Raw genomic sequence first — 57,671 nt, 5'->3', positions numbered from 1 at the left:
GGCTAACACATTTTTATAAGCGTTAACCTTCCCCAGTACTGCAATATATTTAATACTTAATTCTTACTTTTATTGCTCTTGTTTCATTATAATCATTATGCATTATGCCTTTTGCTATAATCTATACTTTATTCTGCCAGCTTCACCTCCGATCATATTAATCACATTATGATTTTCTCAACTAGACAGAATAACTACCTCCTCTACTACAAACTTCCGTACTTTTCAATAACAGCTTTATCTGCACAGTATTTATAAAATTTATTTATCAATTCATCAATATCCTGTTTTTTTGCTATTTTGTTAAGCCAATCTTGAGGAATCTCATCCATCTTATAATACATTCCAGCAATAGCACCTGTAATTACTCCAACAGTATCTGTATCTCCCCCTAAATTAACAGCTTTTAAAATTGCTTCTTTAAAGTTTTTTGTATTCCCTACACACCAAATAGCAGCTTCCAATGTATGCACCACATATCCATCTGATAATATTTGTTCTTCTGGAACATTAAAAAAATTGCTATCAAAAATTCTCTTATAATATTTAAATTCGTCCATATATATATGATTCTTAGGAAAATTTTCCTCAAAAAGATCCAATATATCTTTAATTGATTTTTCTAATGTATTATTGTGGTATAGTCTCAATAATAGCTCAATATAAATAATTGAACCTACTATAGCTCGTGGATGAGCATGAGTAATCTCCGTATATTGTTTAATAACTTCTGCCTTTTTAACAAAATCAAACTCATTATCAAATAAAAAAGCTAATGGAGATATTCTCATAATAGCTCCATTACCATTATCATATTCAGATTGTCCTCCACAATTTTGGGGTAAACAACCAGCCTTAAATCTTCCTATAGCTTGAGCTGTAGCTCCACCTATATCAAACATCTGTCCATATGGGGTCATATAGCCTTTATCTTGATAATTAACAAACTTCTCCATCAAACTTTTGATAGTACCTTCTTCAACTATATTTTCTATTAAACATAAAGTTAATGATGTATCATCAGACCAAGTTCCAGCTGGCTGATTATAGGTACCATATCCAATTATATCTTCCACAAAAAAAGATCCTCTTTTTTTAAACTCCACCGGAACTCCAACTAAGTCCCCTAAAATACTACCATATATAGTTGGAAGAACTCGCTCTTTTATATATAGGCGAAGAAACATTTTATTATCCTCTTCCCACCTATCAATCATTCTTACACCTGACATAATATTCACCTACCTCTTTAAATTCAAATCTAAAACAATATTCAATTTTCCATCACTACCTACAGTGGCTTCTTTTATTATCATTTCTTGTCCATGATTTAAAAGTAATTCTGCCTCATCAGGAAAATAGCTAATTTTACTGACATACGCTGCTTCGGTACCTTTCGGCACATTTATTTCCCATGAGACATTCATATAATCAAAAGATGATTCTTTGACAAGAGCAGTACTCATAAATCCATCATCTTTAAATGTTTTTCCAACCAAGGAACTAAAATCCAAACTACCATCTTTACCAACATCAATCAAGTTTCGTAGAGGATTCAAATCTGTTCCTCTGTATACTTTCATATCATGTGGAACACTTGCTTTCTTAAGTCCACTCTTTATATCTTCAATTATTTTAGGATCTATTCCATCTAAAGAATCATTAACTCCTCTTAAATAATTGTTAATCTTTTTATAGTCATTCCCAGTATATTGCCTGATAGCATTTCTCTCACTATCATTTAAAGACTTTAGCCAATTATCATAATATTGACTTCCCCATTCATTTGCCTGGTCCATATTTGTTATAGTTATCCTAGCATCTCCACTCTTAACTGCCTTTACAAAGTTATCCTTAACATCACTAACTCCATTTTTGAAATTATTCCCAACTTCACTAAACTCTATATTAGGTCCTACACTAACTCGACCTACACCGGGCATTTCAGCCTCTACTTGACGCGTTAATCCTTTTAAATCTTTTCCTGTATTTTTTAATACCTTACCAAAACTTTTTACCGCTTCTCCTGATGCTGGTAAAAGCTTTCCATTTACAAATCCTGCTGCTTTTTTAACATCATCAAGCGCCCTTCCTGGTAAATTAATTACACTCTTAGCATTTTTTGCACTTGAAACAACAACAGATTTTGTTAAATCACCTATAGCACCCTTACCTTCACTAAATACTGTACGCAAATCTGCAACTTTACTACCAATGTTATCAACGGTTCTCCATGGTAAAGTAGCTATATTCTTAGCATTTTCTACACTTGAAACAGCGATGGATTTCGAGAATGTACCTATTTTACCAACTAAACTTTCCGCCTTGCTTGCATCACCAGCCGCAGCACCTATATCTTCCGGTGCCACAAGTACACTTGCAGCCACCGCAGCTGTTTGTCCTATCACATATGCATTTCCACTACGAATCTGGTTCCACCAATTTCCGATGCTTTTACCAACTTGTGCTCCTGCTTGAGGATGAATGTATTATAACATATGATAACTACTAAAAAATGAACCAGCCTACTTAATTTAAGCTGATTCATTTCATCTTTTCACTTCATTATTATAATTATAAATTCATTTATATATAATATTCCATCAATTTTTATAGCATTTATTAATTCTATTAGTTTATGTATCTAGATACTTCTTAATTTTGCAGTAGAAATCTATTTGCAAAATAGTATACTACTATTTCATTCTCTTAACTATATTATCTAAGATTTTAGCTTTACTTATTCTACAGAATTTATCATTCACATTATCCGGATACTTTTCTTTAAAATTATTTAAAATAAATTTTATATTTCTTCTGTAATAAATTTGTCTATTTCAATCAAATCTTTAATTAATTCTACTAAATACTCATCATCAATTATTTCTAAATATTGTGGATAATGGTAATTATTCTCCTTGTTATATGCTTGCCATGCTACATATGAAACCGAAATCATAATTGTACCATATTTATTTCCTAATTTATCATCCTCAGTATTACTGGTTATATCAGCTAAGCATTTATTATCATTAGCAATCAAACTACATATTTCATATTTATTAACATTACCACCTTCCAACCATTCCCAACACATATCAATAGCATCTCTACAAAACTTATACTCAGTATTGTGTTGTTCTATACTATTTAATGTAATTTCTGACATAATTAGCGCTACAGCAGCTTTTCCATTTTCACAAATACCATCTAACTTAATTATCATCTAACATTTTCATGATTTCTTTTTTACTTATATTTTTTTCTTTTGACATATTACTCAGAGGGTAATTTTCTAATAAATAATCTTTTATTCTATTAATACTTTCAATTTTAAACAATTCAGTTTTAATTGCATTCTGAATGATATATATTAATGTATCATCACTAACATTATCTAACTCTTCGGGTGGACAGCTATCTTCATTAATATACGCCAGCCAAGATGTATATGCTATAGCATAGTATAGTACATACCACATATGCTTATATTTTATTTGTTTTGTAATATAAGCAATTCCTGATATGTCCTCTTCACCATCGATATTACCAATATAATCACATAATTCATCAGCATCTATTTCTTCACCCTCAAGCCACTTCCAACTATTATCTAAGGCTTCTCTACCAAGATTATATCCATAATCATTTTTATCTATTAGACTAAATACTTTTTCAGCAATAACTAATCCTATAGTAACTTTTGCATATTCATTAATTTCTTTTATGAAGTTTATCATTAAATATCACTCCTGTTCTGGATAATGCGAAAATTGAAATTTATTTTTTGGATTTTTTCTTACTTGTACAGCGTTTAACACTTCACCATTTTTCACTTCAAATGACAAAGTGCCTCTAGGAAATTCTATAGAATAATCCATTTGTGTTGTAACCTTTATTTTTAAATTTGGGTACTTATCAGTTAATTGCTTAAATATACCCTTTCTCCCGTAAATATCAGGTTTAAACAGACCTAAAGTACATTTATCACAAACACCTCTTGGATTAGATTGGTGGATATAGAATGTTCCTTTAACATCTTCTGGTTTTAGTCCCGCTTTTTCAATAGCATCCTCAAATTCAGCAATGGAGCCTTCTTCTGCATGTTCCATAAATTGTTTATGACCTGGTATACTTTTATCATATGGAGCTGTTATCCCACGATTTGGAAATATGTCATCTAACCCTTGTAATCCTCCTTCTTTTCTAACTTCTGGTGATGCTCCATTAAATTTCTTACCTTCTAATCCTTTTACATCAGTTTTTCCTACGGAAACTGTATTCCTCTCTGGAACTCCAATTTGAGCTCTATATACATCTAAATCTGCTTTACCTAATTTAATTTCAGTTTTAGACTCCACTCCATTTCCACTCTTAACGGCCTTCACAAAGTTATCCTTAATATTTCCAACTCCATTTTTAAAATCATTAACTACTTCACTAAACTCTATATTAGATCCTACACTAACTCGACCCACACCGGGCATTTCAGCTTCTACTTGACGAGTTAATCCTTTTAAATCTTTGCCTGTATTTTTTAATACCTTGCCAAAACTTTTTACCGCTTCTCCTGACGCTGGTAAAAGCTTTCCATTTACAAATCCTGCTGCTTTTTTAACATCATCAAGCGCCCTTCCTGGTAAATTAATTACACTCTTCGCATTTTCTGCACTTGAAATAGCGATGGATTTTGAGAATGTACCTACTTTACCAAGTAAGCTTTCCGCCTTGCCTGCATCACTAGCTGTAGCACCTATATCTTCCGGTGCCACAAGTACACTTGCAGCCACCGCAGCTGTTTGTCCCATCACATATGCATTTCCACTGCGAATCTGATTCCACCAATTTCCCATTTGTGCCATCAATTGTGCTCTTGCTTCAGGATTTGTCCATAAAGTATGCTCTGCTTTTCCTGTGTCATATACACTAAACTGACCCATTCCTCCTGCCAATTGAATAGCCCCATTGCCAAAACCAGCCACAAACTTTTACAAAATATGGATGAAGCTTGTAATTTAAGCATTATACATGATAGGAAAGTAAAAAGTCAAACTAGAAACTCTTTAAAATCCTTAATGTCACAGACATAGCTTCTATTGTTTTAGGACTTTTCCCAACCTCTATTAGGCTCATCTTGAAATCTTCAATTAATTTCCACATAAGCCTTACTCCATTCAATCTCTTTACATGGAAAAAGGGTCAATGTTTCTTAATTAGAAACATTGACTCTTATCATAGTTATATATAATATATACTTAGTTTTTCTTTTAGTTAGAACTTAATACATTATAAATCAACTTCTTTTGGATAGTAAGCAACTATCCTACCTTCAGGATATTCTCCATCCCAACCACAAGGGAACCCTCCTGTTTGGTAGATTTTAAACATTTTTTCATAAAAGTTTATAGCTCTTCCATTTACAGATCGATTAACAGCACAATTTTTCAAATCAACTACAACGCTTTCGAAAAATTTACTATAGGAGTCTGTTATATGCCTTCTTAACCCCTCTGATATAATGTCCAAAAGCAAATCTAATTCCTTAGGTTTTTCATCATCTCTTAACCTGTAAAGTTTTCCTTTAACCTTACTCATTTCTAATTGCCTAATATCCGACCAAGTATATTCATCCTCACCATATAATTTTTCAAATGCAAAATCCTCTATCTTTTCAAATTCGTTTATAACAAAAATATCCTTAGGGATGCTACCTTTTTTATGGCTATCCATTGTGTTACTAAAATCGATAACTTCCTTAATTAGATCGGAGTATGCACCATATTTCATAGTTTATTAAACCACCTTTCCCATAGTTCTATTGTTGCGCCTCCGCCCCTATCCCAGATTGGCTTGACTTTATTCTTGTTAATAACTCTGTCCTGCTTATATGCATCAAAGCCTTTTTTCTTAATCTTACTCAACTCTTTTTCCAAGTAATCATCTTTCATATATAGTGGTAAACCTTTATCTTGAAGTTTTCTTAACTTTTGTTGCAAATCATAAACTTGTTTCTCTAATATATTAATACTCTGATTGATATCCATAGCATTTAATTGTCTCTCAACAAAATCACTATAAACTGCATGGTATCCTTCGTGTCGAGACATTGGGCTGATAGATTCATCAGGTCGACGAAGGAAATATCCATTTGAAGCATGATCCATATCCATACCAATCTTTTGTATAATAGGATGCTCTTTAAAATCCTTAGGAATAATATGCTGAGCCTGATAGGGCGTGCGTTTTGTTGATCGAGGTAATCCCATTTCCTCAAACATGTTTTTACCAAGTTTTGTAGAACTTCCACCTGTAACTACCCCAGGAGTACCTGGTATTAATCTTTTAGATTCAGCCGCCATATCACCAAAACCATTTTCTCCAGCTTTACCCACTCTGAAAGCACTTTTAGCTTCTTTCGCTCCTGCAATAGTTGCTTTATAAGCGGCTTTTGCACCAGCTCCCGCTGCACCAGTCGCAGAAAAACAAGTGTTTGCATACTTACCGCTTTCCTCCACGTAAGTTTTTCCAAAAGCTTTTGCAAATTCAGCTGAAGCAGTCCCAAAGTCACTTACTGTTCCTTTTACTTTAGTCAATACACTCTTAGCATTTTTTGCACTTGAAACAACAACGGATTTTGTTAAATCACCTATAGCACCCTTGCCTTCATTAAGTACTGTACGCAAATCTGCAACCTTACTACCAAGGTTATCAACGGTTCTCCATGGTAAAGTAGCTATGTTCTTAGCATTTTCTACACTTGAAACAGCGATGGATTTTGAGAATGTACCTACTTTACCAAGTAAACTTTCCGCCTTGCTTGCATCACCAGCCGCAGCACCTATATCTTCTGGTGCCACAAGTACACTTGCAGCCACCGCAGCTGTTTGTCCTATAACATATGCATTTCCACTGCGAATCTGGTTCCACCAATTTCCAATGCTTTTACCAACTTGTGCTCTTGCTTGAGGATTTGTCCATAAAGTATGTACTGTTTTTCCTGTGTCATATACACTAAACTGACCCATTCCTCCAGCCAATTCAATAGCACCACTGCCAAAACCAGCCACAAACTTTGCAATGGGATTTCCTGTTTTCACTAAAGGCTCACCAATGTTTTTGTTATACCATTGTAACGCCCCATTTGTCAAGTTTCCTACTAGATTGTAACCCTTGCCAGTTATGGCCATTGAGGTATGATTTATAGCACTATTAACTCCTCCAACCACCATACTACCGCCCAAAACAACTAAACCAATGGATAATCCACCTGTGAATGGCGTTAAACCTAGTCCTATCACTGTAATAACGGTACCACCTGCAATTTGAAGCTCGTCCCAAATTAGTCCAATAAGTCCCTCTTTTTGAGCTTCCTTTTTTGCTTCTTCAGCCATTCGATTTTGGTCAGTAGTATAGTTCTTACTAATTCTATCCCAATTAGCCTTAAAAGCTTTCTGATTATCGGCATTTTGTGCATAATTTGCATTAACCTCAAAAGCATTCACAAAATCCTTACTTATAAGCTTGCTAAAGCTTCCTGGACTATAAGAATAGCCACGTGGAACCGAAAGCGTACTCTTCAAAAGCGATGTTGTCTGTGCAATTAAATCTTGAACTTGATTGAAGCCTGGGTCTGCCTGTTCGTAATCGTTCCATTTATTATTGAGATTGCTTACTATTTCTTTCATGGTGCCCATATCTTTAGCAACATTGAAGAGGCGTTTGCTGCCTGCTCCTCTTAGGGGTATAATATCCTCTGCTTCATCTGAAATAGCTTTTAATTTATTGCCAATAGAAGTAAAATCAGATTGGTGTGAGCTTAGATTATGCTTATGGGCATCAAAATCTTCTTTAATGAGCTTGAAACTCTCATCACTATCCACTTCTAAATAACCTTTAACATACTTACCAAGTGCCATTTCATAATTGTTAAGGATCAGCTCAAGGGTTTGAATCAAGGTCATATGTACTTCGCTAATATAGGCTTTCATTGCATTAGCCGCGTTGCCTTTTATGGCATTAGTTTGGCTTAATTGAGTCATTGCCTGATTCAATTCATCAAGGGGCTCCGTCCTATTTTTAATTCCTAGCGCAATCCGAACGGAAAGGTCGGTCAGTTCCTCATAATATAGTTCACTATTACTCATTATTTTGCCTCCTTCACCTGTATTTTACCCCAAATGTTTTTTTATTACAATAATGGTGAATAGTTAACTAAGCCTAAGTCATTATTTTGTATTGGGTCATAATACTATTCATAATATATTGCCTAATAAACCCGGGAAACCAAGTGTTAAATTATTGGCAACAGAAACTTCCTCACCTAATTCAAAATATGTTAGAAATATTTTGAAAATCAACTTAATTTTACAACAATTTCTCTTTTTTTATTAATAGTACTTAATTCTTTCAAATGCTACATCTTTATATTATTTTTTTAATTTTCAAAAAATATATTGTAATTTCTACATAAATGTATTAAAATTTATATTAACATCAATATATCGTCAAAAAAACCTTTTTATTTATAGCAAATAGTGAAATATACTATATTATTGCAAATACTTATTACACTTATATCCAATAAACTTTAATAAATATTTTAAGCAAATATAAAAAACCTCAAAAAAAATTGGAAAATACTATTGTAAACGTTTTTATAAAGTGCTATTATATACTTACAAAACACAGTGTACATAATTGACTGCTAATGGACGTCTATATTTATAATAATAAATTTATTTAGCATAAAATCTATATTTGACATAAAGCATTTATTATTTAAATCAGGAGGGTGACAAAAATGACATTAAAAAATCCAAAAAAACTATTTTTATCTATTTTTGCAGTACTATACATTATATCTGCAGCAAATCCAACTAAGGTTTCCGCATTTTTTTCAACATGCAAAGCTGGTGTTTTTCTTGGATGGGATAGAAATATTGACACATCTATAGCCTACACCGATGGCTATTCCAATCGATTAGATATTATATCTTATGACCTTTGCAATTGGAACGGGAATAACGACTCATCTTCCATAAGTTGGGATAGTGCCTCAACTATACGTGATCTTCAAAAGCCAAATATCCCATTAATCAAGCAATACAAAGGACCTTATGCTCATTTAATAAAAAACGTCATAATATCAGCTCATATGCCTTGTCCTACAGGTGGAACTAGTAATGGTTCTATATCTCCTCAGGATTTTGCAACTTTAGCTAATACAAAAATTCAAGATATCAATTCTTCTAGCCCTTGGTTCCTTCAGAATTACAAGGCAATTGTATCAAAGGTTGGTGACGGACTTGAATACTACGGACATGTTGGAACAGTTTACTTCCGCCCATTCCATGAGGTTAACGGAAACTGGTTTTGGTGGGGAGATAAAGACGTGTCTCAGTATAAACAACTTTGGATAAATCTACATGATTATTTGGTTAGTAAAAATTCTGGATGCCGCGGATTAACTTGGTTAAAATTTTGTTACGCACCTAATAGCGGAAAGAATGCAGCATTATATTATCCTGGTGACGATTATGTGGACATGGTTGGTATGGATGCTTATAGCGATAACCCTTCAACAGACACATACGTAAAAAGAGCCTATGCAGAGCTTACAGGCGGAACTTACAACGGAGTCACTTATCCTGGAATTGATAAACCATTTGGATTTCCAGAGCTTGGCCCAAATGTTGGCGGAGATTATGTGGACAATAAAAATCGCTTAATAAAGAAATTTGATTATAAAAGATGGTCAGATGCTATCAAGTTAAATTACCCCAAAGCAAGTTACTTCATAATTTGGAACGGTGGCTACGAGCCAAGAAATAATGATAACGGAACATCCCTGTTTAATATGAGCTACTAGTATAATTTAAATTTTCTCATTACTTTAAATATTCAAAAAAGGAAGTGCTTCTAAAAATTACTATAAACACTTCCTTTAGATTATCTCTTTATAATTTTTTTAACAGCTAAAACTACAGGAATAGTTATTAATACAGATATAATAGCCTCACAAGTACCGTTTGTAACTGCTACTCCATAAATAGTTGCAGCTGCAGCCTTAGCACTTATATGTTTTGCAGTTGCATATCTAGCTGCATATAATACATAAATCATGGTAAGTACCCCAAAGGTATTAGTTAAGGTTCCAACCACTGCACTAATTCCTATTTTAATAGACTGGTTCTTTGCCTTTATTAGTGTATACGCATAATACGAAGTTACCCCTATTAAAACTCTAGGCAAAACTGAAACCAAAGGATTCATGTATGCAAAAGACAATAAATTTGGAGACATTATATTTTGTATTATACTAAACACTCCAAATATAAGTCCTATAGCCACTCCAACTATTGGTCCTTCAAGTATAGCTCCTATAATTACAGGAATATGCATAATGGTTGCTTTAGCTATAGGCAATGGTATAAATCCATATCCAGTTAACCCTAAAACAATAGAAATAGCTGAAAGTAATCCGATAACAGTTAACTGTCTTGTTTTAAACATGTTTTTATTACTCATTTTTTTCCTCCGTTCTTATTCCATTAAGGATATAATTCGAACTTTCCTGTGAAAATTCTACCTGAAATACAGTTTCAAAAGAATACTGTTTTATCCGAGTTATTATAACATAATTCTATTTTATTTAAAACTATAAATTCTTTAAATAAGTTTACGAAAACTTTACTATAGACCTATATATTGGGATTGATTTTTTTAAAGCTTCAAAAAAAAATTAAAGAAGCAGCTCACACCTGCTTCTTTAATCTTTGTAAGGGATTGATTTTTATAGAGCTATATTTATATTATCTAATTTCTTTCACTCTATAAAAGGGTATTTTTATACTTACTATTATATATTCTTTCTTCAATAATAACAATTATTATTTTGAAATTCTTTTTGTTTTCACATATGAAAATGTAATAAATCCCAATGAAATGAGCATTCCTAAAATACTAACCAATTGAGCTACCCTTATAGGGCCAAGCATTAGACTGTCCGTTCTCATTCCTTCGATAAAAAATCTACCAAGGGAATACAATCCTACATATCCAAAAAATACAACTCCCTTATTCTTACACTTTCTAATTAAAAGCATCAATATTATAAATGTAACAAAATCCCATGTAGATTCATACAGAAAAGTTGGATTATAATACATACCATCTATAGTCATGCCCTTTTGAATAAATTTAGGAAATTTCTCTATAAAACTGTATGTAACTGGTCCTCCATGGGCCTCGCCATTAAAAAAATTCCCCCATCTTCCTAGGGCTTGAGCTAAAATTATAGAAGGCGCTGCAATATCCATAAGCTTTAAAAAACTTAACTTTTTATATCTTGAATAAATATAAGCAGCTAAGCATCCAAATATAAGCCCGCCGTGAATGGCAAGTCCGCCATTTCTTATATTTATCATATCAATTATGTTTCCATTATAACTCTTAAATTGGAAAATAACGTAGTAAAGTCTCGCACCTATTATACCTATAGGAAGAGAAATCAAAATAATATCTAATACAGAATCATACTCAATTTCTCGTAATTTACTGTTTGAATATGCCATGAAGAGTCCTAAAATTACTCCTGTAGCAATAAGAATTCCATACCATCTTATTTCAAGTCCAAATAACGTAAATGCAACCGGATTCAAAGTACCACTTCCTTTTTGTTCATAAATATGCAAATACAACAATATCATTTTAACACAAACTATTAGTATTTTTAAGTAATTTATTTTAAAAATTAAATATGCTATAATTTAAGATATATTTTTAGTCGTTTTATTTAGAACGAAGGGAGAATACTAATTGAAAAAAAAGAGAAAAAACCCAAGACTCGTTTTAGGAAAAAAATTATTAACGGTCCTTTTTATCTTTTCTATAGTTTTTTCCGCACTTATTTTTAGACTTTTTTTTATAATGTTTGTGCATTCTGATACATATAAAGCAAAAGTTTTAAATCAAAGAGTAAGCAAAATTACACTTTATCCTAAGCGCGGAGACATATTAGATAGGAATGGAAACAAACTTGCTACAAGCATAAGTGACTATAGAGTGGATGTTGATATGAATACTCTACGTGAATCTCTAAAATTTGAAAAAATGACATTAAAAACTCTTTCCGATAAATTATCAAAAATTTTAGGTACATCTTCTGACAAAATATATTCAACACTTTCGGCAAAATCACCAGATGGGGTACCACTAAGATTTGTAAATCTTGCTAGACAAATTAGCAAAACAAAAGTGGACAATATAAAAGCCTTAAATATAACTGGCTTTATTTCCTCTGAGGATTCTATTCGTGAATATCCAAACAATAACTTTCTTTCAAGTGTACTTGGATATACTAGATCAGACGGAAGTGGTGCTTCTGGCGTAGAATTATCCTACAACAAAACTTTAGCAGGAATACCAGGCTATAAAAGTGTTGAAACTGATGTTACAAGAAAACAACTTCCTTATGGAACCTATAAATACGTAGCACCTAAGGATGGAAAAAACGTAGTACTTACAATAGACAAGAACATTCAGTTAATAGCGGAACAGGCAGCTCAGCAAGCATTGACCGATAATAAAGCTAAAGCTGTTAATATAACAGTAATGGATCCAAAAACTGGTGAAATTTTAGCAATGGTAAATAAGCCTGATTATAACCCAAATACTCCTTATGCAAAACAAGACGGAGTATCTACTGATGTTGCAAATCTTTTTCAAGCAAATGCTGTTCAACAAACCTTTGAGCCCGGTTCTATCTTTAAGGTAGTAACTGCTTATACTGGTCTTGCTACTGGAACAGTAAAAGACACCAATGCTATGGATTTTGATTGTAACGGAAGTTTAAGTGTTAATGGAACCATCATTCACTGCTGGCAGTTATCTGGACATGGATATGAAAACTTTGTTGATATCTTAAAGCATTCCTGTAATGTTGGTTTTATGCAACTCGGACAAAGAATTGGAAAGGACAATCTGCTTAAATACATACACCTATTTGGATTTGGTCAAAAAACTGGCATCGATTTACCTGGCGAAGCAACTGGAATTGTAAGAGACACTGATAAAGTAAATTTAGTAGATTTATCAAACATAGCCTTTGGACAAGGTATTTCCGTTACATCTGTACAGTATATGGCTGCTCTTAACTCCATAGCAAATGGTGGAACTTGGATAAGACCTCATGTAATGAAAGAAATAACTGAAAATAAAAATGGACAGGCTGTTACTGATAGCAAATACTCCAACTACGGAAAAAGAAACATATTAGATCCTAATATAACTACAATGCTTAGGGGCTATCTAGAAAGAGTAGTTAGTGATAATGATGGTGTTGGTAAGAACGCTGACATTCCTGGCTACCACATTGCAGGTAAAACAGGAACAGCTCAAAAGGCTGATCCAAAAACAGGCGGATATTCAGCTGGAAAGTATATGTCATCTTTTGCAGGTATGGCACCATCTTATGATCCTCAGGTTACATTACTTGTTTCCGTTGATGAACCTAGCAATGGAAGCTATTATGCTTCTGATACTGCAGCTCCAGTTGTAAAACAAATTTATCAGCAAATTTTTGATTATCTTTCTCTAAACGGAAAACTAAATTTATCAGGAAATCCACAAAATTAATTATAAAACATAAAGCTTATCAAGACTTATTCATAATATAGAATTAAGTTTTGATAAGCTTTTTAGTTATCAGCTTTCACTATGTTTTGTTCATTTAAACATTAACATACCTATCTAGTGATTCTTTTTTAAGCTTCCAATCAGGCATGAAGTTGTTTACGTAATTATAAAATTCCTTCCTGTGATTTCTAAATTTCACGTGACAGAGCTCATGGATTATAACATATTCTATGCAGGTTTTAGGAATTTTTACGAGTTGTGTATTTAAAACCACCTTATTATCAGCTGGGCTATAGCTTCCCCATTTTGATTTCATCTTTCTGATACATAATTTAGGTTTTTCATCATATATCTCATCAAATATCTTATATTTTTCGTTATATAAATACTCTAATTCAATTGCTGCTATTTTTTTATACCATTTTTCAGCATAATTTTTTTTGTACTCATAATTATCTTTTTCTTTTATATACATGTATACATTTTCTCCAAAAATCCTCATTTTATTTTTTATACCCTTTTTTACTATAAGTCTATAAGGAGTCCCAAAAATATAAAATGCATCACCGTCTGAATATTTTATCTCTTCATTTATATCAATAATATTCTCCATTCTCTTCATTTGTTTTATTATCCACTTCATTTTCTTGTACACTACATTTTTTATTTCCTCTTCTGCTACATTAAATGGAGCAATTACCTCTATCGTAAAGTCTCTATTAACAGAAATTTTTATACTTTTTCTTTCCTTGCGAACCAGTGAAAACTCAACTTTTTGATTCATATATTCAATATTCATGGCACTTCTTTCCCTTTTCATCTTAATTTTATACTTATAAACGAACCTTACAAGATTATCATTAATCCCCCCCATATAACTATTCTTTTATAAATTTACAGATTTACCTTTACCATGATTAACCTATTAGTTTTATATATAATTGGTTTATTCTATTTTATAGAAAAGCGAAAACTAAATGTTATGAAATTAATTTACGTTTTTCTATATATTATTATATCACATATTTTATTTTTTTACATATTTCATCAGCAATTATTATGAATTTCATTTGAAAGATCATAAATGTAAATCAACTTATTTAATTATATTGAGTTATTTCATAATTTGCTTACCATTAACATAATGCCATAATCTTTGTAATTTTTAATGGTAATATTTTTATTTAACAGATACTATCCATAAAATTCAAGCTTTATTTTCCCAAAACAAAAACGCCAAAGGATATTAAAACAATTCCTATTGGCGTTTTCTACCATCATAAAGACTTTATTATGTTTTCAACATGTCCATTAACCCTTACTTTTCTGAAAATACTTTTTACAATTCCATTTTCATCTATTATGAAAGTACTTCTCTCAACACCCATATATTTTCTTCCATACATGCTCTTCTCTTTAATCACATCGTATAATTTGCATACAACTTCTTCTTCATCTGAAAGTAGTACAAATGGCAGCTTAAATTTATCAATAAAATTATTATGTGACTTTATTGAATCCTTACTTACTCCAAGTACAACCGCATTTAAATCACTAATTTTATTAGAACTATCTCTAAATTCACAAGCTTCTTTAGTGCATCCTTGTGTATTGTCCTTAGGATAAAAATAAAGAATTACTTTTTTCCCAATATAATCACTTAATTTATGTTCCTTACCATCTGATCCTTTAAGAGAAAAATCTGGCGCTTTCATTCCTTCTCTTATCTCCATAAATATCACCTCTAAATCAATTATTGATTATTTTTATTATATAATAATAATTATCGTCATACAATAAAAATTTGTATAAAAACTATTTTTAGTGATATAATTACATAAAAACATATGTTCGCATTTTAAAGGAGGTATTATTGTGAATTATACACAGGGTTCACTATTTGAAAACATTGAAAACATCCCTTTAGCAGGTCGTATGCGTCCTAGAAATTTAAGTGACTATATAGGCCAAGAACATATTTTAGAAAAAGGCAAGGCACTTAGAAATATGCTTGAAAAAGACAGCATTACCTCCATGATTTTGTGGGGGCCTCCTGGTGTTGGTAAAACTACTCTTGCCATGATAATTGCTTCAACGACAAAATGTAACTTTGTTGAGTTTAGTGCTGCAACCTCTGGTATAAAAGAAATTAAGGATATTATGATAAAAGCAGAGAAAGATAGATTATTTGGTATTCGTACCTTGTTATTTATAGATGAAATTCATAGATTCAATAAATCTCAACAGGATACCTTTCTCCCTCATGTTGAAAAAGGAGATATTATTCTAATTGGGGCAACCACCGAGAACCCCTCCTTCGAAGTTAATTCTGCCTTACTTTCAAGATGCAGAGTTTTTGTGTTAAAGCCACTTTCTAATAATGACATTGTAAAACTTCTAAAAAATGCTTTAACCGATACTAGAGGCTTTAAAAATAAAAATATTCAAATCTCAGAAGACCTTTTAACCTTAATAGCTGTATATTCTAATGGAGATGCAAGAACCGCCCTTAACGTTCTTGAAATGGCCGTTTTAAGCAGTAAATTAGAACATGGTGTGGTAACTATAAATAAAGGTATACTAGAGGACTGTATGCAAAACAAAGCTCTCATATACGATAAAAATGGAGAAGAACACTATAATTTAATTTCTGCTCTACATAAATCCATGAGAAACAGCGATGTAGATGCTGCTATTTACTGGCTTGCTAGAATGCTTGAGGGAGGAGAAGATCCTCTTTATATAGCCAGAAGACTTATACGTTTTTCTTCTGAAGATATTGGAGTTGCTGATACGAATGCATTAAATGTTACTGTTAATGTGTATAACTCTTGTCATTATATCGGAATGCCTGAATGCAGCGTTAATCTTACAGAGGCTGTAGTATATCTTTCACTAGCACCAAAATCCAACTCTATTTACATGGCCTATGAAAAGGCAAAAAAAGATGCGAAGGAAACCTTGGCCTCTGGTGTACCCCTTCACCTTAGGAATGCTCCTACAAAACTAATGTCAGACTTAGGCTATTCAAAAGGCTATAAATATGCACATGATTTTGATAATAAAGTAGTTGACATGCAGTGCTTACCTGATAATTTAAAAGATGAGAAATATTATTTTCCAACTACTGAAGGCAGGGAAAAACTTTTCAAGGAAAGATTACACTATATAAAAAAGAAAAAGCATACTGTTAATAAATCTATATAAGTTATACAACAAAGAATCCCTTAAGGAATATATTAGAATATAACCAATAAAAAGGGATTGTAACTATATGATATTAATTTTCTCTGCATTATTGTTTAGTATATCTTCTAACTTAGACAACGTAGTCGTTGGTATGGCCTATGGCATCAAAAAAATAAAAATAGGACTACTAGCAAATCTTATAATAGCTATAACAACTTCTTTAGGGACATTTCTATCAATGACCGTTGGAACCTATATAGCTAAATTCTTGTCTAAGCACACAGCAAACATTTTAGGTGCTGTTATTATAATTATTCTAGGAGTATATTTTGTAATTGTGAGTATACCTAATCTTAAGAAAAATACTTCTTCAAAAAGCTTAGCTGTTAAAGATGTCACTGATATGGTAAAATACGCCGAAGAGTCCGATTTAGACAATTCTGGCGATATAGATATAAAGGAAGCTATCTTAGTAGCCCTTGGTTTAACCTTTAATAACCTAGGAACTGGTGTAGCCGCAAGCATCACTGGCGTAAGCATTCAATTTACACTTATATTTACCTTTACACTAAGCATAGTTGCAATTTTATTTGGAGAATATATTGGCAATCACATATTAGGAAAATTCTTAGGAAAGTATACCCCTCTTTTTTCTGGAATACTTTTTATAATACTAGGCATCATTGAAATTATAAATTAAACTTAAGAAGTGATAATCAAACATTAAACATTTGCTTATCACTTCTTAAATTTTTAATTATTTCTTTTCTTATGGAATCTTAGAATTTACGCATTAATCCATTCATAGCAAAACACTTCATCATGTTAAAACTAATGGAAAATATTTGAATAAGTATGGTATTTAGCTAAAATAGCTCTATTTTATTAAAAATAGCTGTAAAAGCATCATTTTTTCAGTTCTTATTTTTAAAAATATTTGATATAATTATATTATAGTAAAATAGGTAAATTACTTATTTATATGGATCCTAGAACGAAGTATCTTAGAAAGAACAAAATTTAATTATATATAATGCAGACAATACAATATTTGATTTGATAACACTCCAAAATAATTTTGTAAAATCATTTGAAAAACTGTAATCTATCATCTTGTGATAAAATTACTTATCATATTAACTTTAGTGCCCTTAAGTAATACAAAACAAATGTATTATCTGCAGTTCAATATATTCGCTTCAATAATTGTGTATTAAAATTCTATCGTTTCAATTATTATATTTAAGTCTAAATTCTCTTTAATTATAAACTAAACAATTGAAATGAATTACTACGTATTATTCAAGATCCTACTAACATTTCTTGAAAATTGTTATATGATTACTCTTACACTAGTTATTAACTATAGTACAATATTTTCTACATTACTCAAAGCATATAAATACGTTTACATCATATAATTATTATATAAAGTTTATGATGTAATCCTAAAACTTATTTTTTATAAATTAAAGCTTTAAAAAGTCATTTCTTGTAAAATGAATGTAATCGTACTTTTTAGCTCTATTTAGTCATTTTTACGCATTATTGTTCAATTTACATTAAATATCATATTTGTTATTATTGTAATGTAAGGATATTATTAGTGCTAATAAACTTATAAGGAGACTTGGTATGGGAAACTGTCAAATTTTATCATCCGGAGATAAAATAAAATTAATAAGAAAAAAATACGGCCTAAGACAAGACGATATTGTTGGAGAAGAAGTTACTCGCAATCTCATAAGTCAAATAGAACATAACAAGGCAAAGCTTACAAAAAGTACTGCCGAAATAATAATAAAGAACTTAAAGGAAATCGCTAAAAAAAATAACCTTGAAATGGATGTAACTGCGGATTATCTTTTAGAAGATGAACTAGCTCAAGCAAATTCCATATTAGAAAATTATGTTGACGAATTAAAAAACTTACTTGTATACAAATGTAGCAGATTTTATGAGTCTTTAAAAAGCGCAGAAGAATTCCTAATACAGTGGGATATAAAGGAAAAGAAGGTTCAAATTTACGAGTTAGCAGGAGACTATTTTTACATACAAAATGATTTGGCTAAAAGCGTATTGTACTACGAAAAGGCTTTTGATATATTGGATAAAACCTCGTACAACAAAAGCCTGCTTAGTATTTTAAGGAAATTATCCTTGATGTATTTAAACTCTTTAAAATACGATAGAAGTATTGAATGCTGTAATTTTGCTTTAAATCACTTTAAAAACATGCCTGACGATTATATATCAATATTTTTATTTAATACCGCATTATGTTATTACTACATGCACTATTATGAAAAAGCTCTCGAAGTTATTGATAACCTTGAACCTCTTATTAAAGATAATACTTCTAAACTTATAGATGTTTTAAATAATAAAGCATGTTGTTTATCTGATTTAAATAGGATTGATGAAGCTGCTGAAATTTATTTAAGAATTTTTAACCTCTTAAATACCAATAACATAAAATCGTCTCAATATTTATTAATTTTATCCAATTTGATTGATACTTTTGCCAAAAAGGATGTAAAGGATGAAGTTATTAAATATTTAAATTTGCTTTTAGATAGATTTCCTACAAGTTCTCAAGATGATAGTTATCTGAGTGTTGCATGCTTTAACGCAGCTAAAGCATTTATTTATTTAGGCGATTTACAGAAAGCTGAGGAATATCTTTTAAAAGCATTGACTCTTTCTAAAAATCATAACAAGTACTCTTTGCAGGAAAAAACGCTTTCCTTGTTAACGGATTTATATATACAACTTAATGATTTTGAAAAGTTAGAAGAGATTAATTTAGAAGCTGTTGTTCTTTCCAACTCTCAGCAAAAAGTATGTACTAATATTTTTTACAAACTATTAAAATTTCTTAATCAAAATAATAAAACCGAAGACATAGATAAAATATTAAATTTTTTAATAAAGTTTAAGTAAGTAAATAGGAGATGTTTATATGTTACCAAAAAAGAGTAATAAATTTATATTAGTTTTAATCCTTTGCGCAATAGTATTTGTATCAGCTTTTGCTTTAAATACATCTGGAACACGTTCTCTATTGGGTGCAGAACCAACCTGGGGTTGGAATATATCAAAGCTTTTATTTTAGTTTTATAACATTAAACAAAAACCATTCTAAAAAAGCCGCCTTATATAGGCGGTTTTTTTAATTACTAATATATACCTTACTCCAAATATATATCTGCAAATTCTATGTTAACTTTCTCAACTATGTTTTTTATACTGTTATCATCAACCTTCTTAACCTGCTTGTATTCTTCCATAATTTCATTTTGAATTGCTGGAAATTCTATGATGAAAGTGGTACCAACATTTTCTTCACTTTCTACCGATATTTTACCTCCATTCATCTCCACTATTGATTTCACAAGAGAAAGTCCTATACCACTCCCTTGATGTGGAGTTACATGCAAAGGATTAATTTGCTTAAATCTTTTAAATATCATTTTCTGCTTTTCTTTAGGTATTCCTATACCGTTATCTTTAACCTTTAGCACTATCCTTGATCCTTTATCATGTATTGTTACAAGCACTAACCCTTTTTCCTTTCTAAATTTAACTGCATTAGAAAGCAAATTTAGCATAATTCTTTCTACCATGTCTGGATCACATTGAACATATTTCTCTTCTACATCTGTATCAAATACAAGTTCCATTCCTTTTTCATGTAAATAAGGAACTATGGACATGGTTATATTTTCTATAAGGCCTATTATTTCTCTGTTGCTTACACAAGGTTTTAAAAAACCAGTATCAATTTTTGTTATATCAATTAAATTACTTATTATTCTCAAAAGTCTATAGCAATTTTGCTTTAAAACTTTCATATATTTATTTAAATTGCGCCTATCAAAATTGTTTTTATCAATTCTCATTTCCATAACTTGAAGTGCACTGTATATAACATTTATTGGAGTTCTAAGTTCATGTGTTATGTTGGTAAAAAATTCCCCTTTGAGCTTATCAGTTTTCTTTACCTTTTCAATTTCTTCTTTACTTTTTTTAACAAGAATTTCATCAGAAACGTCTTTAACTATATCAAGTGTAAGCCTTTCGCCATTAATTGTAATACCAAAAGCTTCAACCTCTAAATATAGCTCTTTACCGCCAGCTGTAATTATTTTCTTCTCATTATTTTGGGCCTTACAGCAGCATCTATGTACAATTTTATTTATATCTATTCCTTCAACAGTTTTATCTTTAGTCAGCCCAAACATTTTCCTTTGAGCTTCATTCATAAAAACTACTTTATCTTCATTTTTTATTATAACCCCATCTTTTAGTTTTTCTAGAACACCTCTATACGAGAGCTTATCTCTCTTTAAACTATAAAATTCAGCCTTAGCATTATTTATTGTTTTATTTATTACTTTCTCTGATACTGTAATATAAATTATAAATGAGCTTATGAATTCCATAAAAGGCCTTAATTCCATAAGGGTACTACTTAAGGCTAAAACATTTGGTATAATAACTGCAAGGTATACAAGAACATACCACTTAATTAAGCAATTATCCTTAATGTACTTCATTCTACTATATAAATTGTATATAAATATTAAGGTTATCAATAGGCATATACAAACACAAAATATATTAAATTTATATATAGTTATAACTTTATAAGTAAAAACTTTTTCTACAAGTACTAGTGATATCATCAATAAAGTTAAACTCACAAAAGATATAATCTCTACAACCTTTACGTACTTATCTTTATTTTCATCATCAACATTTCTAAAAACAATTCCAACAATATATGTATAAATAACAAAACTTTGCATACCTTCGCTGCATCTTATGAATCTATAGATTTCTCTAGGAAAACTACCATACCTTAATGTAACGACCAAAGATATAAAATCCATAATAACCACAATTGCAAAACCAAACCTTGTATGGCCAATTGACTTTCTGCCCGAAAACTTGTAGGTTATAATAGATGAAATTAAGATACCTAAATCAAAAATCATTTTAAAAACATTACTTGTTTTCGCGTAAAATTCATAATTTAAAAATAAAATTTGAGTGAAACAATACATACAAAAAAGTATTAATAAAAATATAATTTTATTTCGCTGATCTTTCTTAATGTTGACATGAAAATCCTCTATTTTAGAATAATCCATTTTAATCCCTCTCAATCAATTGTATCATATTATATTTTTTATCTTATGTATATTTAGCCTGTGTTGGTAAGGCCTATATGTAAATTCTATTTTTTACCTATATTATATTGTAACATACAATTCGATATAATATAAAGATAACTATATAAATAAAATAAAAAAAACTAGAGGATAATCTTATCTCTAGTTCAAAAGCAACTGTATTTTAAATATGATAAATCAAACGATACTTTTTGAATAAGTGTAAGTTTTATCAAGCCCTCTAGTTTTAAAAATTATATTTTATCTAAATTACATACTCATATAATTAGGATTAAAGTCAACACATAGTATATATTCTTTACCTTCTAAATTTTTAAATACTGCAGAAATAGTTATACATAAATTTCCTGTAGCTAGTGATATGTATGGCTCTGTTACATATTTATTAAGACTCATTGTTTTAAGAAAATAATAATATTTCTTCAAAGAATGATTAGTTCCTTTTTGAGCTGGTTCAAATATAAGTGCTCTTTGTGGAACCATATCTGTAAACCTAGTAGCAGTACTACCTACCTGAATACCTTCCTTATTAAGTACATATACACATTCAAGCTTGCTATTCTTATTTATAACTGTATTTATAGAATCATCAAACTTATCCTCTGTTAAAGATGAAAGTTCCTTTAAAGCTTCATTTATAACAAAATCATATCCACTATAAATCATTTCCTTAGCTTTTACTTCTTCTTCTGTATATTTCTCATATTTTACCGCTGTGGCATCTATGAGCTTTCTACTTGCGTCTAAAAATTTTTCACCTAAATCAAAATCATTTTCAAAATATGATCCTTCAAGCATATCTGCTCCAAGCTCCATTATCATCATAGTCTCTTGCTCTGAAGCTATATCCTCACAGACAACAAGCGCACCAATCTTTTTAGATAAATTAACAAGGGATCTGAATACTTCTTGTCTATAATAGTCAACTTCTATACCTTTAGTCAAAACACTGTTTATTTTTATAATATCTGGTTCAACATAAGATATTTTGTCCATATTGGCAAAACCTGTCCCTAAATCCTTAAGCGCTACTAAAAAACCATTGCTTCTATATAAATATATAAATTTCTTAAGAGCTTCTAAATTAGTCATTTTTCCTTCAATAATTTGAAGCACAACATTATTAGTAGATATTCCAGAATCCGATATCAAGTTCATTATTATTCCAGAGCCAACATACTTATCTATTATTGATATATTAATATCTAAAAATAAAAGTAGTTCTTTATTCCTTTTGTAGACTTTAACAAACTCCTTAACTGCCTTTTCTCTATAAAGTCTGTCAAGCTCAATTAAAACACCTTGCTCTTCGGCAGTCTTAAAAAGTTTTGATGTAGAAATAATTCCCCCATTATCATCAGAAGAACCTAAACAAACCGCCTCTAAACCAATTACAGATTTTTTTATCACTGATACAACAGGTTGAAATTTTATAATTAAATTCTTATTAGCTAGTATGCTGTTTACATCTATACTATTTGCCTCCATCGCTAGACCACCCTCCATTATTAAATATAATTAATTATACAGTATATTTATAAATAAAACAATAAATCTAGGATTACATATTATCACTTTATTAAATATATAGCTCTTATAATTAATTATTAATTTATTCACATTTCTTTATAAATTGTAATAGAAATGAATTTTATGCAATTGCATCCTGAAACTTTTTAAATAAAAATTAATTTTATATAACATTTACTCATCACCAGTATATTATCTGCCGTAACCTTTTCATTATTCAATATAATTTTTCATAAAATCACTATACAAAAATAAGGGGACACTCCTTCCCCTATATCTTTTTATCCTCTAAACCTATATCCTGCACCCCACACGGTTTCAATATATTCAGGGTTAGAAGTATCCTTTTCAATTTTTTCTCTTATCTTCTTTATATGAACTGTAACCGTTGCTATTTCACCAAATGAATCCATTCCCCATATCTTATCAAATAACTCTTCCTTACTAAATACTCTATCGGGATTTTGAGCTAAGAATACCAAAAGATCAAATTCCTTAGCTGTAAATTGAGACTCTTTTCCATTTACGAATACTTTTCTTGATGCTTTGTTTATATTGAGACCTCTAATTTCAATCTCATCATCTAAATTTTTATTACTGCTATTAACAAGCCTTTCATATCTACTTATATGAGCCTTTACTCTTGCCACAAGCTCACTAGGACTAAATGGCTTTGTCATATAATCATCCGCACCAAGACCTAAACCTCTTATTTTATCTATATCTTCCTTTTTAGCCGACACCATAAGAATAGGAGTGTTCTTGATTTTTCTTATTTGTTTACATATCTCAAAACCATCTATTTCAGGCAGCATTAAATCAAGTATAATTAATTCATAGTTTTTTTCCTTTGCCGCCTCTAAGCCTGTCTTTCCTGAAACCTCTATATCTACTTTGAAATTACTAAGTTCTAAATAATCTTTTTCAAGCTCAGCTATACTAGTCTCGTCCTCAATAATTAAAATTTTTTTCATCTTATCACCCCAAATTATTCTCCGATGTTTTCACGCATAAAATTTATTTCTTTTAATCATTATAACTTTACAATTTATTTTATTCAAATCTCAAAGCTTCCATAGGACTAAGTTTTGATGCTTTATTAGCAGGGTATATTCCAAATACTATTCCCACAAGCACGGAAAATAAAAATGATCCTAAAACTACATTTCCCGAAATTGCTACATTTGCCCTTAAAAGCACTGCCAAAAGCTTCGCCCCTCCGTATCCAATTACAACTCCAATTATTCCTCCAACAGCACTTAAACTAGCTGCTTCTATCAAAAACTGTATTAATATGGTTCTTCTTTTTGCTCCAACTGCTTTTCTTATTCCTATTTCTCTAGTTCTCTCTATTACTGAAACGAGCATAATATTCATAATGCCTATGCCACCAACCAAAAGCGATATAGCTGCCGTACCTGTAAGCATTGTTGTCATGCTACTAGTAGTTTGCGTAGCAGTCTCTAATATGCTTGATTGACTAAGAATTCTATAATTGTTATTTGAATTGGAGTTATTGCTACCTTCTTCTACACTTCTGTACTTATTATTCAAAAATAATTGTAGATATCCCATAGCTTCATCTACTGTACCTTGGCTCTCTGCCTCTGCATAAAATGTCTTTATTTGAGTTGTTTGCGTAAGCCTTTCTGCCGTGCTTAATGGTACTATTATCTTATCATCATTAGACCCGGCTATTGAACTTCCTGTTGAATTTAGTATTCCCACTATAGTAAATTCAACTCCATTAACATTCATTGTTTGTCCGACAACGTCAGTAGAATTAAAAAGCTCATTTGCAACATCCACCCCTACTACCGCAACCTTATACCTATTGTTCACATCTCTGCTATTTATAAACCTTCCAGAGCTCACAGAAAGATTCCTTATTTGTGCATAATTAGCTGTACTTGCTTCCATACTTGTTGATGCAGTATTATCCCCAACCTTAACATTAACGCTATTTGTTAAAACCGGTGCTATATCCTTTATTCCTGGCTTTTTCTTTAAATCATTAAGTTCCTGCATAGATATAGCCTTATTTCTATTTCCAACTATGTTTATAGCTATAAGATTTGTTCCAAGACTTTCAATTTGGCTAGATACACTTTCCTTAGTGCCCTGGCCTATTCCAACGAGAACTATTACTGATGCTATACCAATTATTATCCCAAGCATAGTAAGAAAGGATCTCACTTTATTAGCCCAAATAGATTGAATGGACATTTTTATAAGCCTTGTTAATTGCATATTATTTCCCTCCTTACTTGGTATTATATTTATCCGAAATTATTTTTCCATCCTTAACTGTAACTATTCTCTTGGCTTCTTTTGCTATTTGCATATCATGAGTTATTAAAACAACCGTATTTCCATCTTCATTAATTTCTTTAATCATTTCTATAACTTCTTTTCCCGTTTTACTATCTAATGCCCCAGTAGGTTCATCCGCCAATATTATTTCAGGTTTAGAAGCTAACGCTCTAGCAATTGCAACTCTCTGCTTTTGTCCTCCCGATAATTCTGACGGTTTATGATTTAGGTGTTCTTCAAGTCCAACCTTTTTTATAACTTCGTGAGCTCTATATTTTATTTCATTTGAATTTAATCCTTGATATACAAGGGGAAGTTCTACATTTTCTCTAACACTTAGTTTAGGCAGCAAATTATAATTTTGAAATATAAAACCTATTTTTTTATTCCTTATTTCTGCCAACTTATTATCATTACAATTTGTGCTAACACCATCTAATAAGTATTCTCCTTCTGTTGCATTATCAAGACATCCTATAATATTCATAAGCGTTGACTTTCCTGCTCCTGATGGACCTACAATGGATACAAATTCACCCTTTGAAATTTCTAAGTTAATGTTACTCAAGGCTATATACTCATTTCTTCCCATTTTATAAGTCTTACCTAAATTTTTTATTTGAATTGATAAAGGCATTTTTACACCTTCTTTCACAAATTATTTTGCAGACGATTTATTGTTACTTCGGCCCCCTATTGAACCAAAACCTCCCATACCTCCAAAGCCACTTCTATTATTTTGTGAATTAGTGCTTGTAGTTTGGGGAAGTTGAATCATAACCTTTTGCCCTTCTTTTATACCTGAAGTTATTTCAACGTAGTTTTCATTTTCAAGTCCTGTTTGAACCTCAACTAGACTTCCAACATTAGTTGTTCCTGAAAATCCTGATCTATTGTATGCATTTCCTGAACTTGAACTGGATTTACTATAGCCTCTTTGACTACTTGTGCCTGAACTGCTACTTTGAACTCTTACATACTTCTTACCATTTCTCTCAATAAGCGCTTCGACTGGAATAACCAATGCATCTTGTTTTGAAGCAACTTTTATATCAACGTTAGCACTCATACCTAGTTTTATAGCAGCATCAGCATTATCTACATTTAAAACTACAGAATAAGTTGTTACATTATTCGTAGTAGCTCCAAGCTGAGATATAGCCTGTACAGTTCCTGAATATGTTTTACCACTTATAGCTTCAAACTTTATATCTGCTTTTTGGCCAACTTGTACTTTAGATATATCAAGTTCATCTATAGATAGATTTATCTTCAAAGAACTTGTATCTGCTATTGTAATAAGCGCCTTTCCCTGCTGAGCAGTATCTCCACTATTATTATTTTTTGCTACAACTAGTCCACCTATTGGTGCTGTTAAAGTCATTTTACTTTGTTGTTCTTCTGCGCTTGTGAGATCATTTTCATTAGATTCAAGTATCAATTGTTGTTTCTGCTTATCATCATCAGTTTTTGCATTATTTACATTAAGCTGCTGCTGCTGAACCGTTAAACTTGATTTACTTACTTGTTGATCTATTGTATCGCTTTGAACTTTTCCAATTACTTGACCTGATGTAACAGTATCTCCTACATTTACATCTAAATTTTCTATAGTCCCTGCATTATTTGCTACTACATCCTTTGTCTGTGCCGCTGCTACTGTTCCCGTTCCTGATACTGTAACGTCAATATTGCTTTTCTTAGCAGTTTGTGCATAGTATCTACTAGTAGACAACTTTTTAGCACTAGCTGATTTACTGTAGAAATAGTATCCGCCTCCACTTATAACGCAAACTGCCAAGACACCAATAATTATATTAATAATTTTCTTATTCATCCTATAAGCCCCCATTTATTAATTTATTCTATTTTTTAGTTTTATTGAAAACCATATCTCCGTTCCGTGACCCTTTTGGCTTTTTGCCCATATACTACCACCATGTTCCTCTATTATCTTTTTACATATAGCTAAACCTAACCCACTTCCACCTTTTGAGGTATTTCTAGAAAAATCTTCTCTATAAAATCTATCAAATACATATGGAAGAGCTTCTTCTGATATACCCATTCCATTATCTTTAATTCCAACTAACACTTCCTCATTGTTAGAATCTACTTCAACACTTATTTTTCCATGTTCCTTATCCATGTATTTAATAGAGTTAGAAATTATATTAGATATAACTCTGTTTATATTTTGAACATCAATTCTAACATTAGCCTTACCCTTTATGTGATTATCATAAGAAAATTCCATATTGTTTTTTTCTACATCAAATTTGAATTCCTCCATTAAATCATTCATATAGCTAACAAAATCCATATCTATGAAATAGAAAGGAAGCTTCTTCAAATCTAATTTAGAATAAGTCAACAATTCTTCTATTAAGTAGTTCATGCTTTGAGTTTTATTGTATATAGTATTTACGTATTTCTCCATTTTTTCTGGCGTATCAGCTACTCCATCCCTTATTCCTTCAATATATCCCTTTATCGAAGTTATTGGTGTTTTAAGATCATGTGATATATTAGATATTAATTCTTTTCTATTATTTTCATATTGAGCCTGAAGCTCTACAGATTCCTTAAGTTTTTTTCTCATGCTATCAAATGCATCGCATAATTCACCTATTTCATCACTGGATTCAGCCCTAACCTTAAAATCTAAGTTTCCATGTTTGATTTTTTCTGTACCAATTTTAAGCTGATTTAGTGGTATAAGTATTGATCTTGAAACTAAGAATGTTATAAAACCTCCAGTAAGTGATATTATTGCTATTATTGCTATTATTATAGAAATTATAAATTCCGTTGCTAACTGTGATAATTTACTGGTATCTGCTACAAGAAAAACATTACCCGAGCTTCCATCGGAAAATATAAATGTGAATTGTCTTATTAAGGTTTCACTGTCATCTGAAATGCTTTCAGTTCTAGGTGGCTCTGGTCTATCTGCATTGCGACTATAATTTAAATCATCGAGCTTACTAATTATATCTTTGTTGTTCTTCTTACTTCCATTGAAAACAACATTTCCACTTTTCTCCACTATTATATATGTATTCTTTTTTAAAAGCGCTTCATTGATGGTTTTTAGAACCTTCTTATCCTCAAAATTATCTGGAATAGCTTCGGATTCACTTTGAAGCTCCTTAAATGGTCTTATATTTATAGACTTTAATTCTATATATGGATTCAATAATGGTTTCTTTTTCATATCTTCTACCTCATAGTAGGATTTTAATTTTCTACTATACAAATTATTCAATCCAAATAAAGTAATCAAACATAATATTAGTGGAATTAGACACATTGCAATATTAGAAAAGACCAACTTAGTTTTTATTGACAATCCATGCCACCTCCTTAATTCTATTTTAAAAAATCTCATATCGTAATTATATGTTACTATCCCATTCTTAATTGTGAATAAATTATATATAAAAATTATATAAATTAATAATCTTACTATATACTAGTTTCCAGTATTGTTTGCGATAGTTTGAGCTTTTATTATATATTTCTGCTGAAATTAGCGCAAAAAAATGAGCTGATTTTTCATACAGCTCATTGTCTCATTTATAAAAACATACCTATATATCACCTAATGTTGCAACCATAATAGCTTTTATTGAATGAAGCCTATTTTCCGCTTCATCAAAAGCTAGTGAGTAATCACTTTCAAATACCTCATCAGTAACTTCAAATGGAATTTCATTAAATTCATCGTAAATTTCTTTAGCTGCATCTGTGCTAAAGTCATGAAACGCAGGAAGACAGTGCATAAATTTCACGTTAGGATTCTTAGTTTTACTTATCATCTCCATATTTATCTGATATGGTTTAAGCATTTTAAGTCTCTCTTTCCATACTTCTCTATCTTCCCCCATAGAAACCCATACATCTGTATAAAGTACATCAGCACCAAATACTGCCTCATCTACTTCATCGCTTAGAGTTATCTTTCCACCCGTTAATTCTGCTATATCCATACATTTCTTAACAAGTTCACTGCTTGGAAATAAACTTTTAGGTGCCGCAATTCTAAAATCCATTCCCATTTTTGCTGCTCCTATCATAAGTGCATTAGAAACATTATTTCTTGCATCTCCACAATACACAAATTTTATTTCATTTAGTGGTTTATTGAACTTTTCCTTTAATGTCATAAAATTTGCAATAACCTGAGTAGGGTGCTCTTCATCTGTAAGTCCGTTCCACACTGGAACATTAGAATGTTCTGCTAGTATTTCAACTACTTCTTGGCCATAACCTCTGTACTCAATTGCATCAAACATTCTACCAAGCACTCTTGCTGTGTCCTTTATAGATTCCTTTTTACTTATTTGACTACCTGTAGAACCTATATAAACAGCATGTGCTCCCTGATCATGTGCCGCAACCTCAAAGGAACATCTTGTTCTAGTAGAATCTTTTTCGAATATTAAGGCTATGTTCTTCTTTTTTAAATACTGCTCCTCTAATCCGTTTCTTTTATCTTCCTTTAACTTCTTTGCTAAATCCAGCATATAATTTATATCTTGAGGCGTGAAATCCATTAATGACAAAAAGTTTCTATTTTTTAAATATCCCATACGAACCCCCTAATCTATAACCGCTTACTTGTGTTATAATTATTCATTATTTTTGAATAATTATAACATGAAACAAATAATTTATCAATATGCTTTATGATAAAAATATAGGGATTTCCTCTAAACAAGAAATCCCTATACTAAGATTTAGCCGTTTTTTATATATGCATAGCTTTGAATATTTATTCATTGTAGAACCAATATCTTCTAACCATACTATTTTTCCATTCATCAAACACCTCATTATCGAAAACACCACCATTGTATTCAATAATTTTTTTAGAAGGAATATTTTTAAAATCACAAGTCACCAATACTGGATTAACATTAAGCTCCTTAGCCTTTTTTAGTCCTAATTTTAAAATATGTTTTCCATATCCCTTATTTCTTTCAAGTGGAGCTATGTCATAGCCTATATTTCCTAAAACCTTTTTTAAAATTTCAGTAGAGAGCTTCTTTCTTATTCTTATTACTCCTAAGATATTTTCATCACTATTAACCATCCAATATGTAGCACAAGGAACAAAGCCCTCTTTTAAGTTTATACCTTTATCTTGATTTTCTATTTCAATTAAATAGCCTTCAAAATCCTCTAATGATTTTTTGTACATTTCAAAATATTCTCTTTCACCATACGTTTTATATTGAATGGCCATACTCTGAAATTTGTCCTTAAGATTTATTGATGGCTTTACAAGTTTCAAAGCCTCTTCCACTGCATTTCCTCCTACTCATCACCTTTATATTCATCCACTATTTTCTTAGCTATGTTTTTTATAACACTGGCCTGAGCAACCAAACTCATTACTACAATAAACATAAATATTCTGTCTTCATCTTTTTTATCCAAATTAAATTCTTTTACTATGTTCTTCAGTTTATCAGTATTAAAATATTGTTCTGTAAATATATTATTAAAATATTCTTCCTGTACATCAGAAAACACTTTATAAGCTTGTTTCCACGATATTATATCATCATCTCTGTCATTTATTTCATTGAAGGCTAATCTAAAAACCTTCTTTATTTCCTCTGTGTTCAAAACCGGTCTCATATAACTTAGTAATAATAGCTGAGCTATATGATCCTTTGTATATCCTTTTTTCCTACCATCTTCAGGTTTGGATATAACACCGCCCTTTATATAATTCTGAACTATGTTATTTGTATATTTTTCACTTTCAAATTTATCATTTAAAAAATCTATAACCTGCGATAAAAACAAATCTAATTGTGGCAATTCATCATAGGATATTATACTATTCGCTGACATCTCTTCTACTATTTTTTTCATAGAGCTTACACTAAACTCCTCTTCCATAACCTATACCTCCATCTAAACCATTTTATATAAAATATATTCTATAATTACACAAATCTTATTCTCATTTAAATTATAAGTTAATTATAAACTCATTACAAGTTATTTTCTATCCATAAAAGTATGCAAATTAACGCTATCTTAAGCTAAACTATGCTTGTACATTTTCTTTACATTAAAAGGTTATCTTAAAGATAAAATAAGTTTATTTATATATTGTAATATGGTATTATATATTATATAATCTATTCATAAATTAATTAATACATATTAAATTTTGATTTTGCAAATTCATATTCAAGAGACATATTTTATTATATAATTATCTTAGGTTTATATGAATATAGGAGGTGCTCAAAATCAAACGAAAAAATCTAATATCGTGTTTTCTTTTTGTTTTTATTTTTTTAAGTGTAAATATAATTACTCCAATTAATATTAATAACTATTTATCAAATACTATAAATTATACTAATACAGTATACGCATCACCAAGAGGAGGTTTTCACTCAGGCAGCTTCAGTTCTCATTCAAGTTCTGGAAGCGGCGGATTTAAGTCTGGAAGCTTTAGTAACTCACATTCTAGCAGCAGTTCTTCTTCTAGATCATCTAGCGGTTTTGGTTCTAATAGTAGTTCAAATTCATCATCATCTTCACCTAAAAGAACTTACATACCAATACCAATACCTTTTTTTGGTCACAGTTATTATAGACCCGGTTATGGATATGGCTACAGCTCATTTTTCTTTATACCTTTTATATTCAAATTAATTTTGTTTATAGTAGTGGTAGTAATTATATACAAATTTATAAAGCGAATGAGAAAATAATCAAAATATTTAACAACAAATTAAATTATTTTAGGAGGAAAATATTATGGGAATATTTAAAAGAGTATCTAATATGGTAAAGGCAAAGGTAAATAATACTTTAGATGAAATGGAAAATCCTATAGAATTACTTGATCAAAAAATAAGAGATATGGAGGAAAGCCTTAATAAAGCAAAAATTTCTTCAGCACAAATACTTGGTAATGCACATGAAATAGAGAAAAAACTTCAAAAAGCAAGATTAGAATCAGAAGACTATGACTCTAAAGTAAAGCTTGCTGTAAAGAATGGAAACGATGATTTAGCTAAGAGAGCTTTAGAAAGAAAATTAGATGCAGACAAACGCTGTGAATCTCTTCAAAAGAGCTACGAAGATGCTTCGCAAAAATCTAAAGTTATAAAAGATAAGCTAAGAACTTTAGAAGAAGAAATAGAAAAAACAAGAGCTTATAGAGACGAAGCTGCTGCAAGATTTAACAATGCTGAAGCTACCAAAAAGGTAAATGAAGTTTTATCCAATGTAGATACTGGCTCAAATAGCATAAATCTTGATGACATAGAAAGAAAAATCGAAAGAAAAGAAGCTATGGCTGAAGGACTTGGTGACTTAAGAAATGAAGATTCTCTTGAAAAGGAATTTGAAAAATTAAATGAAACAAATCTTGATGATGAACTTGCAAAATACAAAAACAATATTAAATAAGGAGTAACCTATGAGTAAGACAGAAGACTTTATAAAATTAGAGAAAGATCACTATGGCAAAATATTCTCAGATATATCATTTGCAATAAATGATATATCTGACTTTCTTGATAAGGATGCATTAAATAATAGAAAATATGTATCGAGAGAGCATATTTTATCTAAATATATAGAGTTATTAGACTCAGCTGAAGCTGATAGTAAAAAAAGTGGTCTTATAGAAAATCTATTTAATGGAAACAAATATATAAATCTACTCGAAGGATATAAATCCGATCATCAGGCTGACTTGAATCAACTAGAAAATTGCTCAAAATGTACATGCTTAAAATGTACTTGTGAGTGTAAATTTGATTCTTGCAATGGCTGCAGTGATGGAAAAGTAGTAGCCTATTGTGATCATAAGCGTACAAACGTGGTACTCTGGAAAAATAAAATTTTAAATCTTACTAACAATTCTACTGGAGTTGACGATAGGTATTCTGTACTAGCTATTGTCCAAGATATTTTAGAGGATAAAAGATATATATTAATTGAAAATCTTATGAATTCAGAAAGATTTATTCTCTACTACACTCCAGGTATTTCAGAAGACTCCTATGGAGAAATAACGGATGAAAAGGACTTTAATTTTGCAGCATCTGCTTATGAAAATCTCCCTCGATAATTTTTTACTAATTTCGAACAAAAAAATGAAGCGCTGAATAAATATAGTTTATTCAGCGCTTCATTTTTTGAGTTATGCACAGTTATCAAGATATTTTCACGTCATGAATAAGGTTATCCACATTATCCACAATTTTGTCCACAGTTTTGTGCATAATGCACATTGTAATTGCTCTTATTTTCGATATATTTCTCTTTATTTCTCCTAATATGCACATTATCAACAATATGTTAATAAGTTTCCTATAAATTTTACACACCATGCTGTGAATACATGCAATAATTACATATCGAATTCTAAAGCTTATCTTTCATCCTTAAAACAAAATCCTGCTGCTCTTTCTTAGTCTTACTTCCCTCAATATAAAGCATCTTATTAAGTTCATTGAGTATATTTCCTATGTCATTGCCTCTAAACCCCATGTCTATTAAATCATTTCCATCTATATACTTAATTTTCTTTAGATTTATGAATTCTCTGTATTTAACTACTAACTCTGAAATAAAACTTGTAAACCTATCCTTTTCATTATTCTCATCAATGTAAATTGTTGTAGCATACACATCACAAAAGGAAGCAACTATAATATGAGGAACATATTGATCAAACTTATTAAAGAACTCATACTCTTCTTGTTTTCGCTCATCTTCCTTTAATTTAAAAAGCATAAGTGGATACATGTGGTTTTTAACAACAGAACATACTATTTTCTTTCCATCATTAGGAAACTTCAATTCATCACATACTTTTTCAATAATTTCAAGACCTTTTTCGTCATGTCCTTTAAAGCTTATTTTTTGTCCTTCCTTTTTATAGCTCACATATTTGCCTATATCATGAGTAAAAATAGCAAAGGCTAGATAATCCAATTCATTATATACTCCTATATCTTTATTAAACTCTTCAATGTTAATATTCTTAACTTTTAAATATTTTTTCTTCATGTCCTTAAATACGTGATAGGCAGTATTCATATGGGTAAATGCATCAACAAGATGATGTTTACACTTTCCTACTGTTTTTAGCTCTTCCATATAAGGCAGTATATTCTTCAAAATCATATACTGATCCATGACTTCAAAAAATACTCCATTTTCATCCTCATGTATAATGTGAATAATTTCATCTAGAACTCTATCTCTAGGAAATTTCATTATATTCTTTGAATGCTTTCTAATATACTCTTCAGTATAGCCATTGAAGTGCATACCATATTTTATATAAAATCTTATCCCTCTAAGTATCCTAACAGCATCATCTTCAAAGCTCTTTTCATCTATAACCTGCAGTATTCTTCTTTTAATATGTACTCTTCCATCAAATGGATCTACTATTTTATTGTTCTTTATATCTAACGCTATAGCATTTACCGTAAAATCTCTTTTAGATAAATCCTCATTTATATTTTTTCCTTTTATCTTTGATATATCTGCACAATAACCATTAACGGTAATTCTATACACACTTGAGTCTTTTTTTATAGAACTAACCTTAATTTTTCTCTTTCTGAGCTCATCTAAAATTTTTTCAAAATCTCCCTGAAAAGCAATATCTAAATCTGAAGCAGAGTTTTTAGGATTCATAAGTTTATCTCTTATATATCCACCAACTATGTAAGCTTCCATATCCATTTCAATAATTATGCTCTTTATTAGCTTTATAATATCATTCACAACAATCACCTCTTAAAACAATTATACCATTTTAATTTTTGCGATATACACAGAAAGTCGAAAACCTAAACTAATTTTTATTTTTTTGTTAACATTTCGACACTTTGTTAAATTTAACCCATATAATTACTTTTTTGTTTTGCTATATTTTTACACATGGACTATATGCAAAAAGTAGGCAATTATTATGGTAATTTAAGCAATATATTACTTAAAATTTTTTATTTACATTGGTATTTCTAGCCTGTAGCATATGGAAATTTTTTGTATTAATATGAAAAAAAGCATTGACTTTTCAATTATATGGTAGTATATTAACATTAGATGGAAGTTACTAAAAAAATTGTAACTAAATTTAAAACATTATATTTTATTCATTGACTTTTAATGTAATATTTGTTATTATTTAATTGCAATGTTTGTCGGATAATGTAATTTAAGGAGGAATTCAAAATGAAATCAACAGGTGTAGTTAGAAGAGTAGATGAATTAGGTAGAATTGTAATACCTATAGAGTTAAGAAGAACTTTAAATATAGCAGAAAAAGACGCTTTAGAAATTTATGTAGATGGTGAGCAAATCATTTTAAAGAAATATGAACCTGCATGTATATTCTGCGGAGATGCAAGCGATGTTATCAACTATAGAGGAAAAAACATATGTAAGCATTGTCTTGAAGAATTAAAAGAAGGTAGATAATATTTCGAGCTATATTTTTATTTATAATAAATAGACTGCCAAACTTGGCAGTCTATTTATTATATTCAAATTAGTTTACTATTCTTCTTGCAGCACAGTAACTTCTCAAAGGAGAAAATCTAACATTTGCACCAGTATGAGGTGCTTCTATAAAGTTACCATCTCCTACATAAATTCCAACATGCTCTGGACCATTACTTCCTGGTTCAAAGAAAAGTAAATCTCCTGGCTGCAAGTTATTTCCTGTAACAGGATTTCCTTGATTAACTTGCTCATAAGTAGTTCTAGGAAGATTAATTCCAAAATGAGCATATACATACTGCACAAGTCCTGAGCAATCAAAACCACCAGGCTTGTTTCCTCCCCATACATAAGGAGTATTTAAAAACGTTTCTGCATATTTAACCACGGCAAGTCCATTTGTACTTGAACTCTGTATTGTAGTATTCTGACTAGTAGTTTTTGATACTGGTTTTAACTGTATATTAGTAGAGACATTAAGTGCCTCTATTTTTTTCTTCTCATCATCCATAGCCTTTTGTATTTGCTGCATCTCATTGGTATGCTTTGCTTCTTCATCCTTTGCTGCTACTATAAGGCTATTTTGGGTATTCTTTTTATTATTTAAATCATCTAATTTCTTATGGTTTTCATTTTGAAGCGCCACAAGCTTACTATTTTGATCAGCTAAAATCTTCTGCTGATTCTCTACTTCCTGCTTTTGAGTTTTAAAATTATTGATTATTCCCTTATCATAATTTATTACATCTTTTACTGCATCTAACCTCGAAATTAAATCACTAAAACTTTGACTTTCTAAAATTACTCCTATGTATTGCGCTGTTGTTCCATTCACATACATAGCACGTAATCTTTCACCATATATCTCCTGCTGATTCGTTATATTTTGTTTTGCTTGATCTATTTTTCCTTGTGTTATCGCCATATTTTGTTTACTCTCATTTATTCTTTTGTCAGTATCATTTATGCTGTTGTTTAATTCTCCTATTTGGTTATCCAATGCCTCTATTTTGTTTTCTATATCCTGTACACTTTTCAGCGCATTTTGATATTGCTGCTGGCTTTGGTTATATTGATCTTGAAGTGGGCTTGCAAACACAATATTACCGCTGCAAGATACCGTGATACCCAAAGCTATAAGCGCAGTTAAAAACTTTCTGTGCATTCCACTTCTCCCCTTTTATATTGAGTTTTACTAAATTATTAAAAAGGGCGACAAATAATAAAATTTGCGCCCTGATTTTCAAGTTCTATCTTACTCTTTTAGCTATACTATAGCCTCTAACAGCAGTTTTTCTTACATTTTCTCCTGTACGCGGAGCTTCAACCATTTCATTATTTCCTGCATAAATTGCAACATGATATGGTGCTGATGCAGGTCCAAAGAACAATAAATCTCCTGGTTGAAGAGCTGTAACTGTAGTACCTTGGTTTACCTGTTCATAAGTTGTTCTACCAAGACTAACTCCAAAATGTCCATAAACGTATTGTACTAATCCAGAACAATCGAAGCCACGGCTAGGATCCTCTGCTCCCCATATATATGGAAGACCACTAAAGCTTTCTGCAAAACTTACAACATCATTACCACTTCCAGCAAAACTAGAATGGCTGACGCCCCTTGGTATAGGTGCTTGTGCCTTAGCTACTGCTTTGGCTGGTGCACTGCTTGCTGCTGTATTTGCTGCTGCTACAAGTCTAGCCTGCGCTGCTGCCTTTTCTGCATCCTTCTCAGCTTTAACTTCTGCAGCATTTTTGCTCTCATCAGCTTTTGCCTGTGCAATAAGAACATTTTGCTTAGATTTTTCATCATTTAATTGTTTTAGTTTAGTATCGTTTTCTTTATTTAAAGCTTCAAGTTGCTGCTTTTCTGATACAATCTTATCTTTTTTAGCTTCTATTCTACCCTGAGAATCCTTTAAATTTGATACAAGCTTTTGATCATAATCTGAAATTTGCTTTATAGCATCTATTCTAGATATCATATCACTAAAACTTTTTGATTTAAGCAGTATATCAACATAACTTTGTGTGCTACCGCTTATGTATAATGCTCTAACTCTGTCTGCAAACTTATCTTTCTCTTCTCTTATGTTTTCTTTAGAAACTGCTATGTCGTTCTGAGCCTGATTTATATTCTGCTGTGATTGAGTTATTTTCTTATCAACACTGTCCCTTTGGCTCATTATAGTTTCTATCTGGTTGTCCATCTTCTGTATATCTTCTTCTAAATTCTGCACATTTTTATGTGACGCATCATACTTGCTTTGCGCATCTTGAAGCGGCGCCGCAAAAACGCTAGTAGACCCCATAGACGCTACTATACCAAAAGCGACTACAGTCGACAATATCCTTTTGTGCACTACGTATCTCCCCCTTGATTCCATTGTAAATATTTTCACACTTGCCCATAAAAAAAGACTATACATTTTTTTATTCAATTTTATGATATTGCTTATATTATAACATTATCTCCGCATAATTTACAACCTGTACATCTAACACTATATTTGAGGTTTTAAAAGCATACCATACAATAAAAAGATTATTCAAAGTTATTAAAAGATTATAAATCAATTTATACCTATAGAATATTTATACACCTCAGATTTAGAAAGATTTCTAGCCTTAGCAACCTTCTTTATAGCTTCTTTTTTGGACAGTCCTTCTTCCATACACTTTATTATATGTTCTTCAACATTAATATCTTGCCATTCGGACATTTTTTCAATAGCAATTTCCTCTTCGCTTTTCCCCTCTATAATTAGTACGTATTCACCCTTAGGTTTAGTACTCTCATAAAATTCAATTGCACTCTTTAAGGTTGTATGTTTTATCTCTTCATGAAGCTTTGTTAATTCCCTACATATAGCTATTTCCCTATCACCAAGATTATCGAACAAAAACCCTAATGTATTTAATAGTTTATGAGGTGCTTCATAAAAAATTAAAGTATCCTTAACATTCTTTACTTCCTCCATCACTATTTTTCTATCTTTTGTCTCCTTAGGTAGAAAGCCTCTAAATACAAATTTGGAGGTATCTAAACCAGAGTATACTAAAGCTGTAATTAGAGCAGTAGGACCCGGTATAACCTCAAATTCAAGATTATTTTCTATGAACTTCTCTACTATAACACTTCCAGGATCAGAAATTCCAGGCATACCTGCATCAGTAACTAAAGCTACTTTTTTGCCTTCTCTAACCATATCCATTAACTCAGAACTTCTGTTATTCTCATTAAATTTATGATAACTTATTAAAGGTTTTTTTATATCGAAATGGTTCAAAAGCTTTAAACTTTGTCTTGTATCCTCTGCTGCAATAACATCGCAATTCTGAAGTGTCTCTAAAGCCCTTAATGTTATATCCTTTAAATTTCCTATAGGTGTTCCAACCAAAAATAATTTTCCATTATTCATACCTAATTATCCCTACCTTCCATATATCTCATTCAATTCCTCTGTATACTCCCCATTCTCTTTGTGTATATAGAGAGACTTTTCCCACTTTAAAAATGCTCCTCCGTCTCTTTGCCCCTCTATTAAAACTATATTTGGTGCTTTATTTACACTGGGATAAACCATTTTTATAGACTTTGGTTCTATTTTATACTCTCTCATAAGACATAGTATATCCGCAAGTCTTTCGGGTCTATGCACCATAAAAAGTCTACCATTGTCTTTTAAGAGAGTTCTAGCCGCCTTTATTACATCTTCTAAAGTGCAGCATATCTCATGTCTTGCAATAGCATTTTTATCAAATTCATTTACAATTCCAGAATTTCTAAGCTTATATGGTGGATTTACTGTTACAACATCTACTCTTTCTAACTTTTTTAATTCAGCCAAATTTTTAATATCTTCATTTATAAATTTTATTTTCTCTTGAAATTTATTATATAAAACAGTTCTATTAGCCATCTGTACCATATCTTCCTGAATTTCAATTCCTGTAATATGCCTTGGAGATTTTTTTCCCTGTATAATAAATGGAATTATTCCTGTGCCACTACATAAATCTATTACAGTTTGATTGCTTTTAACTTTGGCATAATTGGCTAGTAAAACTGCATCAACTCCAAATCTAAAGCCTTCTTTTTTTTGTATTATATGAATATCCTTTATTTGCAAATCATCAAGTGTTTCATCTATTTTAACCAAATCCATAAGTTCACTTCCTAAATTATTATTAAAACCCTATTAATTATATTATACATTATGTCTTTTTTCTACAAAATAAAAACAAGGAATGTATGCTCAATTCCTTGTTTTACTCCTTATTTGCCGCTGCTCTCTTGTTCCACAGCATTAAATTTACTATTCAATATTACAATATCAACTCTTCTATTTCTAGCTTTTCCTGCTTCTGAATTATTATCTGCCACAGGTCTTGTATCCGCATAACTTACTGTGTACATTTGAGTAACTGGTATTTTAGAAACATCTATAAAAAGGTGTTCAACATTATTTGATCTAGCAGAGCCTAGTTCAATATTTGATGCATATTGAGAATTGCTTATAGGGGTATTATCCGTATGCCCTTCGATTCTTATATAGTTATCAATAGTTTTTAATATTTCTCCTATCTCAACTAACTTTTTCTGAAAGTCCGGTTTTACCTCTGCTCTTCCTGTATCAAACATGAGTGTATCAACTATACTAACTACTAATCCTTTTTCCTGTAAATTTGTGCTAACACTGCCCTGCATACCGTTTTGGTTTACATACTGGTCTATCTTTTTCTTTACATCCTTAAGTTTATTTTCCTCTGCTTTTTCAGCAGAAGCGCTTTGCTTACTAGCTTCTTGAGTAACATAACTGCTTGTGGACTTTATGTCTACAGCATCCTGATTACCAATAACTGTTTTACCACTAGCACCGTTGAAACCAACTTTAAGAGATTGCGCAATTTGAGCAAACTTTTCCTTACTCACTGTACTTGAGGCATACATAACTATAAAAAATGCCATAAGAAGCGTTATTAAATCTGAATATGTCAAAAGCCAACGTTCTGAATTTTCCGGTTCCTCGTGTTTTTTCCTTTTCAAATTTATTCACCTTCTCCTGCACCCATACTTTCATACTGTTGAAGTTGCTTCTTGTCCAAAAATCCTTTAAGTTTTTCATCGAGTGTATTTGGATTTATACCTTCCTGAATACAAAGTATTGCTTCGATTATCAAGTTTTTTTCCTGTATCTCTATTGCATTATATCTCTTAAGTTTATTAGCTATTGGTAAATAAACTAAGTTCGCACTACTTATACCATAAAGTGTAGCCAAAAATGCAGATGATATAGATTCACCAAGCTGAGATGTATCACTACTTAAATTTGCAAGAACAACAACAAGACTACATACAGTACCTATAATTCCAAGAGTAGGAGCATATCCACCTGCTGCCTGAAATATAGACGCACCCATATTATGTCTTTCTTCTATTAATTCAACACTTAATTCCAATGTATCTTTAACTGTCTGCGGTTCAATACCGTCTACTACCATCTGAAGTCCTTTTTTAATAAATGGATCTACACTCTCATCAGATATCATTTCTTCTATACTTAACAAACCTTCTTTTCTTGTTTTGAAGGCTATTTGCTTAAAATAAGCTATAAGTGCAGGTAAATCTGATTTAGGTTTTGAAAGTGCAACCTTAACAATACTTCCAAGTTTTTTAATATCTCCAATCGGAAATGATGTACCTACTGCTCCTATAGTTCCTCCAAAAACAATTATCGCTGGTGAAACATGTATAAGATTTATAACTGAACCACCATCAATAATAAATCCAACTATAACAGACACAAGTGCCACTAACACAAATACAATACTATCCAAACCATTCTCCTCCTTAATACCCGTCGGTTAAGAAAACTTATAAAATTTATATATGTATTCCAATATGCAAAATCAAAAAAAGCCTATAGTCTATTATCGTAAATTAGTATGATTAGTTTACAATTATATTTAAAGTTAGTTAAATAATTATCCTATATTTTAAAGGTATATATTATACAAAACTACAGCATATACTAAACTTAAAGTAAAATAAATAAAAAGTTCGCACTTTTTGTGCGAACTTTTTATTTATTTTATTACTCTTGAACTGGAGCTCCTACTGGGCAAACATTAGCACAGTTTCCACATTCAATGCATGTATCAGCATCAATTACGAATTGAGTATCTCCTTGGCTTATAGCGCTAACTGGACATTCTGAAGCACATGAACCACAACTAACACAAGCGTCTGTTATTTTATATGCCATACTAAATACACCTCCTTATCTTAATAGGCGTTAAATACTACACGTACATTGTAACATGATTTCGATAAATTTCAAACAATATTTATATAATTTTTAGGACACGTTGTATTGTACTTTAAATTATTATGTATCCTAATTTTTCTATTGAATCAATCATATCATCTATATTTAGGAGTCTATCATCGTAAATCACTTCAACTTCTAGCTTATCCCTATCTATATGAAATGCTATTATTCCTTCATTTCTAGATATGGAACCTCTAACCCTTGATATATCGCCTGAAGTAGTCATATTACTTATTTTTAAAACTGTCCTCATCTTTTAGTGCCTCCTAATCAGTCTTAAATAATTCTTTTACTTCTTTTGCGTCTACATCTTCAAGCTCTAGCTTTATTTGAGACTCATCTACATTTCCCTCATATGAACCAGATATCAGTTTTAAATCCTTTATATGAACTTCGGCTTCAGAAATTGATTCTCCGTCTTCTGCAGTAAATTTAATTTTAACAGCTTCTTTTATTATATTGTTATCTACAACTTCAGCCTTACCATACTCTTTTGTACTTACTATAGATCCAACTTTAGGCATTCTTTTTCTTATAGTTTCATAAGTTTCCTGCTCATAGTTCAAACAACACATGAGCCTTCCACACACTCCTGAAATTTTAGAAGGGTTAAGCGATAGGTTCTGTTCTTTGGCCATTTTTATTGAAACTGGTGCAAAATCACCTAAATAGAGGGCACAACACATAGGTCTTCCGCATACTCCAAAGCCACCTATCATTTTAGCTTCATCCCTTACCCCTATCTGTCTTAACTCAATCCTAGTTCTAAATACAGAAGCTAGGTCTTTAACAAGTTCTCTAAAGTCAACTCTACCTTCAGCTGTGAAGTAAAATATTATTTTATTATTATCAAAAGTATACTCTACATCTATTAATTTCATTACAAGTTCGTGCTTTTTTATTTTACTCAAGCAAATATTGAAAGCCTCTTTTTCCTTGTTCTTATTTTCTCTATATTTTATCTCGTCCTCATCTGTTGCTACTCTTATAACGCTTTTCAAAGGAGAAACTATACTCTCTTCCCCTACCTGCTTCAATCCTATAACACAATTACCGTATTCAATTCCTCTTGCTGTCTCAACTATAACGTCATCACCTTTGTTTATATTGAGATCCCCGGGAGAAAAGTAATATATCTTTCCTGCCTTTTTAAATCTCACTCCCACAACTGTTATCATATTAGACCTCCTGTATTTTAAACAACATTTCAACATAAGTTAAAGGCATATTAACATTTGTTTCTAAGTTTGACTGTCCATAATTAACAGCTTCTACCATTCTATTGAGCTGTTTCATGGAAAATTGACTAGCTATCTTCTTTATATCCTCAATTTTATCTAAATTTATCAAAAGTTCCTTGTTTCCTGTTTCCTTGTATACAAGTGCATCTCTTATATACAAAACAAAATAATTACAAATTTCACGCCACAATTTTTTATACTCAGAAAGCTGATTTGCAGCATCCACAATATCTTTGGGATTAAGCTTTTTTATATTTAAAATAGCATTTATGACCATATTCCTTATCTCTTTTAAGGATTTATCATTTAAAAAATCATCCACCTTGCCAGGAATACCGTCACTAAATGCTAATAATGTTCTCATCTCATCTTCATTTGTTACATTATAGGTACCACTTATAAACTTTCTCATTTCGTGTTCATCAAGACGATTTAGCTTATAAATTTGACACCTTGATCTTACAGTATCAAGAACCCTACCCTGAGACTGACACAATAATATTATATATACACCTAAAGGAGGCTCTTCTATTGTTTTTAAAAAGGCATTTTGGCCTTGAATAGTCATATAATCCATATCATGAACTACTATTAGTTTATTATTGCCTTCATATGGTTTTTTATTTACTTCTTCTATTATTTTCCTAACTTGATCTACAGATATGCTTTTTTTATCATTTAATATTTTCCACTCTATTAAATCTGCGTATTCCTTTATCTCAGTCTTATTTAAAAGCTTTGCAGCAATTTCTTTTGCTACAATACTCTTTCCTATGCCATCTTCTCCACATAACATAATTGCATGTGGAAAACGTTTATTTTTAACTAATTCATCAAATTGTTTTCTAACAGCTTCATGTCCAAATATATTTTCAAATTTCATGGAGACTTCTTCCTCTATTATATTTTAATAAATTTATCAACATCCACCACAAATATAGTTGCACCACCAACCTCAACATCAATTGGATAAGGCACATATACTCCTGTGGAACCTGCAACTGGAGAAGGTGATGTTACAACTTGCTGACGCGTTTTGCATACATCTTCTATTGTTTCTATAACACCATCTACTGCCTTTTCTTCAACTCCTATCATTAATGTGGTATTACCTGCCTTTAGAAATCCACCTGTAGTAGCTAACTTAGTTACTCTTAATCCTTTGTCTGTTAAAACGTCAATTAACTCACCCGCGTCATCATCTTGAACAATACATATAACTAATTTCATTTTACCCCTCCTTTTATAATCTTTATATTTATTTTAACACATTTTTATGTAAATTCTATGTTTTTAGATACATTTAAATATTCTCATTGATATCGTTTTTTATTTCACAAAGACACTTTTCAAGATCATAATTATTATAATATTTTTTAATTCCGCATTCCTTCAATTTTTCTTCACTAAAGTCATTATTATCAGCCAAAAATCTCCTACACACTTCCTCATAATTTGGATTGTGTTGACCCTTCTCTCTTTTTAATGCTCTTTCAAGTCTTATGCCATCATCAACATTTATATAAAAAGGCATGATCCTATTCTCTCCAAAATAATTTCTTATGCTCTTATATGCCTCAAGCGTTGTTATAAGTATATAATTCCCACTTTCAAAATCAATTTGTCCATCATCAATGGTGGAGTAATGCCACTTCCCCATTACTGTACTGTAGGTCCTTTTTTCTATTATTTTTCCCATACTTTCGTATTCATTTAATTTTTTTTCATCAATAAAATAATATTCAACACCATCTTTTTCCTTATCCCTTTTAGGTCTTGTAGTATATGTCACTATAGGTTTTAGTTTCATACTATCATCATCTCTGAGTTTTTTAAATATGGTATCCTTACCTGAATTACTTTTACCAAACAAACAAAATATTTTGCCCATTATATTCCTCCAAATTACTTAATCTTCACAAACTACATCTATGGTAATTTCTTTATTTCGATTTTCAATTCCTAAAACTGTAATGTTATCTTTAACAGCTTTCAATATAATATCAACAACATTTTCATTTATTACTTCTCCTGGCATAATCACCGGTATTCCAGGTGGATATGGCACTAATGCTTTTTTACACACTTTTCCCACACTATCTTTAATATTGATCTTTTCACTTTCTAAATTCAATACCTCATACGGGGCAAATTTATTTTCTGGCATAGATGACAAAAGCACAGATACCTTATTATCGTCATTTAATTTTATAATATTGCATTTTCTAAGTGTATTATATAAGTTTTGTAACTGCAATTCTCCGTCAAATGGTGAACAAATTAAAACAACATTTCTATGATCGCACATTTCAGGTTGTATTCTATTTTCTTTTAAATACGTATATAATTTAAACCCACTGCAACCATCCTCTACATTGATAACTAATCTTGTTGCATCAAAATTAAGCACCTTACCATTTATCCTTAAATCACTCTTACCTAATACATGCAATCCATTGATTTCATTAATCTTTTTTGAATACTTTATACATAAATCTACCAGGTTATCATAATCATGCTTTCCTCTTTCCTCAAGATAGCATCTAGCATAATCCATTGAGCTCATAAACATATACGATGGGCTTGTACTCAAAAATGAACTTACATAAAAATCAACTTTGCTTTCCTCGACATCTCCACATAAATGAAGAAATGCAGTTTGTGTGAAACTCGGAAGCGTTTTATGACAACTCATAACAACCATATCTGCTCCTAACTTAACAGCACTTTCTGGTAACTTCTCTGATATACCAAAATGAGCGCCATGAGCAGAGTCAACTAATACCTTCATATTATATTTTTTTGCCTCTCTCACTATAGCTTCAAGGTCACAGCATACTCCATAGTAATTAGGATATGTAAGTATTATCCCTTTTGCATCCATATTTTCTCTTATAATCTTGAAAAAATACTCCTCATCTATAGATAAAGGAGCATTTATATCCTCGTCAAAGTAATTTTTTATATACACAGGATTAAGCTTCCTAAGTATAATTCCATTAAATATAGATTTATGGCAATTTCTTTCAACTATTACCTTGTCTCCCTCATTAAAACATGAAAATATCATAGCGAGATTACCACTTGTACTTCCGTTAACAAGAAAATATGATTTTTTACTTTCATATAAATCTCTAAGTCTCTCTTCTGATTCCTTGATAATTCCTTGAGGATCATGTAAGTTATCAAGTCCATCAACTTCTGTTAAATCTATCTTTATGATATTTTCATATAAGCTTCTGCCACCTTCGCTATTTGCGAATCCTCTGCCTCCCTTATGCCCTGGAGTGCAAAACAGATTATTCTTTTCACTTATATATTTCATTATTCCATCTATGATTGGTGTCTTAGACAATATTAACACACTTCCTTATAATATCATGGAGTTTTTATACATTCATATGCTCCAATTTTATATCGTCTTCTCTCATTGTGAATTATTCTAACTTTTATGCATTTTTTGTAATACTCATAAAAATCATTTCCACATTGTAGCTTAACTAATCTCTTTTCACAGCTTTTACAAATACCTTTTCCATTTATTATTATACCATCTTTTAGAGGCTTTCTGCATATAATGCAAGTTTTTTTCATAGATTACACCCCCTATGAATGAAATGTAGTGGTCTATTTAAACATACTAATCTTTAATCACTATAACCTGTATATTATATTTTATTCACTATACTGCTGAATTTTATTTTGTCCAAAATATTTTTTTAATATATTTTTAATTTTAAGTCAACAATAAAGAAAGTACTGAAAAACTCATAATAAGAGGTGATTAAACTTGAAACAAGAAATGCTTTCATTTTTAAGTACAATCGATAGCGCACTTTATGATCTCACACGTTATCTATACGATAACCCTGAAGAAAGCTTTCATGAATATAAATCCTATAGCTATATAACAAAGCTTTTAGAATCTTATAACTTTACTAATATTAAAAATTACTTAGATATAAACACAGCTTTTTTATCCCAGTTTGGAGAAGGACATCCAAAAATATGTTTCATATGTGAATATGATGCAGATGTTAATTATGGTCATATATATGGATATAATGCTAAAACTACTATTTCTGTTGCAGCTGCTCTTATGCTTTCACATGTTATTCCTAAGGTTGGTGGAAGTGTTATATTATTAGGTTGTCCAGGTGAATTTAAACGCGGATCAAAGACAACAATGTTTAAGCAGGGTACCTTTGAAGATATGGATGCAGTTTTAACCGTTCAACCACATACTGTGACTGCAGAAAGCGGTACCTCTATAGCCTCACTACCTTTAAGTCTAATTTTATCAAAAACTAATAATTTAACTAATACAAATGATTCATCCTCCTCCTTTAATACAGCTTTAATTATTTTCAATACTCTAAATCATTTAATAAATATATCCCAATATAAATCATGCATAGATAATCTCAGTTTATCAAGTTTAGTTAATTCAGAGTCTAAAAGTTCTGAGATAACTTTTACTCTAAAATCTTCATCTTCTGAAAATATACTCGGAAAGCAAGATAAAATTAAAGAGTTCATAATGGGATTATGTAATCTAGTATCCATCGAATCCGAATTACATATTAAGGATACTCCCTGCAAAGAGCTTATATCTAATGCCACTCTTTCAAGGCTTTTTTCTCACAACTTAAAAGAAAGCGAAATAATAAATATAAATGGAGTTAAAAATCTCTCTTCTTGTCTAAGCCTTGGAATTGTAAGTCATGAAATACCGTGCATACATCCATATGTATCATTAACGAAAGATTCTTCAATAAAATATGGAACAAAGGCTTTTTCAGATGAAACAATTACTCCTTATGCTCATAATATAATTATGAAGTCCTCAAAAGCATTAGCTCTTACAGCTCTTGATTTAATAGAAAATAACAGTCTTTTATTCGAAGCAAAAAGTGAACTAAATCATAAATAAGAACTTACTCATTGAATTTATGACTTCTCAGCAGTTATAATATATCTATAACTATAATTGAATTAAAGAAGGGAGGCACTGTACAAATAATATTTAAAACTTTGTACAGGACCAATAAACATGATATCCATTTATAAAAGCGTCGATTTCAATAATCCATCAAAGCTTGAAAGACTTGAAAACGTAGAACCAGGCTGTTGGATAAACGTAACAGCACCAACTAAACAAGAGTTAATGCTTATACAGAAAAAAACAAATGTTCCAATGGATTTTCTAAACGCCGCAATGGATGATGAGGAGACTTCTAGATTAGAAATAGAAGATAATAACATTTTAATTATTGTTGATATACCTTTTACTGAAATGGAAGACAACTCTTTATCCTATGATACTTATCCCCTTGCTATAATACACACTGAAAAAGAAATAATAACAATCTGCCTTAAGAATAGTAAAGTATTATCTGATTTTATAGAGGGAAAAGTTAAAACTTTCTTTACCTTTAAACGTTCAAGATTTATATTACAAATATTGTATAAGGTAGCAACCTATTATCTCTTATATCTTAGACAAATTGACAAGAAAAGTCTTATGGTAGAAAAGCATCTTCATAAATCTTTAAAGAATAAAGAACTCATACAGCTTTTATCACTTGAAAAATCACTTGTGTATTTTTCAACCTCACTTAAATCAAATGAAATTACTCTAGAGAAAATGCTTAAATTAGAAGTAATGCAAAAATATACTGATGATCAAGATGTACTTGAGGATGTAATTATTGAAAACAAACAGGCTATTGAAATGGCAAGTATATATAGTGATATACTAAGTGGCACTATGGATGCCTTTGCTTCAATAATATCAAACAACCTAAATGTAGTAATAAAATTTTTAACATCAGTAACAATAATTTTATCTATACCTACAATGATTTCTAATCTATTCGCCATGAACATAGCTGGAATTCCTCTAGCAACTTATAGATATGGCTTTTGGGTGATATGCGGCCTTATGGCAATAATATCAGGTATAACAGGTATATTCTTATATAAAAAGAATACTTTTTAAACTAAGAGGGTGATAATTTTGTTAGGTAAGAAACTTAAAACTGGAGATACCATAGGAATTATATCTCCATCAAGTCCTGAAAATCCTAAATCTATTGAAAAAGCTATTAATTTTTTTGAAAATCGTGGTTTTAAAATAAAGCTTGGCAAACACGTTTATGATAAGCGTGGCTACCTTGCTGGTGAAGATAAAGATAGAGCAAATGATATTATGGACATGTTTAAAGATGATACTGTTGATATGATTTTATGTGTACGAGGCGGATACGGTTCCATGAGAACCTTACCATATATAGATTTCGAAGTTATACGAAACAATCCTAAAATATTTGTGGGCTTTAGTGACATAACCTCATTTTTAAACACTTTCTATTCTAAATCTGGCCTTGTAACCTTTCATGGTCCTATGTTTACTTCTAACTTCGATGATAAATATACTATTGATTCGTTCTTTAACACACTAATGAACGGAGACGTCCCTTATAGAATATTGAATCCTAGTAGCATTGAATTAAGTTGTGCTGTAGAAGGCGAGGCTAAAGGACACTTGGTTGGAGGCAACCTATCGCTAATAAGCAACACCTTAGGAACTCCTTACGAAATTGATTTTAAAAACAATATTTTATTTATAGAAGACGTTCATGAAGAACCTTATGCTATAGATAGAATGCTAACTCATATTGAGCTTTCTGGAAAACTTAAGACTTGTAGTGGTTTTATATTAGGTCAATTCAAAAATTGCACTTTACCTCACTATGAGAGAAGTTTAACTCTTGAAGAGGTTTTTAAGGACAAAATCTTCAGCTTAAATAAACCTACTTTAACACACTTTATGAGTGGACATGATTATCCAAAATTAACTTTACCAATAGGTGTTCCCATATACATGAACTCAACTCAGAAGGTATTACAAATAACTCATCCTGTTGTATCAAAATAAAAATTATAGAAAAACCAGTTTCTAATGTTGAGCTGGTTTCCCTATATTTATTAATTTACTATATTTGTCTTATACCATATTTTTAACGATTTCAACACTTCTTTGTTACAATAAACCAATTATATCTTTAATCCCCAGGTTAAATATAAAGCTTTATCCCCAACACTAGTTTTTTTAATATAGCTCTCTTTCATACCATGACAAGTATAAACGACCTTACGTAAATCACCTCCATTACATTTTTAACCATAAAATTTCTCAATACTCAATTAGTTGATATTAAAAAAACCATAATCGAAAGAAATAAAATACTATGAAACAATATATGTATTTTGTTTCATAGTATTTTGCATATTTTTAGGTATATGCTTTATTTCTAGACAATACTATGGTAAGTGATTTTATTATGCATGCAAAATATAATGAAACGTTTTTTTATAATTTCATAACAAAATAATATCATATAATAATGCAGTATTTTAAACATATTTCAACAAAAGTATATTAAAAATATATTTTTACTATCTGTTGGAAAATTAAAGTATAAGTGATATAATAAATACTAATATGAAACAAAATACATATATTGTTTCATTTTTTATGTGTTAATATGTAGTTTTAATGCATATTAATTACATTACTTTTATTATTGATGCTATATTATTTCTAATATATGCCACTTATTACATTCTTTTTACATATACTACTTGTTTTTTACTTCTTTTTCTTCTATAAAAATACAATTTACACGAAATAAAAAAATTAAATTACATATACAAATTTAATTTTTTTATAGATATTATTGTAAAGAACGCTCACTCTAATTTTCTATGTTAAGGTTGTTATTTACGTAAATAGATCTTTCATAATCTCTTCTATTTCTCTTTTTCTTTTAATAGTTTCTTCGAAATTAATCGTAATGCTACCATCATCATTGAAATTTAAAACAGTACCCTCTTTTGCATTCTGAGGAATCCTTTTTCTTAGAATATTGATTATTTTTCTATCTTGCTTTTCACAAACAGCAAATTCGTCCTCAAATCTATCTATGACAGCTTTAATAAAAATCACTTCCTAACATTTTCGAGTATTTTCATTACCATACCGATTCTATTAAATGGTGTAACAATATATATACCATCTACATAGTTCCTAATTTTAGCTATAAGTTCCCTAGCTAAATTTACTCCCACTTCTTCTGCCTCTTGTCTTGTCATATCCACACTAAATCTCTCAATATATTCTTTAGGTATATCAACTCCGAAGAGCTCGTTATTTATAAACTGAATATTTCTATAACTTACTATAGGGAGAACTCCTCCTATAATTTTTATATTTCTATCTTTCTTAAGCTTAGCTAAGAACTCAATAGTCTCTTCTTTAAATATAGGTTGAGTTAGAAAAAATGTACCTCCATTTTCTACTTTCTTTAGCATCCTTGTTACTTCAACTTCCTTATTCAATACATTCAAATTAAGTGCTCCACCTATACTTATCTTATCTTCCTTAAATGTTTCTTTATTCATTTCACTTATAAGATTCATAAGCTTATATGAATTTAAATTAAAAACACTTTTAGTATTAACCTTATCAATTCCCGTAACTGGATCTCCAGTTATAGCAAGTATATTCCTTATTCCTTCTATGTGTGCTGCAAGTAAACTTGACCTTATTGCATTTACATTCTTATCTCTACAACATATATGCGGCATAACTTCTATTCCTAGTTCTCTTTTAATTTTAGATGCAATCATTACTGAATCCACTCTAACTTTTGACATTGGTGAATCTGCAATGGTTACAAGATCTATGTTATTTTGCTTGCATACCTTAGCTGCATACATAATCTTATCTATATTTGTATCAAATGGAGGGTCTAATTCAACAACTATAGGAAATTCACCTTTATCTAATTTTTCAGTAAAACTATTCTTCTTTTTATAATTATTTATACCCTTATTTTTTTTTATTTCTATTTCTTCTATGTTAATTAGATTTTCTTTTAAATTACTTACCATTTTTTCTATATGTTTTGGTGTAGTTCCACAGCATCCCCCTACTATTTTAACTCCTCTGTTTTTAATCATTGACATTTTATCTGCAAAATAATCAGGATTGTCTACATATACCATGCGTTCATTAATTATTTCAGGATATCCTGCATTAGGAAGTGTCGATATTATATCTCCATATATATCTAATCCCTTTATTATATTATATAAATGTGCTGGCCCAGATCCACAATTAAATCCATATGCATCTATACTCCCAATAGCTTTTATCTTATTTACAATACTATTTACACTAATACCCTCTCTTGTAAAACCATCTTGCATAATTGCAAACTGAGCCAAGATAAATGCATTCTTGTTCTTTCTCTTTATATATTGAAAAACCTCTTTCAAACAATCTATACTACTTAATGTTTCAAATACAAAAATATCTGCTCCCAAATTCATAAAAATATCTACTACAAATTTATATTCTTCTATTATGTACTCCACTGGTTTCTCTATTTCAAATTTGTTAATAGGTCCTATATCTGCAGCTATAAAAATCTCCTTACCTTCTGCTGCCTTTCTAGCTATCATATACCCTTTAGTTATTATATTTTCTAATTCTGTCTTCGATATATCCATAGTTAAAGTATTTGCTGAAAATGTATTTGTTCTAATAAGTTTAGCTCCCGACTTTATATACTCTTTATGGATATTAAGTATTACTTCTGGATTAGTTAAATTAGCAAATTCACAAAAATTATTATAATCTCCAGTGGTTTTAGAATAATATGTTCCCATTGCCCCATCCGTAACTAAAACATTATTTTTTATATATTCACGTATCACTGTATTCACCATCCACACCTATAAATTATATTACTTATATTCTAACATACAGTTCAATCTTTTTATACTTCATTATATTATTTACATAAAATAAAAGTGGTTTACATATACAACTTATAGAATAAGTTATATATGTAAACCACTTTAAAACCATTTATATAATTGGAGGCGCCACCCAGATTTGAACTGGGGATAAAGGTTTTGCAGACCTCTGCCTTACCACTTGGCTATAGCGCCAAAACTAAATAATGGTGGCCAGACCAGGAATCGAACCAGGGACACGAGGATTTTCAGTCCTCTGCTCTACCGACTGAGCTATCTGGCCAAACATTACCCGGCAATGACCTACTGTCCCACAGGGCTGCCCCTGCAGTACCATCGGCGCTTTGGTTCTTAACCTTCGTGTTCGGTATGGGAACGGGTGTTACAACCAAGCTATGGTCACCGGATTAATTTATTTAGTTTTCGAAAGTACTTTGTACTTTCAAAATTGCATAGTAATCTTAATATATTTACTTTTATATTGGTCAAGCCCTCGACCTATTAGTATCAGTCAGCTTAAAATGTTACCATTCTTACACCTCTGACCTATCACCTGTTGTTCTTACAGGGGTCTTACTAACTTATGTTATGGGAAATCTAATCTTGAGGTGGGCTTCACGCTTAGATGCCTTCAGCGTTTATCCCTTCCCGACATAGCTACCCAGCCGTGCCTTTGGTAAGACAACTGGTACACCAGAGGTCAGTCCATCCCGGTCCTCTCGTACTAAGGACAGCTCCTCTCAAATTTCCTTCGCCCGCGACGGATAGGGACCGAACTGTCTCACGACGTTCTGAACCCAGCTCGCGTGCCGCTTTAATGGGCGAACAGCCCAACCCTTGGGACCTACTTCAGCCCCAGGATGCGACGAGCCGACATCGAGGTGCCAAACCTCCCCGTCGATGTGGACTCTTGGGGGAGATCAGCCTGTTATCCCCGAGGTAGCTTTTATCCGTTGAGCGATGACCCTCCCACGAGGTGTCACCGGATCACTAAGCCCGACTTTCGTCTCTGCTCCACTTGTTTGTGTCGCAGTCAGGCTCCCTTCTGCCTTTGCACTCTACGCGCGGTTTCCAACCGCGCTGAGGGAACCTTTGGGCGCCTCCGTTACTTTTTAGGAGGCGACCGCCCCAGTCAAACTGCCCTCCTAGCTATGTCCCGTGACCAGTTTCATGGCCTCCGGTTAGAACCCCAGTACTGTCAGGGTGGTATCCCAAAGACGACTCCACAATCCCTGACGGAACTGCTTCCAAGTCTCCCACCTATTCTGTACAGACAATACCGAGATTCAATGCTAAGATACAGTAAAGCTCTACGGGGTCTTTCCGTCCAATCGCGGGTAGCAAGCATCTTCACTTGCACTACAATTTCGCCGGATTTGCTGTTGAGACAGTGCCCAAATCATTACGCCATTCGTGCGGGTCGGAACTTACCCGACAAGGAATTTCGCTACCTTAGGACCGTTATAGTTACGGCCGCCGTTTACTGGGGCTTAAGTTCATGCCTTCGCTTGCGCTAAGCATTCCCCTTAACCTTCCAGCACCGGGCAGGCGTCAGCTCCTATACTTCAGCTTTCGCTTTAGCAGAAACCTGTGTTTTTGATAAACAGTTGCTTGGGCCTATTCTCTGCGACCTACTCTCGTAGGCACCCCTTCTCCCGAAGTTACGGGGTCAATTTGCCGAGTTCCTTAACAGCAATTCTTCCGATGGTCTTAGGATTCTCTCCTCACCTACCTGTGTCGGTTTGCGGTACGGGCACAGAACTCCTGGATAGAGACTTTTCTTGGCAGCATGAAATCAGATATTTCGGTAGTAAACTACCTCACCATTACACCCCAGACTTAACGAAAGACGGATTTTCCTATCTTTCATCCTCAGTGCTTAGGCGTACTTCCAATAACGTACGCATATCCTATCCTCCTGCGTCATCCCATTTCTCATAACGTTACTCTGCGGTATCGGAATATCAACCGATTGTCCATCACCTACGCCTTTCGGCCTCGGCTTAGGTCCCGACTTACCCTGGGCGGACAAACCTTCCCCAGGAAACCTTAGGTTTTCGACCACTAAGATTCTCACTTAGTTCTCGCTACTTATGCCAGCATACTCTCTCCTGTACAGTCCACCGCTCCTTTCGGTACGACTTCAGCCCATACAGGATGCTCCTCTACCACTTGTACGAAGTACAAGTTCACAGCTTCGGTGTTAGATTTTAGCCCCGGACATTTTCGGCGCAGGATCTCTTGACTAGTGAGCTATTACGCACTCTTTTAATGTATGGCTGCTTCTGAGCCAACATCCTAGTTGTCTTAGAAATCCCACATCCTTTACCACTTAATCTATACTTTGGGACCTTAGCTGGTGATCTGGGCTGTTTCCCTTTTGACTACGGATCTTATCATTCGCAGTCTGACTACCATGATTCAAGTATCCAGCATTCGGAGTTTGATAAAGTTCGGTAACTGTTGTCAGCCCCTACCTCATTCAGTGCTCTACCTCCGGTACTCATTCATGGCGCTAGCCCTAAAGCTATTTCGAGGAGAACCAGCTATATCCGAGTTCGATTGGAATTTCTCCCCTATCCACAGCTCATCCCATGGTTTTTCAACACCATTGTGGTTCGGGCCTCCACGGAATTTTACTTCCGCTTCACCCTGGCCATGGATAGGTCACCCGGTTTCGGGTCTACAGCATGCAACTATACGCCCTATTCAGACTTGGTTTCCCTTCGGCTGCGCACCTTAAGTGCTTAACCTTGCTGCATACCGTAACTCGCTGGCTCGTTCTACAAAAAGCACATCATCACACATTAACGTGTTTTGATCGGTTGTGGACACACGGTTTCAGGTTCTATTTCACTCCCCTCCTGGGGTTCTTTTCACCTTTCCCTCACGGTACTTCTTCACTATCGGTCACTAGGTAGTATTTAGCCTTGGGAGGTGGTCCTCCCAGCTTCCCACAAGGTTTCACGTGTCTCGTGGTACTCTGGTACAGATCGGGCTTTTTTCTCTTTTTACCTACAGGACTATTACCTTCTATGGTTTAACTTTCCAGAAATCTTCGGTTAAGATATAAAGCCTTAATGATCTGACCGCAACCCCGGAAACAAGTTTCCGGTTTGGGCTCTTTCCGTTTCGCTCGCCGCTACTAAGGAAATCGATTTTTCTTTCTCTTCCTCCAGGTACTTAGATGTTTCAGTTCCCCGGGTTTACCTCTATATACCTATGAATTCAGTATACAGTTCATGGGGTTACCCATGAGAGTTTCCTCATTCGGAAATCTTCGGTTCACAGGCTATTTGCGCCTACCCGAAGCTTATCGCAGCTTATCACGTCCTTCATCGGCTCCTAGGGCCAAGGCATTCACCATGCGCCCTTTGTAGCTTGACCTTAAGTAAATATATTTAAATTCAAACAACAAAGAATTAACTTTGCCTTGCTTTAGAGTATTACTCTATATTGATTACTATGCAATTTTCAAAGTACAAATTAGAGAGAATTAAACTCTCAAAATTAAACAGAGAACAAAGAACCTTCATGGAAATTACATTTCCATGTCGACTCCTTAGAAAGGAGGTGATCCAGCCGCAGGTTCTCCTACGGCTACCTTGTTACGACTTCACCCCAATTATCAACCCCACCTTCGACCGCTGGTTCCAAAAGGTTACCTCACGGGCTTCGGGTGTTGCCGACTCTCATGGTGTGACGGGCGGTGTGTACAAGACCCGGGAACGTATTCACCGCGACATTCTGATTCGCGATTACTAGCAACTCCGGCTTCATGTAGGCGAGTTTCAGCCTACAATCCGAACTGGGATAGGGTTTTGAGTTTTGCTCCACCTTGCGGTATTGCATCTTTTTGTCCCCACCATTGTAGCACGTGTGTAGCCCTAGAC

At 31.7% G+C, this 57,671-nt stretch carries 51 protein-coding genes, 2 tRNA genes and 3 rRNA genes (1 of these 56 only partly in view); 13 read left to right on the top strand and 43 right to left on the bottom strand.

What is annotated here, in order from left to right; all coding sequences use genetic code 11:
• Positions 1-206 precede the first annotated feature (206 nt).
• The 7 genes from CA_RS01940 to CA_RS01910 all read right to left on the bottom strand — a co-directional run bounded on the left by CA_RS01940 (position 207) and on the right by CA_RS01910 (position 8,144).
• Positions 207-1,232, bottom strand: coding sequence for an ADP-ribosylglycohydrolase family protein (locus tag CA_RS01940; protein ID WP_010963662.1), 1,026 nt, complete (start codon positions 1,230-1,232; stop codon positions 207-209).
• Between the two features lie 9 nt (positions 1,233-1,241).
• A complete protein-coding gene (locus CA_RS01935; RefSeq protein ID WP_010963661.1) occupies positions 1,242-2,408 on the bottom strand; it encodes an ADP-ribosyltransferase in 1,167 nt (388 codons plus the stop codon).
• Positions 2,409-2,806: 398 nt separating this feature from the next.
• Positions 2,807-3,226, bottom strand: coding sequence for an Imm6 family immunity protein (locus tag CA_RS01930; RefSeq protein ID WP_010963660.1), 420 nt, complete (start codon positions 3,224-3,226; stop codon positions 2,807-2,809).
• Complete coding sequence (locus CA_RS01925; RefSeq protein ID WP_010963659.1) at positions 3,216-3,740, bottom strand: Imm6 family immunity protein; 525 nt, start codon at positions 3,738-3,740, stop codon at positions 3,216-3,218. The genes CA_RS01930 and CA_RS01925 overlap by 11 nt, the downstream gene beginning before the upstream one ends.
• 6 nt (positions 3,741-3,746) lie before the next feature.
• Positions 3,747-4,952: a hypothetical protein gene (locus CA_RS01920; protein WP_010963658.1), complete on the bottom strand. Its 1,206-nt coding sequence runs from the start codon at positions 4,950-4,952 to the stop codon at positions 3,747-3,749.
• Positions 4,953-5,286: 334 nt separating this feature from the next.
• On the bottom strand, positions 5,287-5,787 hold the full coding sequence (locus tag CA_RS01915) for a hypothetical protein (protein WP_010963657.1): 501 nt from the start codon (positions 5,785-5,787) through the stop codon (positions 5,287-5,289).
• Positions 5,784-8,144 carry an AHH domain-containing protein gene (locus CA_RS01910; protein ID WP_010963656.1) on the bottom strand — a complete coding sequence of 787 codons (2,361 nt, stop codon included), beginning with the start codon at positions 8,142-8,144 and terminating at the stop codon, positions 5,784-5,786. The genes CA_RS01915 and CA_RS01910 overlap by 4 nt, the downstream gene beginning before the upstream one ends.
• 656 nt (positions 8,145-8,800) lie before the next feature.
• Here CA_RS01910 and CA_RS01905 point away from each other — a divergent pair.
• Entirely contained in the window at positions 8,801-9,868 is a 1,068-nt protein-coding gene (locus tag CA_RS01905; RefSeq protein WP_010963655.1) for a glycoside hydrolase family 26 protein, read from the top strand.
• 80 nt (positions 9,869-9,948) lie between these two features.
• On the opposite strand, the gene CA_RS01900 is transcribed toward CA_RS01905, so the two are convergent.
• Both CA_RS01900 and lgt read right to left on the bottom strand, forming a co-directional pair.
• Positions 9,949-10,527, bottom strand: a complete 579-nt coding sequence (locus CA_RS01900; RefSeq protein WP_010963654.1) for an ECF transporter S component — start codon at positions 10,525-10,527, stop codon at positions 9,949-9,951.
• Between the two features lie 362 nt (positions 10,528-10,889).
• Positions 10,890-11,708, bottom strand: a complete 819-nt coding sequence (gene lgt, locus CA_RS01895) for a prolipoprotein diacylglyceryl transferase (RefSeq protein ID WP_010963653.1) — start codon at positions 11,706-11,708, stop codon at positions 10,890-10,892.
• A 109-nt stretch (positions 11,709-11,817) separates the two neighbouring features.
• On the opposite strand from lgt, the gene CA_RS01890 reads away from it, so the two are divergent.
• Entirely contained in the window at positions 11,818-13,635 is a 1,818-nt protein-coding gene (locus CA_RS01890) for a penicillin-binding transpeptidase domain-containing protein (protein WP_010963652.1), read from the top strand.
• Between the two features lie 94 nt (positions 13,636-13,729).
• Here CA_RS01890 and CA_RS01885 read toward each other — a convergent pair whose 3' ends face one another.
• Together CA_RS01885 and bcp are read right to left on the bottom strand one after the other, a co-directional pair.
• Positions 13,730-14,434 (bottom strand): SprT family zinc-dependent metalloprotease, encoded by a 705-nt coding sequence (locus CA_RS01885; protein ID WP_241428631.1) that lies wholly within the window; start codon positions 14,432-14,434, stop codon positions 13,730-13,732.
• Positions 14,435-14,912: 478 nt separating this feature from the next.
• On the bottom strand, positions 14,913-15,368 hold the full coding sequence (gene bcp / locus CA_RS01880) for a thioredoxin-dependent thiol peroxidase (protein WP_010963650.1): 456 nt from the start codon (positions 15,366-15,368) through the stop codon (positions 14,913-14,915).
• Positions 15,369-15,510: 142 nt separating this feature from the next.
• Between bcp and CA_RS01875 the strand changes: the two genes are divergently transcribed.
• The 4 genes from CA_RS01875 (at position 15,511) to CA_RS01860 (ending at position 19,939) form a co-directional block, all read left to right on the top strand.
• Positions 15,511-16,842: a replication-associated recombination protein A gene (locus CA_RS01875; protein ID WP_010963649.1), complete on the top strand. Its 1,332-nt coding sequence runs from the start codon at positions 15,511-15,513 to the stop codon at positions 16,840-16,842.
• A 67-nt stretch (positions 16,843-16,909) separates the two neighbouring features.
• Positions 16,910-17,524 (top strand): manganese efflux pump, encoded by a 615-nt coding sequence (locus CA_RS01870; protein ID WP_010963648.1) that lies wholly within the window; start codon positions 16,910-16,912, stop codon positions 17,522-17,524.
• Positions 17,525-18,459: 935 nt separating this feature from the next.
• Complete coding sequence (locus CA_RS01865; RefSeq protein WP_010963647.1) at positions 18,460-19,767, top strand: helix-turn-helix domain-containing protein; 1,308 nt, start codon at positions 18,460-18,462, stop codon at positions 19,765-19,767.
• A gap of 19 nt (positions 19,768-19,786) precedes the next feature.
• Complete coding sequence (locus CA_RS01860) at positions 19,787-19,939, top strand: hypothetical protein (protein ID WP_158306556.1); 153 nt, start codon at positions 19,787-19,789, stop codon at positions 19,937-19,939.
• A gap of 76 nt (positions 19,940-20,015) precedes the next feature.
• Here CA_RS01860 and CA_RS01855 read toward each other — a convergent pair whose 3' ends face one another.
• The 10 genes from CA_RS01855 to CA_RS01810 all read right to left on the bottom strand — a co-directional run bounded on the left by CA_RS01855 (position 20,016) and on the right by CA_RS01810 (position 31,781).
• Positions 20,016-21,980, bottom strand: coding sequence for a sensor histidine kinase (locus CA_RS01855; RefSeq protein WP_010963646.1), 1,965 nt, complete (start codon positions 21,978-21,980; stop codon positions 20,016-20,018).
• A gap of 291 nt (positions 21,981-22,271) precedes the next feature.
• Positions 22,272-23,510: an EAL domain-containing protein gene (locus CA_RS01850; RefSeq protein WP_010963645.1), complete on the bottom strand. Its 1,239-nt coding sequence runs from the start codon at positions 23,508-23,510 to the stop codon at positions 22,272-22,274.
• A gap of 323 nt (positions 23,511-23,833) precedes the next feature.
• Positions 23,834-24,526, bottom strand: a complete 693-nt coding sequence (locus CA_RS01845) for a response regulator transcription factor (protein WP_010963644.1) — start codon at positions 24,524-24,526, stop codon at positions 23,834-23,836.
• Positions 24,527-24,605: 79 nt separating this feature from the next.
• Positions 24,606-25,802, bottom strand: a complete 1,197-nt coding sequence (locus tag CA_RS01840) for an ABC transporter permease (RefSeq protein WP_010963643.1) — start codon at positions 25,800-25,802, stop codon at positions 24,606-24,608.
• Positions 25,803-25,815: 13 nt separating this feature from the next.
• On the bottom strand, positions 25,816-26,502 hold the full coding sequence (locus CA_RS01835) for an ABC transporter ATP-binding protein (protein WP_010963642.1): 687 nt from the start codon (positions 26,500-26,502) through the stop codon (positions 25,816-25,818).
• A 21-nt stretch (positions 26,503-26,523) separates the two neighbouring features.
• Positions 26,524-27,702 carry an efflux RND transporter periplasmic adaptor subunit gene (locus CA_RS01830; protein WP_010963641.1) on the bottom strand — a complete coding sequence of 393 codons (1,179 nt, stop codon included), beginning with the start codon at positions 27,700-27,702 and terminating at the stop codon, positions 26,524-26,526.
• Positions 27,703-27,720: 18 nt separating this feature from the next.
• The gene (locus CA_RS01825) at positions 27,721-29,217 is read right to left on the bottom strand and encodes a sensor histidine kinase (RefSeq protein ID WP_010963640.1); all 1,497 of its coding nucleotides are present in this window, start codon (positions 29,215-29,217) and stop codon (positions 27,721-27,723) included.
• A 241-nt stretch (positions 29,218-29,458) separates the two neighbouring features.
• Positions 29,459-30,460 (bottom strand): ornithine carbamoyltransferase, encoded by a 1,002-nt coding sequence (argF, locus tag CA_RS01820; protein WP_010963639.1) that lies wholly within the window; start codon positions 30,458-30,460, stop codon positions 29,459-29,461.
• 182 nt (positions 30,461-30,642) lie between these two features.
• Positions 30,643-31,176, bottom strand: coding sequence for a GNAT family N-acetyltransferase (locus CA_RS01815; RefSeq protein ID WP_010963638.1), 534 nt, complete (start codon positions 31,174-31,176; stop codon positions 30,643-30,645).
• 11 nt (positions 31,177-31,187) lie between these two features.
• The gene (locus CA_RS01810; RefSeq protein WP_010963637.1) at positions 31,188-31,781 is read right to left on the bottom strand and encodes a DUF1836 domain-containing protein; all 594 of its coding nucleotides are present in this window, start codon (positions 31,779-31,781) and stop codon (positions 31,188-31,190) included.
• 350 nt (positions 31,782-32,131) lie between these two features.
• On the opposite strand from CA_RS01810, the gene CA_RS01805 reads away from it, so the two are divergent.
• From CA_RS01805 to CA_RS01795, 3 genes are read left to right on the top strand one after another with little or no spacing between them, the layout of a single operon-like run.
• Positions 32,132-32,611, top strand: coding sequence for a hypothetical protein (locus tag CA_RS01805; RefSeq protein WP_013913510.1), 480 nt, complete (start codon positions 32,132-32,134; stop codon positions 32,609-32,611).
• A gap of 46 nt (positions 32,612-32,657) precedes the next feature.
• Positions 32,658-33,314: a PspA/IM30 family protein gene (locus CA_RS01800; RefSeq protein ID WP_010963636.1), complete on the top strand. Its 657-nt coding sequence runs from the start codon at positions 32,658-32,660 to the stop codon at positions 33,312-33,314.
• Positions 33,315-33,324: 10 nt separating this feature from the next.
• Positions 33,325-33,981 (top strand): hypothetical protein, encoded by a 657-nt coding sequence (locus CA_RS01795; protein ID WP_010963635.1) that lies wholly within the window; start codon positions 33,325-33,327, stop codon positions 33,979-33,981.
• Between the two features lie 296 nt (positions 33,982-34,277).
• On the opposite strand, the gene CA_RS01785 is transcribed toward CA_RS01795, so the two are convergent.
• Positions 34,278-35,654 carry an HD domain-containing protein gene (locus tag CA_RS01785; RefSeq protein ID WP_010963634.1) on the bottom strand — a complete coding sequence of 459 codons (1,377 nt, stop codon included), beginning with the start codon at positions 35,652-35,654 and terminating at the stop codon, positions 34,278-34,280.
• 453 nt (positions 35,655-36,107) lie between these two features.
• On the opposite strand from CA_RS01785, the gene CA_RS01780 reads away from it, so the two are divergent.
• Positions 36,108-36,353, top strand: coding sequence for an AbrB/MazE/SpoVT family DNA-binding domain-containing protein (locus tag CA_RS01780; RefSeq protein WP_010963633.1), 246 nt, complete (start codon positions 36,108-36,110; stop codon positions 36,351-36,353).
• A gap of 70 nt (positions 36,354-36,423) precedes the next feature.
• Here CA_RS01780 and CA_RS01775 read toward each other — a convergent pair whose 3' ends face one another.
• The 14 genes from CA_RS01775 to CA_RS01710 form a co-directional block, all read right to left on the bottom strand.
• Entirely contained in the window at positions 36,424-37,539 is a 1,116-nt protein-coding gene (locus tag CA_RS01775; RefSeq protein WP_010963632.1) for an NlpC/P60 family protein, read from the bottom strand.
• Between the two features lie 85 nt (positions 37,540-37,624).
• Complete coding sequence (locus tag CA_RS01770; RefSeq protein ID WP_014518829.1) at positions 37,625-38,737, bottom strand: NlpC/P60 family protein; 1,113 nt, start codon at positions 38,735-38,737, stop codon at positions 37,625-37,627.
• Between the two features lie 210 nt (positions 38,738-38,947).
• Positions 38,948-39,796: a 16S rRNA (cytidine(1402)-2'-O)-methyltransferase gene (gene rsmI / locus CA_RS01765; RefSeq protein WP_010963630.1), complete on the bottom strand. Its 849-nt coding sequence runs from the start codon at positions 39,794-39,796 to the stop codon at positions 38,948-38,950.
• A 12-nt stretch (positions 39,797-39,808) separates the two neighbouring features.
• On the bottom strand, positions 39,809-40,543 hold the full coding sequence (locus CA_RS01760; protein WP_010963629.1) for a tRNA1(Val) (adenine(37)-N6)-methyltransferase: 735 nt from the start codon (positions 40,541-40,543) through the stop codon (positions 39,809-39,811).
• Between the two features lie 110 nt (positions 40,544-40,653).
• Positions 40,654-41,424: an OmpA/MotB family protein gene (locus CA_RS01755; protein WP_010963628.1), complete on the bottom strand. Its 771-nt coding sequence runs from the start codon at positions 41,422-41,424 to the stop codon at positions 40,654-40,656.
• Positions 41,425-41,426: 2 nt separating this feature from the next.
• Positions 41,427-42,215, bottom strand: coding sequence for a motility protein A (locus CA_RS01750; protein WP_010963627.1), 789 nt, complete (start codon positions 42,213-42,215; stop codon positions 41,427-41,429).
• 257 nt (positions 42,216-42,472) lie between these two features.
• Positions 42,473-42,643, bottom strand: coding sequence for a DUF362 domain-containing protein (locus CA_RS01745; RefSeq protein WP_010963626.1), 171 nt, complete (start codon positions 42,641-42,643; stop codon positions 42,473-42,475).
• 115 nt (positions 42,644-42,758) lie between these two features.
• Complete coding sequence (locus CA_RS01740; protein WP_010963625.1) at positions 42,759-42,962, bottom strand: heavy-metal-associated domain-containing protein; 204 nt, start codon at positions 42,960-42,962, stop codon at positions 42,759-42,761.
• A 13-nt stretch (positions 42,963-42,975) separates the two neighbouring features.
• Entirely contained in the window at positions 42,976-43,887 is a 912-nt protein-coding gene (locus CA_RS01735; RefSeq protein WP_010963624.1) for a PSP1 domain-containing protein, read from the bottom strand.
• A 1-nt stretch (position 43,888) separates the two neighbouring features.
• A complete protein-coding gene (locus tag CA_RS01730; protein ID WP_010963623.1) occupies positions 43,889-44,833 on the bottom strand; it encodes a DNA polymerase III subunit delta' in 945 nt (314 codons plus the stop codon).
• 17 nt (positions 44,834-44,850) lie between these two features.
• Positions 44,851-45,180: a cyclic-di-AMP receptor gene (locus CA_RS01725; RefSeq protein WP_010963622.1), complete on the bottom strand. Its 330-nt coding sequence runs from the start codon at positions 45,178-45,180 to the stop codon at positions 44,851-44,853.
• A 73-nt stretch (positions 45,181-45,253) separates the two neighbouring features.
• Positions 45,254-45,841, bottom strand: a complete 588-nt coding sequence (locus tag CA_RS01720) for a guanylate kinase (RefSeq protein WP_010963621.1) — start codon at positions 45,839-45,841, stop codon at positions 45,254-45,256.
• Between the two features lie 18 nt (positions 45,842-45,859).
• Positions 45,860-47,305, bottom strand: coding sequence for an aminotransferase class I/II-fold pyridoxal phosphate-dependent enzyme (locus CA_RS01715; protein WP_010963620.1), 1,446 nt, complete (start codon positions 47,303-47,305; stop codon positions 45,860-45,862).
• Between the two features lie 23 nt (positions 47,306-47,328).
• The gene (locus tag CA_RS01710; RefSeq protein ID WP_010963619.1) at positions 47,329-47,544 is read right to left on the bottom strand and encodes a sigma factor G inhibitor Gin; all 216 of its coding nucleotides are present in this window, start codon (positions 47,542-47,544) and stop codon (positions 47,329-47,331) included.
• Positions 47,545-47,740: 196 nt separating this feature from the next.
• On the opposite strand from CA_RS01710, the gene CA_RS01705 reads away from it, so the two are divergent.
• The 3 genes from CA_RS01705 (at position 47,741) to CA_RS01695 (ending at position 50,890) form a co-directional block, all read left to right on the top strand.
• Positions 47,741-48,883: a M20 family metallopeptidase gene (locus CA_RS01705; RefSeq protein WP_010963618.1), complete on the top strand. Its 1,143-nt coding sequence runs from the start codon at positions 47,741-47,743 to the stop codon at positions 48,881-48,883.
• A 120-nt stretch (positions 48,884-49,003) separates the two neighbouring features.
• Positions 49,004-49,951: a magnesium transporter CorA family protein gene (locus CA_RS01700; protein ID WP_010963617.1), complete on the top strand. Its 948-nt coding sequence runs from the start codon at positions 49,004-49,006 to the stop codon at positions 49,949-49,951.
• Between the two features lie 18 nt (positions 49,952-49,969).
• A complete protein-coding gene (locus tag CA_RS01695) occupies positions 49,970-50,890 on the top strand; it encodes a S66 peptidase family protein (protein ID WP_010963616.1) in 921 nt (306 codons plus the stop codon).
• An 846-nt stretch (positions 50,891-51,736) separates the two neighbouring features.
• Here the strand turns inward: CA_RS01695 and CA_RS01690 are convergent.
• The 7 genes from CA_RS01690 to CA_RS01660 form a co-directional block, all read right to left on the bottom strand.
• Positions 51,737-51,961 (bottom strand): DUF3006 domain-containing protein, encoded by a 225-nt coding sequence (locus CA_RS01690; RefSeq protein WP_010963615.1) that lies wholly within the window; start codon positions 51,959-51,961, stop codon positions 51,737-51,739.
• The gene (locus CA_RS01685) at positions 51,958-53,748 is read right to left on the bottom strand and encodes a bifunctional homocysteine S-methyltransferase/methylenetetrahydrofolate reductase (RefSeq protein WP_010963614.1); all 1,791 of its coding nucleotides are present in this window, start codon (positions 53,746-53,748) and stop codon (positions 51,958-51,960) included. The genes CA_RS01690 and CA_RS01685 overlap by 4 nt, the downstream gene beginning before the upstream one ends.
• Positions 53,749-53,899: 151 nt before the next feature.
• Positions 53,900-53,973: transfer RNA gene (locus tag CA_RS01680), tRNA-Cys, on the bottom strand.
• Positions 53,974-53,985: 12 nt separating this feature from the next.
• Positions 53,986-54,061 (bottom strand) — tRNA-Phe (locus tag CA_RS01675).
• 7 nt (positions 54,062-54,068) lie between these two features.
• Positions 54,069-54,185 (bottom strand): 5S ribosomal RNA (gene rrf, locus CA_RS01670).
• A 74-nt stretch (positions 54,186-54,259) separates the two neighbouring features.
• Positions 54,260-57,165 (bottom strand): 23S ribosomal RNA (locus CA_RS01665).
• 179 nt (positions 57,166-57,344) lie between these two features.
• A 16S ribosomal RNA gene (locus CA_RS01660) occupies positions 57,345-57,671 on the bottom strand; it runs 1,179 nt beyond the window's last position.
• Together the 16S, 23S and 5S rRNA genes with 2 tRNA genes alongside form the textbook arrangement of a ribosomal RNA operon.

It is taken from the genome of Clostridium acetobutylicum ATCC 824 (assembly GCF_000008765.1).
In the GTDB taxonomy this organism is placed as follows: domain Bacteria; phylum Bacillota; class Clostridia; order Clostridiales; family Clostridiaceae; genus Clostridium_S; species Clostridium_S acetobutylicum.
Note: the sequence above shows the minus strand (reverse complement) of the source record. Positions and strands in the feature narration are given on the sequence as shown.

Coding starts and splice junctions, on each gene's coding strand:
- CA_RS01710 (WP_010963619.1), bottom strand. CDS start 47,544: ATGAAAAAAACTTGCATTATATGCAGAAAGCCTCTAAAAGATGGTATA.
- CA_RS01845 (WP_010963644.1), bottom strand. CDS start 24,526: ATGAAAAAAATTTTAATTATTGAGGACGAGACTAGTATAGCTGAGCTT.
- CA_RS01915 (WP_010963657.1), bottom strand. CDS start 5,787: ATGAAATATGGTGCATACTCCGATCTAATTAAGGAAGTTATCGATTTT.
- argF (WP_010963639.1), bottom strand. CDS start 30,460: ATGGGATATTTAAAAAATAGAAACTTTTTGTCATTAATGGATTTCACG.
- CA_RS01940 (WP_010963662.1), bottom strand. CDS start 1,232: ATGTCAGGTGTAAGAATGATTGATAGGTGGGAAGAGGATAATAAAATG.
- CA_RS01860 (WP_158306556.1), top strand. CDS start 19,787: ATGTTACCAAAAAAGAGTAATAAATTTATATTAGTTTTAATCCTTTGC.
- CA_RS01810 (WP_010963637.1), bottom strand. CDS start 31,781: ATGGAAGAGGAGTTTAGTGTAAGCTCTATGAAAAAAATAGTAGAAGAG.
- CA_RS01735 (WP_010963624.1), bottom strand. CDS start 43,887: ATGATAACAGTTGTGGGAGTGAGATTTAAAAAGGCAGGAAAGATATAT.
- CA_RS01900 (WP_010963654.1), bottom strand. CDS start 10,527: ATGAGTAATAAAAACATGTTTAAAACAAGACAGTTAACTGTTATCGGA.
- CA_RS01730 (WP_010963623.1), bottom strand. CDS start 44,833: ATGAAATTTGAAAATATATTTGGACATGAAGCTGTTAGAAAACAATTT.
- CA_RS01740 (WP_010963625.1), bottom strand. CDS start 42,962: ATGAGGACAGTTTTAAAAATAAGTAATATGACTACTTCAGGCGATATA.
- CA_RS01775 (WP_010963632.1), bottom strand. CDS start 37,539: ATGCACAGAAAGTTTTTAACTGCGCTTATAGCTTTGGGTATCACGGTA.
- CA_RS01795 (WP_010963635.1), top strand. CDS start 33,325: ATGAGTAAGACAGAAGACTTTATAAAATTAGAGAAAGATCACTATGGC.
- CA_RS01850 (WP_010963645.1), bottom strand. CDS start 23,510: ATGGAGGCAAATAGTATAGATGTAAACAGCATACTAGCTAATAAGAAT.
- CA_RS01885 (WP_241428631.1), bottom strand. CDS start 14,434: ATGAATATTGAATATATGAATCAAAAAGTTGAGTTTTCACTGGTTCGC.
- CA_RS01855 (WP_010963646.1), bottom strand. CDS start 21,980: ATGGATTATTCTAAAATAGAGGATTTTCATGTCAACATTAAGAAAGAT.
- CA_RS01930 (WP_010963660.1), bottom strand. CDS start 3,226: ATGATAATTAAGTTAGATGGTATTTGTGAAAATGGAAAAGCTGCTGTA.
- CA_RS01725 (WP_010963622.1), bottom strand. CDS start 45,180: ATGAAATTAGTTATATGTATTGTTCAAGATGATGACGCGGGTGAGTTA.
- rsmI (WP_010963630.1), bottom strand. CDS start 39,796: ATGAATAATGGAAAATTATTTTTGGTTGGAACACCTATAGGAAATTTA.
- CA_RS01720 (WP_010963621.1), bottom strand. CDS start 45,841: ATGGGCAAAATATTTTGTTTGTTTGGTAAAAGTAATTCAGGTAAGGAT.
- CA_RS01745 (WP_010963626.1), bottom strand. CDS start 42,643: ATGGCATATAAAATAACAGACGCTTGTGTTAGTTGTGGTTCATGTGCT.
- CA_RS01835 (WP_010963642.1), bottom strand. CDS start 26,502: ATGCCTTTATCAATTCAAATAAAAAATTTAGGTAAGACTTATAAAATG.
- CA_RS01870 (WP_010963648.1), top strand. CDS start 16,910: ATGATATTAATTTTCTCTGCATTATTGTTTAGTATATCTTCTAACTTA.
- CA_RS01760 (WP_010963629.1), bottom strand. CDS start 40,543: ATGGATTTGGTTAAAATAGATGAAACACTTGATGATTTGCAAATAAAG.
- CA_RS01905 (WP_010963655.1), top strand. CDS start 8,801: ATGACATTAAAAAATCCAAAAAAACTATTTTTATCTATTTTTGCAGTA.
- CA_RS01800 (WP_010963636.1), top strand. CDS start 32,658: ATGGGAATATTTAAAAGAGTATCTAATATGGTAAAGGCAAAGGTAAAT.
- CA_RS01780 (WP_010963633.1), top strand. CDS start 36,108: ATGAAATCAACAGGTGTAGTTAGAAGAGTAGATGAATTAGGTAGAATT.
- CA_RS01910 (WP_010963656.1), bottom strand. CDS start 8,144: ATGAGTAATAGTGAACTATATTATGAGGAACTGACCGACCTTTCCGTT.
- CA_RS01840 (WP_010963643.1), bottom strand. CDS start 25,802: ATGCAATTAACAAGGCTTATAAAAATGTCCATTCAATCTATTTGGGCT.
- CA_RS01685 (WP_010963614.1), bottom strand. CDS start 53,748: ATGGTGAATACAGTGATACGTGAATATATAAAAAATAATGTTTTAGTT.
- CA_RS01830 (WP_010963641.1), bottom strand. CDS start 27,702: ATGAATAAGAAAATTATTAATATAATTATTGGTGTCTTGGCAGTTTGC.
- CA_RS01700 (WP_010963617.1), top strand. CDS start 49,004: ATGATATCCATTTATAAAAGCGTCGATTTCAATAATCCATCAAAGCTT.
- CA_RS01925 (WP_010963659.1), bottom strand. CDS start 3,740: ATGATAAACTTCATAAAAGAAATTAATGAATATGCAAAAGTTACTATA.
- lgt (WP_010963653.1), bottom strand. CDS start 11,708: ATGATATTGTTGTATTTGCATATTTATGAACAAAAAGGAAGTGGTACT.
- CA_RS01865 (WP_010963647.1), top strand. CDS start 18,460: ATGGGAAACTGTCAAATTTTATCATCCGGAGATAAAATAAAATTAATA.
- bcp (WP_010963650.1), bottom strand. CDS start 15,368: ATGGAGATAAGAGAAGGAATGAAAGCGCCAGATTTTTCTCTTAAAGGA.